The sequence below is a fragment of the Serinicoccus sp. CNJ-927 genome (genome assembly GCF_001942435.1).
GTDB classification, from domain to species: domain Bacteria; phylum Actinomycetota; class Actinomycetes; order Actinomycetales; family Dermatophilaceae; genus Ornithinicoccus; species Ornithinicoccus marinus.
On the sequence record NZ_MKKF01000005.1, the window covers coordinates 1 to 55,712 of the forward strand.

55 protein-coding genes and 3 pseudogenes (1 of these 58 running past the window's edge) are annotated in these 55,712 nt (G+C 73.3%); 27 read left to right on the forward strand and 31 right to left on the reverse strand.

The features are described 5' to 3' along the window. Nucleotides 1-435 (reverse strand): hypothetical protein (locus BJF86_RS18540; protein ID WP_237768039.1); only part of this gene is annotated, 435 nt, incomplete at its 3' end. On the opposite strand from BJF86_RS18540, the gene BJF86_RS18545 reads away from it, so the two are divergent. Further along, entirely contained in the window at nt 416-658 is a 243-nt protein-coding gene (locus BJF86_RS18545; protein ID WP_237768040.1) for a LysM peptidoglycan-binding domain-containing protein, read from the forward strand. The two genes, BJF86_RS18540 and BJF86_RS18545, sit on opposite strands and share 20 nt — an antisense overlap. 107 nt (nt 659-765) lie before the next feature. Here the strand turns inward: BJF86_RS18545 and BJF86_RS01990 are convergent, their stop codons facing one another. From BJF86_RS01990 to BJF86_RS02000, 3 genes are all read right to left on the reverse strand, one after another. Next, nucleotides 766-1,245 (reverse strand): hypothetical protein, encoded by a 480-nt coding sequence (locus tag BJF86_RS01990; protein WP_075816759.1) that lies wholly within the window; start codon nt 1,243-1,245, stop codon nt 766-768. Nucleotides 1,246-1,382: 137 nt separating this feature from the next. Then, complete coding sequence (locus BJF86_RS01995) at nt 1,383-1,886, reverse strand: DUF427 domain-containing protein (protein WP_075816760.1); 504 nt, start codon at nt 1,884-1,886, stop codon at nt 1,383-1,385. 49 nt (nt 1,887-1,935) lie between these two features. Continuing rightward, complete coding sequence (locus tag BJF86_RS02000; RefSeq protein ID WP_083652645.1) at nt 1,936-3,918, reverse strand: acyltransferase family protein; 1,983 nt, start codon at nt 3,916-3,918, stop codon at nt 1,936-1,938. 64 nt (nt 3,919-3,982) lie between these two features. Between BJF86_RS02000 and BJF86_RS02005 the strand changes: the two genes are divergently transcribed. Continuing rightward, nucleotides 3,983-4,510, forward strand: coding sequence for a DUF3806 domain-containing protein (locus tag BJF86_RS02005; protein WP_158068348.1), 528 nt, complete (start codon nt 3,983-3,985; stop codon nt 4,508-4,510). 33 nt (nt 4,511-4,543) lie between these two features. Here BJF86_RS02005 and BJF86_RS02010 read toward each other — a convergent pair whose 3' ends face one another. Both BJF86_RS02010 and BJF86_RS02015 read right to left on the reverse strand, forming a co-directional pair. Then, entirely contained in the window at nt 4,544-6,325 is a 1,782-nt protein-coding gene (locus BJF86_RS02010; protein WP_083652646.1) for a potassium channel protein, read from the reverse strand. Nucleotides 6,326-6,343: 18 nt separating this feature from the next. Beyond that, nucleotides 6,344-6,730 carry a DUF6394 family protein gene (locus tag BJF86_RS02015; protein WP_075816761.1) on the reverse strand — a complete coding sequence of 129 codons (387 nt, stop codon included), beginning with the start codon at nt 6,728-6,730 and terminating at the stop codon, nt 6,344-6,346. Between the two features lie 54 nt (nt 6,731-6,784). Between BJF86_RS02015 and BJF86_RS02020 the strand changes: the two genes are divergently transcribed. From BJF86_RS02020 to BJF86_RS02045, 7 genes are all read left to right on the forward strand, one after another. After that, nucleotides 6,785-7,303 carry a SprT-like domain-containing protein gene (locus tag BJF86_RS02020; RefSeq protein ID WP_075816762.1) on the forward strand — a complete coding sequence of 173 codons (519 nt, stop codon included), beginning with the start codon at nt 6,785-6,787 and terminating at the stop codon, nt 7,301-7,303. 214 nt (nt 7,304-7,517) lie between these two features. Continuing rightward, nucleotides 7,518-8,852, forward strand: coding sequence for an ABC transporter substrate-binding protein (locus tag BJF86_RS02025; protein ID WP_321166130.1), 1,335 nt, complete (start codon nt 7,518-7,520; stop codon nt 8,850-8,852). Then, nucleotides 8,849-10,045, forward strand: a complete 1,197-nt coding sequence (locus BJF86_RS02030; RefSeq protein ID WP_075816764.1) for a carbohydrate ABC transporter permease — start codon at nt 8,849-8,851, stop codon at nt 10,043-10,045. The genes BJF86_RS02025 and BJF86_RS02030 overlap by 4 nt, the downstream gene beginning before the upstream one ends. Beyond that, a complete protein-coding gene (locus BJF86_RS02035) occupies nt 10,042-10,905 on the forward strand; it encodes a carbohydrate ABC transporter permease (protein WP_075816765.1) in 864 nt (287 codons plus the stop codon). The genes BJF86_RS02030 and BJF86_RS02035 overlap by 4 nt, the downstream gene beginning before the upstream one ends. Nucleotides 10,906-10,973: 68 nt before the next feature. After that, the gene (locus tag BJF86_RS18550; RefSeq protein ID WP_237768041.1) at nt 10,974-11,477 is read left to right on the forward strand and encodes a hypothetical protein; all 504 of its coding nucleotides are present in this window, start codon (nt 10,974-10,976) and stop codon (nt 11,475-11,477) included. Then, entirely contained in the window at nt 11,369-12,964 is a 1,596-nt protein-coding gene (locus BJF86_RS02040; RefSeq protein ID WP_237768042.1) for an alpha-amylase family glycosyl hydrolase, read from the forward strand. The genes BJF86_RS18550 and BJF86_RS02040 overlap by 109 nt, the downstream gene beginning before the upstream one ends. A 70-nt stretch (nt 12,965-13,034) precedes the next feature. Then, nucleotides 13,035-14,603: a UDP-N-acetylmuramoyl-L-alanyl-D-glutamate--2,6-diaminopimelate ligase gene (locus BJF86_RS02045; protein ID WP_075816766.1), complete on the forward strand. Its 1,569-nt coding sequence runs from the start codon at nt 13,035-13,037 to the stop codon at nt 14,601-14,603. A gap of 51 nt (nt 14,604-14,654) precedes the next feature. On the opposite strand, the gene lgt is transcribed toward BJF86_RS02045, so the two are convergent. Together lgt and BJF86_RS02055 are read right to left on the reverse strand one after the other, a co-directional pair. Then, nucleotides 14,655-15,524 (reverse strand): prolipoprotein diacylglyceryl transferase, encoded by an 870-nt coding sequence (lgt, locus tag BJF86_RS02050; RefSeq protein ID WP_075811724.1) that lies wholly within the window; start codon nt 15,522-15,524, stop codon nt 14,655-14,657. Between the two features lie 54 nt (nt 15,525-15,578). Next, nucleotides 15,579-16,691, reverse strand: a complete 1,113-nt coding sequence (locus BJF86_RS02055; RefSeq protein WP_075811726.1) for a 3-hydroxyisobutyryl-CoA hydrolase — start codon at nt 16,689-16,691, stop codon at nt 15,579-15,581. Nucleotides 16,692-16,729: 38 nt separating this feature from the next. Between BJF86_RS02055 and BJF86_RS02060 the strand changes: the two genes are divergently transcribed. Both BJF86_RS02060 and BJF86_RS02065 read left to right on the forward strand, forming a co-directional pair. Continuing rightward, a complete protein-coding gene (locus tag BJF86_RS02060; protein WP_075811728.1) occupies nt 16,730-17,632 on the forward strand; it encodes a DUF5926 family protein in 903 nt (300 codons plus the stop codon). 31 nt (nt 17,633-17,663) lie between these two features. Then, on the forward strand, nt 17,664-18,587 hold the full coding sequence (locus tag BJF86_RS02065) for a glycosyltransferase family 2 protein (RefSeq protein WP_075816767.1): 924 nt from the start codon (nt 17,664-17,666) through the stop codon (nt 18,585-18,587). On the opposite strand, the gene BJF86_RS02070 is transcribed toward BJF86_RS02065, so the two are convergent. Both BJF86_RS02070 and BJF86_RS02075 read right to left on the reverse strand, forming a co-directional pair. Next, nucleotides 18,502-19,341 (reverse strand): hypothetical protein, encoded by an 840-nt coding sequence (locus tag BJF86_RS02070; protein ID WP_075816768.1) that lies wholly within the window; start codon nt 19,339-19,341, stop codon nt 18,502-18,504. The two genes, BJF86_RS02065 and BJF86_RS02070, sit on opposite strands and share 86 nt — an antisense overlap. Next, the gene (locus BJF86_RS02075; RefSeq protein WP_075816769.1) at nt 19,248-20,567 is read right to left on the reverse strand and encodes a hypothetical protein; all 1,320 of its coding nucleotides are present in this window, start codon (nt 20,565-20,567) and stop codon (nt 19,248-19,250) included. Before BJF86_RS02075 ends, BJF86_RS02070 begins: the two co-directional genes overlap by 94 nt. Before the next feature lie 224 nt (nt 20,568-20,791). Between BJF86_RS02075 and BJF86_RS02080 the strand changes: the two genes are divergently transcribed. After that, a complete protein-coding gene (locus tag BJF86_RS02080; RefSeq protein ID WP_083652647.1) occupies nt 20,792-21,232 on the forward strand; it encodes a DUF4446 family protein in 441 nt (146 codons plus the stop codon). Between the two features lie 112 nt (nt 21,233-21,344). On the opposite strand, the gene BJF86_RS02085 is transcribed toward BJF86_RS02080, so the two are convergent. After that, a complete protein-coding gene (locus BJF86_RS02085; RefSeq protein ID WP_075816770.1) occupies nt 21,345-22,385 on the reverse strand; it encodes a diacylglycerol/lipid kinase family protein in 1,041 nt (346 codons plus the stop codon). 37 nt (nt 22,386-22,422) lie between these two features. On the opposite strand from BJF86_RS02085, the pseudogene serS reads away from it, so the two are divergent. From serS to BJF86_RS02125, 8 genes and pseudogenes are all read left to right on the forward strand, one after another. Continuing rightward, nucleotides 22,423-23,694: pseudogene (gene serS / locus BJF86_RS02090) on the forward strand (serine--tRNA ligase); the annotation flags it as partial. A gap of 109 nt (nt 23,695-23,803) precedes the next feature. Then, nucleotides 23,804-25,204, forward strand: a complete 1,401-nt coding sequence (locus BJF86_RS02095) for a sensor histidine kinase (protein WP_075816771.1) — start codon at nt 23,804-23,806, stop codon at nt 25,202-25,204. Continuing rightward, nucleotides 25,201-25,902, forward strand: coding sequence for a response regulator transcription factor (locus tag BJF86_RS02100; RefSeq protein WP_075816772.1), 702 nt, complete (start codon nt 25,201-25,203; stop codon nt 25,900-25,902). Before BJF86_RS02095 ends, BJF86_RS02100 begins: the two co-directional genes overlap by 4 nt. 137 nt (nt 25,903-26,039) lie before the next feature. Further along, nucleotides 26,040-26,924, forward strand: coding sequence for an ABC transporter ATP-binding protein (locus tag BJF86_RS02105; protein WP_075816773.1), 885 nt, complete (start codon nt 26,040-26,042; stop codon nt 26,922-26,924). Then, nucleotides 26,921-28,102, forward strand: coding sequence for an ABC transporter permease (locus BJF86_RS02110; RefSeq protein ID WP_075816774.1), 1,182 nt, complete (start codon nt 26,921-26,923; stop codon nt 28,100-28,102). Before BJF86_RS02105 ends, BJF86_RS02110 begins: the two co-directional genes overlap by 4 nt. Before the next feature lie 21 nt (nt 28,103-28,123). Continuing rightward, entirely contained in the window at nt 28,124-28,978 is an 855-nt protein-coding gene (locus BJF86_RS02115; RefSeq protein WP_075816775.1) for an HAD family hydrolase, read from the forward strand. Beyond that, nucleotides 28,975-29,778 (forward strand): RNA methyltransferase, encoded by an 804-nt coding sequence (locus BJF86_RS02120; protein ID WP_075816776.1) that lies wholly within the window; start codon nt 28,975-28,977, stop codon nt 29,776-29,778. Before BJF86_RS02115 ends, BJF86_RS02120 begins: the two co-directional genes overlap by 4 nt. 43 nt (nt 29,779-29,821) lie before the next feature. Further along, a complete protein-coding gene (locus BJF86_RS02125) occupies nt 29,822-30,469 on the forward strand; it encodes a VOC family protein (protein ID WP_075816777.1) in 648 nt (215 codons plus the stop codon). A gap of 114 nt (nt 30,470-30,583) precedes the next feature. Here BJF86_RS02125 and BJF86_RS02130 read toward each other — a convergent pair. The 3 genes and pseudogenes from BJF86_RS02130 to BJF86_RS02140 form a co-directional block, all read right to left on the reverse strand. Then, nucleotides 30,584-32,802: pseudogene (locus BJF86_RS02130) on the reverse strand (heavy metal translocating P-type ATPase). An 85-nt stretch (nt 32,803-32,887) separates the two neighbouring features. After that, nucleotides 32,888-33,127, reverse strand: coding sequence for a heavy-metal-associated domain-containing protein (locus BJF86_RS02135; protein WP_075816778.1), 240 nt, complete (start codon nt 33,125-33,127; stop codon nt 32,888-32,890). 82 nt (nt 33,128-33,209) lie between these two features. Beyond that, nucleotides 33,210-33,491: a metal-sensitive transcriptional regulator gene (locus BJF86_RS02140; protein ID WP_022923277.1), complete on the reverse strand. Its 282-nt coding sequence runs from the start codon at nt 33,489-33,491 to the stop codon at nt 33,210-33,212. A gap of 24 nt (nt 33,492-33,515) precedes the next feature. On the opposite strand from BJF86_RS02140, the gene BJF86_RS17795 reads away from it, so the two are divergent. Genes BJF86_RS17795 through BJF86_RS02145 form a run of 3 tightly spaced genes read left to right on the forward strand, consistent with a single transcriptional unit; the run spans nt 33,516 to nt 34,354 of the window. Continuing rightward, nucleotides 33,516-33,671, forward strand: a complete 156-nt coding sequence (locus BJF86_RS17795; protein ID WP_158068349.1) for a hypothetical protein — start codon at nt 33,516-33,518, stop codon at nt 33,669-33,671. 15 nt (nt 33,672-33,686) lie between these two features. Continuing rightward, nucleotides 33,687-33,857 carry a hypothetical protein gene (locus BJF86_RS17800; RefSeq protein ID WP_237768043.1) on the forward strand — a complete coding sequence of 57 codons (171 nt, stop codon included), beginning with the start codon at nt 33,687-33,689 and terminating at the stop codon, nt 33,855-33,857. A gap of 8 nt (nt 33,858-33,865) precedes the next feature. Continuing rightward, a complete protein-coding gene (locus BJF86_RS02145; protein ID WP_075811760.1) occupies nt 33,866-34,354 on the forward strand; it encodes a metallophosphoesterase family protein in 489 nt (162 codons plus the stop codon). Nucleotides 34,355-34,370: 16 nt separating this feature from the next. Here BJF86_RS02145 and BJF86_RS19460 read toward each other — a convergent pair whose 3' ends face one another. The 4 genes from BJF86_RS19460 to purB form a co-directional block, all read right to left on the reverse strand. Continuing rightward, nucleotides 34,371-35,366, reverse strand: a complete 996-nt coding sequence (locus tag BJF86_RS19460; protein ID WP_075816779.1) for a cold shock domain-containing protein — start codon at nt 35,364-35,366, stop codon at nt 34,371-34,373. A gap of 267 nt (nt 35,367-35,633) precedes the next feature. Next, a complete protein-coding gene (locus BJF86_RS02155) occupies nt 35,634-36,185 on the reverse strand; it encodes a ribonuclease domain-containing protein (protein WP_075816780.1) in 552 nt (183 codons plus the stop codon). Then, nucleotides 36,182-36,547, reverse strand: a complete 366-nt coding sequence (locus tag BJF86_RS02160; protein WP_075811766.1) for a barstar family protein — start codon at nt 36,545-36,547, stop codon at nt 36,182-36,184. The genes BJF86_RS02155 and BJF86_RS02160 overlap by 4 nt, the downstream gene beginning before the upstream one ends. Further along, nucleotides 36,544-38,022, reverse strand: coding sequence for an adenylosuccinate lyase (purB, locus tag BJF86_RS02165; RefSeq protein ID WP_075816781.1), 1,479 nt, complete (start codon nt 38,020-38,022; stop codon nt 36,544-36,546). Before purB ends, BJF86_RS02160 begins: the two co-directional genes overlap by 4 nt. A 92-nt stretch (nt 38,023-38,114) precedes the next feature. Between purB and BJF86_RS02170 the strand changes: the two genes are divergently transcribed. Together BJF86_RS02170 and BJF86_RS02175 are read left to right on the forward strand one after the other, a co-directional pair. Beyond that, nucleotides 38,115-38,363: a hypothetical protein gene (locus BJF86_RS02170; protein ID WP_143553640.1), complete on the forward strand. Its 249-nt coding sequence runs from the start codon at nt 38,115-38,117 to the stop codon at nt 38,361-38,363. Beyond that, on the forward strand, nt 38,360-38,944 hold the full coding sequence (locus BJF86_RS02175) for a hypothetical protein (protein ID WP_075816783.1): 585 nt from the start codon (nt 38,360-38,362) through the stop codon (nt 38,942-38,944). The genes BJF86_RS02170 and BJF86_RS02175 overlap by 4 nt, the downstream gene beginning before the upstream one ends. A gap of 16 nt (nt 38,945-38,960) precedes the next feature. Here BJF86_RS02175 and BJF86_RS02180 read toward each other — a convergent pair whose 3' ends face one another. From BJF86_RS02180 to BJF86_RS02220, 9 genes and pseudogenes are all read right to left on the reverse strand, one after another. Continuing rightward, a complete protein-coding gene (locus tag BJF86_RS02180; protein WP_075816784.1) occupies nt 38,961-39,299 on the reverse strand; it encodes a hypothetical protein in 339 nt (112 codons plus the stop codon). A gap of 10 nt (nt 39,300-39,309) precedes the next feature. Further along, nucleotides 39,310-40,992: an amino acid ABC transporter ATP-binding/permease protein gene (locus BJF86_RS02185; RefSeq protein WP_237768044.1), complete on the reverse strand. Its 1,683-nt coding sequence runs from the start codon at nt 40,990-40,992 to the stop codon at nt 39,310-39,312. Beyond that, complete coding sequence (gene cydD, locus BJF86_RS02190; protein WP_075816786.1) at nt 40,983-42,803, reverse strand: thiol reductant ABC exporter subunit CydD; 1,821 nt, start codon at nt 42,801-42,803, stop codon at nt 40,983-40,985. Before cydD ends, BJF86_RS02185 begins: the two co-directional genes overlap by 10 nt. Before the next feature lie 26 nt (nt 42,804-42,829). Beyond that, nucleotides 42,830-43,927, reverse strand: coding sequence for a cytochrome d ubiquinol oxidase subunit II (cydB, locus tag BJF86_RS02195; RefSeq protein WP_075816787.1), 1,098 nt, complete (start codon nt 43,925-43,927; stop codon nt 42,830-42,832). Between the two features lie 15 nt (nt 43,928-43,942). After that, nucleotides 43,943-45,406, reverse strand: a complete 1,464-nt coding sequence (locus BJF86_RS02200; RefSeq protein WP_075816788.1) for a cytochrome ubiquinol oxidase subunit I — start codon at nt 45,404-45,406, stop codon at nt 43,943-43,945. Between the two features lie 83 nt (nt 45,407-45,489). Then, nucleotides 45,490-46,347 carry a M56 family metallopeptidase gene (locus tag BJF86_RS02205; protein ID WP_083652648.1) on the reverse strand — a complete coding sequence of 286 codons (858 nt, stop codon included), beginning with the start codon at nt 46,345-46,347 and terminating at the stop codon, nt 45,490-45,492. A gap of 11 nt (nt 46,348-46,358) precedes the next feature. Next, the gene (locus BJF86_RS02210; protein ID WP_075816789.1) at nt 46,359-46,748 is read right to left on the reverse strand and encodes a BlaI/MecI/CopY family transcriptional regulator; all 390 of its coding nucleotides are present in this window, start codon (nt 46,746-46,748) and stop codon (nt 46,359-46,361) included. A 75-nt stretch (nt 46,749-46,823) separates the two neighbouring features. Further along, nucleotides 46,824-47,839: pseudogene (galE, locus tag BJF86_RS02215) on the reverse strand (UDP-glucose 4-epimerase GalE). A 49-nt stretch (nt 47,840-47,888) separates the two neighbouring features. Then, the gene (locus BJF86_RS02220; protein WP_075816790.1) at nt 47,889-48,497 is read right to left on the reverse strand and encodes an RDD family protein; all 609 of its coding nucleotides are present in this window, start codon (nt 48,495-48,497) and stop codon (nt 47,889-47,891) included. A 156-nt stretch (nt 48,498-48,653) separates the two neighbouring features. On the opposite strand from BJF86_RS02220, the gene BJF86_RS02225 reads away from it, so the two are divergent. Then, nucleotides 48,654-49,142 (forward strand): nucleoside deaminase, encoded by a 489-nt coding sequence (locus BJF86_RS02225; RefSeq protein ID WP_202817302.1) that lies wholly within the window; start codon nt 48,654-48,656, stop codon nt 49,140-49,142. Continuing rightward, nucleotides 49,139-49,906: an SDR family oxidoreductase gene (locus BJF86_RS02230; RefSeq protein ID WP_075816791.1), complete on the forward strand. Its 768-nt coding sequence runs from the start codon at nt 49,139-49,141 to the stop codon at nt 49,904-49,906. Before BJF86_RS02225 ends, BJF86_RS02230 begins: the two co-directional genes overlap by 4 nt. Nucleotides 49,907-50,133: 227 nt before the next feature. Here BJF86_RS02230 and BJF86_RS02235 read toward each other — a convergent pair whose 3' ends face one another. The 4 genes in view from BJF86_RS02235 to BJF86_RS02250 are tightly spaced (each overlapping or abutting the next) and all read right to left on the reverse strand, a layout consistent with a single transcriptional unit that may run on beyond the window. Continuing rightward, nucleotides 50,134-50,883, reverse strand: a complete 750-nt coding sequence (locus tag BJF86_RS02235) for an ABC transporter ATP-binding protein (protein WP_075816792.1) — start codon at nt 50,881-50,883, stop codon at nt 50,134-50,136. Further along, nucleotides 50,880-51,887 carry an ABC transporter ATP-binding protein gene (locus BJF86_RS02240; RefSeq protein ID WP_083652649.1) on the reverse strand — a complete coding sequence of 336 codons (1,008 nt, stop codon included), beginning with the start codon at nt 51,885-51,887 and terminating at the stop codon, nt 50,880-50,882. Before BJF86_RS02240 ends, BJF86_RS02235 begins: the two co-directional genes overlap by 4 nt. Beyond that, nucleotides 51,884-54,679 (reverse strand): FtsX-like permease family protein, encoded by a 2,796-nt coding sequence (locus BJF86_RS02245; RefSeq protein WP_075816793.1) that lies wholly within the window; start codon nt 54,677-54,679, stop codon nt 51,884-51,886. The genes BJF86_RS02240 and BJF86_RS02245 overlap by 4 nt, the downstream gene beginning before the upstream one ends. Further along, on the reverse strand, nt 54,676-55,712 hold the end of the coding sequence (locus BJF86_RS02250; RefSeq protein ID WP_075816794.1) for an FtsX-like permease family protein. 2,605 nt of this gene lie beyond the right edge of the window; 1,037 of the gene's 3,642 nt are visible here — the last part of the coding sequence; its start codon lies off the right edge, out of view — the gene reads right to left on this strand; its stop codon occupies nt 54,676-54,678. Before BJF86_RS02250 ends, BJF86_RS02245 begins: the two co-directional genes overlap by 4 nt.

The following is a 55,712-nucleotide window of genomic DNA, read 5'->3' on the forward strand; positions in this document are numbered from 1 at the left end:
CCACTCGGCGTAGAAGAGCGTGGGCCGCCACTGCACCGTCCAGCTCCACGGGTTGGACTTCCAGGCGTGGTCGTTGGCCAGGTCGCTGATGAGGGCCTCGACGATCTGCGTGCCCAGGCCGTGACGCTCGGTGCCGGACGGGGCACGGTCGAGGCCGGCCTCACCGCGGGCGGCCCGGCCCCCGCCGAGCCCGAGCCCGCCCCGGCGCAGCCCGAGCCGGCGCCGCAGCAGCCGGCCGAGCCCGAGCCGGCCCGGCGCAGCCGCGCAGCCGGAGCCGGCGCCGCAGCAGCAGACCCAGCAGGCCGCGCCGCAGCAGGCCCAGCCGGCCGCCCCGGCGCAGGCCGTCGCCCTGAGCGAGCACGTCATCGAGCGCGGCGAGACCACCGGCACCATCGCCGCCGACCACGGCACGACCGTGCACGAGCTCGTCGGCATCAATGACCTGCCGCACGGCGGGGCGCTGATCTACGCCGGTGACGTCATGCTCGTCCCCGCCGGCGGTGCCGCCACGGGCGCCGGCAGCTACACGGTCGAGCGGGGCGACACCCTGGCGAAGATCGCGGCCTCGCACGGCGTCTCGATCGACGCGCTGGTCTCCGCCAACGACATCGCCGACCCCGACCTCATCCTCGAGGGCCAGGTCCTGCACCTCGGCTGACCGCCCTCCCCGCCGCAGCGGCGGGACAGCTGAGTGGCCCGGCACCGCCCTCCACGTGCTCCCGCGCGTGGATCGCGGGGCCGGGCCACCGGCATACCCGGGTCGCCTCAGGCGCTGCAGGTGCTCACGAGCTCCTCGAGCGCGGCCTGCGCGTCCGTGGTGTCGACGTCGGGGATGTCGATGACGTCCTCGGTGCGGGTGCCCGCCTCGACGACGGCGTCGTTGACCTCGACGAGCGGGGCGTCGATCCGCTCGAGCAGCGCGGCGTGGTCGCCGTCGGCGCCCTCCGCGAGCGTCGACAGCCGCCCGGAGAGCAGGGTCACCTCGGAGAAGGAGACCGGGTCGAGGTCGTCGCCCGCGGCGACGACCTCCAGCTGGGTGGCCGCCCGCTCGTCCAGCGGGGTGCCCTGACCGGCGAGGAAGTCCTGACAGACGGGGTCGTCGGCGACCTCGCGCTCCGGCGCGGCCTCCTCGCTGGCGGTCGTGCCCTCCTGGGTCTCGCTCGGGGTGGTGCTCTCGTCGTCGGCCGAGCAGGCGGTGAGGACCGCCAGGCTCATCACGGTGGCCACGGTCAGGGCACGTCGCATCGGTGGAATCCTCCTGGATCGGGTGGGAGGCCGTCCGTCGTGGACGGCAGGGAGCCGCCTCGACCACGTGATGACAGGGGAGGGCCGGGGCGGGGAGTCATGGTCTCCCACGCCCACGCGGGGTCACCGCGGGGGTCTCACCAGCCCTGCGTGCCGGCGCCGCCCTTGAACGGACCCTGCACCCGCGAGGTGATCCAGCCGCCGTAGAAGTCGCCCTCCTGCGGCACCACGCGCTCCCCGTCGACGAAGCAGCCGTCGTCGGGGGACGTCGCGCCGTCCACGACCCCCGGGGTGACCGCGGCGTAGTCGGCGATCTCCTCGAAGCCCGGAGCCGGGTCGGGGTAGGTCCAGGCCGCCCGGCTCAGCCGCTGCCCGTCGACGACCAGGTCGAAGTAGGTGGCTGACCCCTTGAACTCGCAGGTCGTGCGCCGATTGTCCCGCGCCGGCTGCAGCGTCCCGGTGACGAAGGCCCCGAGCGGGAGGTAGTAGGTCGGCGGGTGCGAGGTCTCCAGCACCCGGATCGCCGCGACGGTCTCGGCGATCGTCTGCCCACCGACCCGGATCACGACGTGCTCCCCGCCGCTCGTGTCGAGCGCGGGCGGTCGCGGATAGTCCCAGACGGACTCGGTCGGTGCAGGCATACCCCGACCATAGGGCGGCGGACGGGCCGCTGCCCAACCGACGCACGGCTCAGCGGCGGTCCGGCAGGGCTGGGGAGAGCGCCTCGCCGAGCGGTGCGGCCAGCTCCAGGGACCGGGTGCGGCTCAGGTGGTTGGTGTCGGTCCAGACGAGCACCCCGTCGTCGACCGCCGGGCACCACCCCTCCGGGCAGAGCCGGTCGCCCGGGTCGACCGCGAGCACCTGCGGTGCGTCGGCGAGCGCACGGTCGACCGGGGCCGACACCGCTGCCAGGGCCTGCGCGGCGGTGCGGCCGCAGCGGTCGACCTGTCTGGGCTGCTCGGCGACGCACTCGGGCACGTCGACGTCGAAGCGCGGGGTCGGCCGGATCGTCGCCAGTGCGGACCCGCCGGCGCCGAGCCCGTCCCAGGCCCGCACCATCCCCGCCGCCATGGGCTCGGTTACCTGCGCCGAGGGCACCACCGCGTCCTCGATCCACAGCCGCGGGATCGGCACCTGCGCGGTGACGACGAGGTCCGGCGGGTCCTCGGCGACGGCGGCGGTCACCTCCTGCAGCCACTCGCGGCAGACCCACTTCGGCCGCTCCCCGGTCATGGGTATGACGTCGGCCGCCGGGCAGCCGGTGTGCGCCATGAGCTCCACCCGCCAGCCGCGCTCGGCACCGGCCGCGGCCAGCGCCGGCATCCACATGGCCGCGTGCGAGTCCCCGACGAGCACGACCCGGGTGGTGCTGCCGACGTCCCCGTCGACGCAGACGGTCGCGCGCTCGGCGCCCGGGAGCGTGTCGCAGCCGTCGTAGAACGGGGTGTAGGCATCGTGCCGGGCCTCGACCGGGCTCGGCTCCACCGCTGCCGCGGGGGAGAGCGGACCACCGGGCCCGAGCACCGGGACCGACGCCACCACCGCCGCGGCGCAGACGAGGCAGGCGGCGGCATACCCCACGACCCACCGGGAGAGGCGGCGGGCGGTGACCCGCACCGAGCCACGCGGGAGCCGCCCGCGGAAGGGCTGCTCGACGAAGCGGTAGGACAGCCAGGCGACGGGGAAGGACAGGCCCACCACGAGGAGCCCGACCGGCCAGCCGAGCTCGCCACCCTCGGTGAGGCCCGCCGCCGCGACGAGCAACGGCCAGAGCCAGAGGTAGAGCGAGTAGGACCAGTCGCCCACCCGCTGCGCCGGGCTCCAGGCCAGCACCCCGCGGGTGCCGCCGGTGACGAAGGGCCCGCCGAGCAGGACCGCCACGGTCCCCAGCGTGGGCAGCAGCGCGGCGGTCCCGGGGAAGGCGGTCGCCTCGTCGAGCAGGAAGGCCGAGGCGAGCACCGCGGCCAGGCCGCCCCAGACCAGGACCAGCGCCACCGTGCGTCCGGTCGCTCGGGCCGCCCACCACGGCCACAGCGACGCGAGGACCGCCCCGAGCGCGAGCTCCCAGACCCGCGTCGTGGTGACGAAGTAGGCGCGGCCGGGGTCCGCCTCCGACAGCCACGCGGACCAGCCGAGCGAGAGTGCGCCGAGGAGGCCGGCTAGCAGCGCGACCCGCCCAGCCGCTCGCAGCCGGCGCACGGGCACCAGCGCGACGAGCGCCAGCAGGACCGGCCAGACGAGGTAGAACTGCCCCTCCACCGCCAGCGACCAGAAGTGTTGCAGCGGCGAGGGTGGGGAGTCCGCTGCGAGGTAGTCGACGGAGCGCTGCGCCAGCCGCCAGTTGACGAGGTAGACCGCGCTCGCCGCCACGTCCCCGGCGATCTCCCGCCAGCGGGTGACCGGGAGCAGCGCGACGGTGATCAGCGCCACACCGAACACCGTGACGCCCGCCGCGGGCAGCAGCCGCCGGGCCCGGCGCAGGTAGAACCGTGGCAGGTCCAGCCGGCCCTGCTCCTGCACCTCGGTGAGCAGGATCTGGGTCATGAGGAAGCCGGACACCACGAGGAAGACGTCGACCCCGACATATCCTCCGGTCAGCCCCGGGACCCCCGCGTGCCAGAGCAGCACCAGGACGACCGCCACCGCCCGGAGCGTCTGGATGTCTGCGCGCATGGGGAAGGTGCCCCGCCTCTCCTCGGTCAGCGCGCATCCTACGGGCAGCCACTACGCTGCACGAATGGGTGAGCGAGAGCGCCGTGGCGTGGGTCGGCTGGGCCGGGTCCGCGAGCTGTTCGGCCGCTCCCGGGCGGGTCAGGACGAGCCGCGGGTGCGCGCGCTGCCGGACCCGGGGGAGAGCAGCGTCGAGGAGCTCCCCCTCACGCCGGAGTCGCGCCGTATCGACGAGGCGGAGCGGGCACGGATCGACGCCGGCGTCGCCGCGGTGGAGGCCGAGGGGGTGGACGTCGACGACCTCACCTCCGTCGGGGCCGGTCTCGACCGCGCGCTCGCGGCCTGGGTGCAGCGGCGCGACGGGGGCCACGACCAGATCGTCGAGCGGTATGCCATGGCCGTGGGCGAGCACCTGCACCGCCGGACCGACCTGGCCTGGGAGGTGGTGACCGACGTCTTCGGCACCGACCTGGCCGTCTGCGCGGGCGACTTCGTGGTCGTGCCGGCCAACCTCGTGGCGGTGCGCTGGATGCGGCGGGAGAGCGGCTGGGTGCCGAAGGTGGTCGGGCACATCGTCGAGGTACGAAGCCGCTGAGCCCGGTCGACCAGGTCTGCCTGGCCGGGGCCCTCAGCCCTCGTCGTCGGGCGGGGGCACCGGGGCGCGGGGCGCCGGGTCCTTGGGGCGGCCGGCCAGCTTCTGGACCCGCCGCATGACCCAGGAGGTCGCGACCTCGCGACCGGTCGCGACATACTCCACCGCGGCGTCGTGGAAGATCGTGGAGCGGATGACCGCCAGGTCCACCTCGCGGCCGAGGAGGAGCAGGGTGTCGCCCTCCTTGAGGGTCTGCTCCATGCCCGGGGTGAAGATCCGGCGGCCGGCGCGGACGAGCACCGCGGGGTAGACGGCGAGCCGGACGTCGCGCTCGTCCGGGTCGCGGACGAGGTCCCCGAGGGTGAGCTCGTGCTCGGTGAGCCAGCGGACGACCGCCGGTGCATTGGTGAAGTCGAGGTCGAGCCGGGTGGAGATCGGCGTCTCGTCGCCGACGACCGCGACGATCTCGTCCATCACCCGACGGTCCCACTCGTCGTCCTCGTGCAGCACGTGGTCGATGAAGCTCCAGTAGTTCGGGGAGGTGATCCGGGCGACCGCCTCGCGCGCCAGCAGCTCGGTGGGGATGAAGACCGAGTCGGCGTCGAAGGCCTGCAACGGGGCGGCGTTGGTCGCGGAGTTCTGCCGGACGGCGATGAAGAGCTGGTCGTTCTCGATCCGCGCGTGCGCCGCGTTGGCCATGTTGACGATGTCGGACTCGGCACCGGCGATGAAGCCGACCGCGTCGGAGACGTCCGGCCGCCCGTCGGCGGGGTCGAGCAGGATGACGTCCAGCCCCGCGCTCTCGAGGTCCCGGGTGACCTCGAAGCCGAAGGTGCCGTCGGCGCACACGACCCACTGCCCCTCGGTCAGGTGGTGCAGCCGGTGCGGCAGGACCGAGCCGCGCTTGCTCATCAGCCAGGACGCCAGCCGGAAGCCGGCCGGACGGCGCAGCGCCATCACGAGGTAGGCGCCGTAGCGGTCGAACGGGTTGATGATGACGTCGGCCGCGAAGTCGTGCATCTGCTGGGCGTGCTCGCGGTCGCTGCAGCGGGCGATGACCATGAGCTCGGGGCGCAGCAGGTTGACCGACATGACCACCGACAGGTTGGTCTCGTCGCTGTCGGTGAGCGCCAGCACGGCTTCGCAGTGGTCGTGCGCCAGCCCCGCGATGCCCAGCATGCGCGGGTCGCGCCCGCTCGCGGCGAAGCCGGGGTGGTCGCTGGAGTAGCCGTCCAGCGCGAGCTGCTGGATGCGGTCCGGGTTCTCGTCGAGCACCACGAAGTCGCGCCCCTGGTCCTCCAGCGCGCGGCAGACCGCCTCACCGGCCTGGCCGTAGCCGACGATGAGCACGAACGGTGTCTGGATGCTGCGCACCTTGCGACCGAAGCGCTGCAGCCGCAGCGCCTGGCGGAAGGTCTGCTCCTGCGACAGCGAGAGCAGGGCGCCGATGCTGTAGGACCAGGCGACGACGGCCGCGTAGATCGTCAGCGTCACCCAGAGCCGCTGGGCGTAGCTGAACTCGTGCGGCACCTCGCCGTAGCCGATGGTCAGCCCGGTGTAGCTGATGACGTAGAAGCTGTCGAAGACGGTCAGCCGGTCCGGGTTCTCCTCCGTCCCCGGCATGGTGCTCAGCCCGAAGGTCATGATCGCGAAGACGCTGACGAGCACGACCAGCGGCGCCCGCATCCGCCGCAGCACCATGAAGACGGCGTCGGTGGTCGGCAGCTCGGCCGGCACGTCGACGCGGTAGCGGCGCAGCGAGTCCGGGCGCGGGCGCGCGGGCTTGCCGCGACCGAGGAGCTGCAGGAGGTTGGCCATGGGCGCCGGGTATGCCGGTCAGCGGCGGCGGTAGGAGACGGTCTCGACGACGAGCAGGATGATCGAGACGACGTTGGCCAGGAAGGCACCGGCCGCGATGGAGACCACGCTGCTCATGTGCTGGCCGGTGAGGCCGCCGGGGTCGACGTGCCGGGCCCAGATCCAGACGAGGGCGGCGACGATGAGCTGGATGCTCGCCACCAGCGAGGTCGCGAGGTGCACCGCGCCGATCTGGGTGCGGTCGCCGAACTTGAGGATCGTGGCGATGATGTTGACGACCACGGCGGCATACAGCTCGTAGACGTTGTGCAGCCTGGGGTTGTCGATGTCGCCGAGGACGTAGCCGAAGTTCAGGGTGGCGGCGAGCAGCACGAAGAAACCGAACACGACTTTCTCGAGATTCACACCCACGACGATAACGCCGCAGGTCTGTCGGCGCTGCTTTCTAGGATGTGCGGTATGGATCTGGAGGAGGCGGGCCGGTTGGCCCGGAGGTTGATGGGGGAGCACGGGCTGCGCGGGTGGAGCTTCGGTCTGGACCGGGCGAAGGTCCGGGCGGGGGCGTGCCACTGGCAGGACCGGCGCATCACGTTGAGCAGGCACGTCACCGCGGCGCACGAGCCGGCGCAGGTGCGGGAGACGCTGCTGCACGAGATCGCGCACGCCCTGGTGGGGCCCGGTCACGGGCACGACGCGGTGTGGCGGGCCCGGGCGCGGGCGATCGGCTCGAGCGGTGAGCGCTGCTACGCCGCGCCGGACGGGCCGGCCGTCGCCGGCCGGTGGCAGGGGCGGTGCGCGGCCGGGCACGTCGTGCACCGGCACCGGCGCCCCACGAGGGTGCTCGTGTGCACCCGCTGCCGGGGTATGCCCCCGCTCCAGCGGGTCATCTCGTGGACCCACGACGGGCGAGCGGTCGACCACGCGGAGCTGGGTCCGGTGGTGCGGCAGACGCTGCGCTCGCTCGAAGCGTTGACGTGACGTCAGGTGCACGTCACGCAGGGCCGGCGAAGTGGTCTGTTCCGTGACCAAAGCGTGACCTGAAAGGGTGTCGCACGGGGCGCGTGTGGGCTAGGTTCCGAGGAGTTGTGCGTGTGATGAGCCCCTGCCCTGAGGTGGCCACGTGAGCACAGACGGAGCAGAAAGGGAGCCAATGGTGGCGACGACGAGGTGGCGACGTGCCACGGTGCCGGCCGTGACGGCGGCCGCAGCGCTGACCCTCACCGGGTGCCTGCAGAACCCCGAGGCCGCGACCGGCGGTGGGTTCGGCGGCGTAGGGGCCGAGCCGGAGGAGGGCGACGGGGTCGTCAGCATCCTGGGCGCCTTCGGTGGTGACGAGGAGGAGCAGTTCAACGCCTCCCTGGCCGAGTTCGAGGAGGAGTCCGGGATCGACGTCCAGTACGTCTCCGACCAGGACTTCACCAACACCATCCAGGTCCGTGCCGACGCCGGCGACCTGCCCGACATCGGGCTCTTCCCGCAGCCCGGTGGCGTGCTGAGCCTCGCCGAGCGAGGCGCCCTGGTGCCGATCGACTCCATGCTGGACTACGACGAGATCGAGTCCACCCTGGTCAACGGCTTCCTCGACTCGGCGCGCTACGACGGCCGGGTCTACGCCGCGCCGATGCGCATGGCCGTGAAGTCGATCGTCTGGTACCCCAAGCAGGCCTTCGAGGAGAACGGCTGGGACGCCGAGCCCGCGACCCTCGAGGAGCTCGACGAGCTCGCCGCCCAGATCCAGGAGAACACGGACACGCCGCCCTGGTGCATCGGCTGGCAGTCCGACCAGGCCACCGGCTGGGTCGGCACCGACTGGGTCGAGGAGTACATGCTCCGGCTGCACGGGCCGGACGTCTACGACGACTGGATCTACCACCGCATCCCGTTCAACGACGAGCGGGTCGTCGAGGCGGTGCAGGCCTATGGCGAGCTGGCCACGGATGACGACGTGCTCGGTGGGTCGCGCGGCATCCTCAACACCCCCTTCGCCGACGCGATGACCCCGGCCTTCGACGAGGACCCCGGCTGCTACCTCATGCGGCAGGGCAACTTCGCCACCGGCTTCTTCCCCGAGGACGTGCAGGAGAACCTCGACGAGGAGGTGGGCATCTTTACCTTCCCGCCCGCGGCGGACGGCTACGACGGTCAGCCCATCCTGGGTGGCGGTGACCTCGCCGCGGCCTTCACCTACGACACCGACACGGCGGCCGTGATGGAGTTCCTGGCCTCCGACCAGTTCGGCGGTCCCTGGGCGCAGGCGGGCGGCTGGCTGAGCCCGCACACCTCCTTCGACGCCTCGCTCTACCCCGACGACACCACCCGCCAGATCGCCGAGATGGGCTACACCTCCGACGTCTTCCGCTACGACGGCTCCGACGTCATGCCGCGTGAGGTCGGCTCCGGCTCGTTCTGGACCGGCATGGTCGACTTCCAGAGCGGTTCGGCCTCCGCCCAGGAGATGGCGGACGAGATCGAGAACGGCTGGCCGCAGTCCGACGAGCCGATGGACGAGGAGGGCGAGGACCAGTGAGCACCACCTCGTCGACCCCTCCCGTCGGGGAGGAGGTGCCAGAGGCTCCGGACACCGGCGGGGTACCGGAGGCGGTCGGCCCCTCGGACGCCGGGCTGCAGCCGGTCAAGCTGCTCATCGGTGTCGTCGGGATCGCCGTCACCATCTGGCTGATGCTCAACCTGTTCCTCGCCTTCGCCTACTACCCCCAGTGGTTCTTCGACAGCAAGATCCTCATGGGTGTGCTGGGCCTGGTGGTCGGGGTCGGTGGCGCGGCCGTCCTCTTCTGGTTCCTCAACATGGCGATCGAGGCGTTGCCGCGGCGGCTGGAGCACGGCGTGATGCCGTACGCCTTCCTGCTGCCCGGCTTCTCCCTCATCGGGCTGATGCTGCTCTTCCCGACGCTGCAGACGATCCACTACAGCTTCGCCAACCGCACGTCGACCGCCTACGTCGACCCGATCTGGGCCAACTTCGCCAGCCTGTTCCGGAGCAGCGACTTCTGGTCGGCGATGTTCAACAACCTGCTGTGGATCGCGATCGTGCCCGCCATCACCGTGGCGCTCGGCGTCGTGGTCGCGGTGCTCGCCGACAAGCTCTCGGCAGGGAGCGAGAAGTGGTCCAAGAGCTTCATCTTCATGCCGATGGCGATCAGCTTCGTCGCGGCCTCGGCGATCTGGCTCACCACGGTCTACGGCTACAACCCGCCCGGCTCGCCGCAGACCGCGGCGCTCAACGCGATCTGGGTCAACTGGTTCGGCGGAGAGCCGCAGAGCTGGCTCGACATCGACACCGCCCGGCTCAACAGCCTGCTGCTCATGGTCATCCTCATCTGGCTGCAGACCGGCTTCGCGATGGTGCTGCTGAGCTCGGCGATCAAGGGCGTGCCGGAGGACACCATCGAGGCCGCCCGGATCGACGGCGCCTCGGAGTGGCAGATCTTCTGGCAGGTCATCATCCCGCAGATCTGGGGCACGATCGTCACCGTCTTCATCACCGTGCTCATCCTGGTGATGAAGGTCTTCGACATCGTCTACGTGCTCACCAACGGGCGCAACGACACCGACGTCATCGCCAACATGTTCTTCCGGGAGATGTTCACCAACCGTGACGCCGGCCGCGCGACCGCCCTCATCGTCGTGCTGCTCGTCGCGATCATTCCGATCCTGATCTACCAGGTCAGGGACTTCCGCAAGCAGGAGGCCATGCGATGAGCGCCGGACGACTCAAGGACGGGCGCCAGCGCAGCCCGTTCTCGATGGTGACCATGCTGGTGCTGGCGATCCTGTGGACGCTGCCCACGCTCGGTCTGCTCGTCACCAGCTTCCGCAGCCGGGACGACGCGCAGAGCAGCGGCTGGTGGTCGGCGATCGTCAACCCGTTCGGGACCTCCTGGACGCTGGACAACTACGTCCAGGTCTTCCAGCAGGCCGACATGGGCAACGCCTTCCTCAACGGGATCGTCGTCGCCGTCCCGGCGACGATCATCCCGATCATGTTCGCCGCCTTCGCGGCCTACGCGTTCACCTTCCTGCAGTTCCGTTTTAAGGAGACGCTGTTCATCATCATCGTCGCGGTGATGGTGGTGCCGATCCACGTGGCCTTCCAGCCGTTGCTCAACCTGTTCGGCCCCAACGGCATCGGCATCGCGGGGCAGTACCTCGCGGTCTGGCTGCTGCACACCGGCTTCGGTATGCCGTTGTGCATCTACGTGCTGCGCAACTACATGTCCTCGCTGCCGTTCAGCGTGGTCGAGTCGGCGCGGATCGACGGGTGCTCCAACTTCCAGATCTTCTGGAAGCTCGTCGCCCCGATGGCCATGCCGGCGATGGCGGCCTTCGCCACCCTGCAGTTCCTCTGGGTGTGGAACGACCTGCTCATCGCCAAGCTGTTCCTCTCCAACGACAACACCACGGTGATCGTCAAGCTGCAGCAGCTGCTGGGCACCCAGGGTCAGGGCGCCGAGCTGCTGACCGCGGGCGCCTTCATCTCGATGGTGCTGCCGATGATCGTCTTCTTCCTGCTCCAGAACTTCCTGGTGCGCGGGATGACGAGCGGCGCCGTCAAGGGCTGACCGGATGCACGACGAGGGCGGGGGTGGCGCACGCCACCCCCGCCCTCGTCGTGTGGTGGGATGAGTCCGTGACACAGGAACTCCCCTGGCCCGTGGCACTCCCGGCAGGTGCCCGCTCCCGGCTCGAGGCGATCCTCGCGCCGCTGCCCGAGCACCGCCGGACGACCTTCGCGCTGCGCGTCGCCCGCCGGCTCGACGAGCTCGTGGCCGGCCTGGCGCCCTACCCCGACCCGCCCGCGCTCGCCGCGCGTGCCCTCGAGCTGGCGGCGAGGGCATACCTCGAGCGGGAGGACGACCTGCACCTGCTCGACGAGCGTCGCTCGCTGGAGCCCGACTGGTTCCAGCGCCCGGACCTGGTCGGCTACGCCGGGTATGCCGAGCGCCTCACCCCGGAGGGACGCTGTCCGCGCTGGGAGGGCTGGCCGACCACCTGCGCGACCTCGGCGTCGGCTACCTGCACCTCATGCCGCTGCTGCAGCCCCGTCCGGCGCCCAACGACGGCGGCTACGCGGTCGCCGACTACCGCGCGATCCGCTCCGACCTGGGCACGATGGCCGACCTGCGCCAGCTGACGACCGAGCTGCGGTCGCGGGGGATCAGCCTGTGCCTCGACCTCGTGCTCAACCACGTCGCCGCCGAGCACGAGTGGGCCCGCGCCGCCCGCGCGGGGGACGAGCGCTACCGACGCTACTTCCACGTCTACCCCGACCGCGAGGTACCGGACGCCTACGAGCGCACCCTGCCCGAGGTCTTCCCCGACTTCGCGCCCGGCAACTTCACCTTCGACGAGCAGCTGGACGGGTGGGTGTGGACCACCTTCAACAGCTACCAGTGGGACCTCGCGTGGGACAACCCCGACGTCTTCGCCGAGGTGGCGGAGGTCATCCTCTTCCTCGCCAACCATGGCGTGGAGATCCTGCGCCTGGACGCGATCGCCTTCATCTGGAAGCGGATGGGGACCTCCTGCCAGAACGAGCCGGAGGTGCACCAGCTGACCCAGGCGCTGCGATCGCTCGCGCGGATCGCCACCCCGGCGCTCATCTTCAAGGCCGAGGCGATCGTCGGGCCCAACGAGGTCGTGCACTACCTCGGCCAGGGGCGGCACCACGGCAAGGTGTCCGACCTCGCCTACCACAACAGCCTCATGGTGCAGATCTGGTCGATGCTGGCGAGCGCGGACGCGCGGCTGGCCACGCACGCGCTCGGCCGTTTCCCGGTCGTCCCGGCCAGCACGGCCTGGATCACCTACCTGCGATGCCACGACGACATCGGGTGGGCGATCGACGACGACGACGCGCGCTCGGTCATGGCCGATGGGCACGGCCACCGGACGTTCCTGTCGGACTACTACTCCGGCGACTTCGAGGGGTCGTGGTCGGACGGGCTGGTCTTCCAGCACAACCCCGCGACCGGGGACAAGCGCATCTCCGGCGCCGCCGCGAGCCTCGCCGGGCTGGAGCAGGCGCTGGCCCGCCAGCAGGAGGCGGTCGGGCAGGAGGCGATCGAGGAGGCCCAGGTGGCGGTCGACCACGCGGTGGCCCGGCTGCTGCTCGGCTACGCCATCGTCTACGGCTTCGGCGGCCTGCCGGTCATCTGGTCCGGCGACGAGATCGCGACCCTCAACGACGCGGACTGGGCGGCGGTCACCGAGCACGCCGACGACAACCGCTGGGTGCACCGGCCGCGGCTCGACCCGGCCCGGCTCGCCGCGGCGCACGCCGACCCGGAGTCCCCCGAGGGCCGGGTCCTCGCCGGTCTGCGCCACCTGGCCACCGCCCGCGCCGCGCTGCCGCACCTGCACGCCAGCGTCGGGGCCACCGTCGTCGCGGCGCCGGACCCGGCGGTCTTCGTCGTCCTGCGCCGGCACCCGGTCGGGCCGATGGTCGGGCTCTACAACCTCACTGCCGAGGGTCGCAGCGTGCCGGGCTGGTGGCTGCGCGAGCAGGGTCTGTCGGTGGAGGCCTCGATCGACGCGCTCAACGGCTACCCGCCGAGCCTGCAGCCCGACGGCTCGCTCTACCTCTCTACCTACCAGCCGGTCTGGCTCGTCCGCCCCTGACCACCGACGCACCCACGCACCGACGGCGGGTGCGCCGGTCGTCCCTGGGCCGGGCGCATACTGTGACGCCATGCGACTGAGCGACCTCGCCGCGACCCTCGGTGCCGACCACCGCGCGGGCGCCGACGGCCCCGACGACCGCGACTCCGACGGCCACGGCGACCGTGCCGCTGACGGCCCCAGCGACCGCGACCTCGGCGATACCGAGGTGACCGGCGTCAGCCACCAGGCCGACTGGATCCGCCCCGGCGACGCCTTCGTCGCGGTGCGCGGCGCCCGCTTCGACGGGCATACCTTCATCGCCGACGCCGTCGCGCGCGGCGCGGTCGCCGTCATCGGTGAGGGTCTGCCCGAGGGCGCCACCTGCCCGGTGCCCTACCTGCGCGTCGAGGCGGTGCGACCGGCGCTGGCCGATGCCGCCACCGCGATCGCCGGTCGCCCCAGCGACGCGCTGAGCGTCATCGGCGTGACCGGGACCGACGGCAAGACGACGACCTCCTGCCTGGCGCTGCACCTGCTGCGCGCGTGCGGCCGGCCGACCGGGCTGCTGTCCACGATCGGCTACGAGCTGCCCGACGGTGTGCTGCGGCAGCCGCCCTCGCACTTCACCACGCCCGAGGCGCCACAGGTCCAGCAGATCCTGCGCGACATGGTGCAGGCCGGGGCGAGCGACGCGGTCGTCGAGTCCTCCAGCCACGCGCTCGCGCTCGACCGGGTGCGCGGGGTCGACTACGACGTCGCCATGTGGACCAACCTCACCGGCGAGCACCTCGACTTCCACGGCTCGATGGAGCAGTACTTCGCGGACAAGGCGCGGCTGGTGCAGCGCGCGCGGCACAGCGTGCTCAACGTCGAGGACACCCCGTGGTTCGACCAGCTCGTGCCGCTCGCGACCGCAGACGGGGGCACGGTGAGCACCTACTCCGCCGAGGGTCACGACGCCGACTGGCGGGCGACCGACGTCGAGGAGGGCCCGGACGCGATCACCTTCACGGTGCACGCGCCGCAGGGCAGCGCGGCGGCGCGGCTGCCGATGATCGGGCGCTTCAACGTCGCCAACGCGCTCGCCGCGATGGCCGGGGTCGCGGCGACGGGGGTAGGGCTCGAGGAGCTGGTCGCGGGGCTGGCGAGCTTCGGCGGGGTCGCGGGGCGGATGGAGATGGTCGAGCGTCGCGACGGCGAGCCGCGCGTCATCGTCGACTTCGCGCATACCCCACCGAGCCTGGAGAAGGCGCTGGCGACCGTGCGGGTGACGACGCGGGGAGCGCTCTGGGTCGTGCTCGGATCGGCGGGCGGGCCGCGGGACCCCTCCAAGCGGGCACCGTTGGGGCGGGTCGCCACCGGGCACGCCGACCGCGTCGTCTTCACCGAGGAGGACCACCGCACCACGCCGCTGCAGGACATCCTGGACGAGATGGAGCGCGGCGCGCGCGAGGCCGGGCGGGACAACTTCGTCTCGATCGGCGACCGCACCGACGCGATCCGGTATGCCGTGCGCGAGGCCGGCGCCGACGACACCGTCGTGCTCGCGGGCAAGGGCCCGGAGGAGACGATGGAGCGTGGCACCGAGCTGGTGCCGTGGGAGGAGATCGAGGAGGCCCGCCGCGCGCTCGCGGCGCGGCGTCGCGAGCGGGACTGAGGGGTTGTGCCGAGCAGAGCGTCCCGTGGCAGTCGTGAAGGGTGACGACTCTTACGGGACCGTGACCTGCTCCACCTCCGGCCGCCGCAGCGCGCGCACGACGAGCACGAGACCGGCGACGAGCAGCGGGATGGTCAGCCACTGGCCCATGTTGAGACCGGTGGCGGCGGCGAACTCGGAGAGCTGGGCGTCCGGCTCGCGGAAGAACTCCACGACGAAGCGCGCCAGGCCGATGCCGATCGCGAAGACCCCGGCGAGCAGGCCGGGCCGCCACCGGGCGCGGGTCCGCCAGAAGAGCCAGAAGAGCACGACGATGAGCAGCGCGCCCTCGAGCGCCGCCTCGTAGAGCTGGCTGGGGTGCCGTGGCTCCTCGCCGGCGCCCGGGAAGACCATGGCCCAGGGCACGTCGCTGGGGCGGCCCCAGAGCTCGCCGTTGACGAAGTTCGCGATGCGGCCCAGCATCATGCCGATCGGCACGTTGACCGCGATGTAGTCGGTGACCCGCAGCGGCGGCAGCTTCTGCCGCCAGCAGAACCACGCCATCGCCACGAGGACACCGATGAGACCGCCGTGGAAGCTCATGCCGCCGTTCCAGGGCATGAGGATCTCCCACGAGGTCCACAGCGAGGGGTTGTAGAAGGTCGCGTAGCCGAGGCGCCCGCCGATGATGATGCCGAAGATCACACCGATCATGAGGTCGTCGACCTGACGCGGCGTGATCGGGCTGCCCGGGGCCTTGGACATGCGGTTGAAGTGCCAGTAGCCGAGCAGGATGCCGACGACATACGCGAGCGCGTAGTAGCGCAGCGTGAAGAAGCCCAGGTCGATGCCCTGGGTCAGCCCGAGGTCCTCCCACCGCAGCGGCGAGTCCTCGCCGGCCGAGCTCGCGGAGAGGTGGGCGAGGTGGGTCAGGAACGACACCCGCCGACCCTAGCGGGCGCGGCTGGACGCGCTCCCCCCGACCGGCCGGGCGGGTCAGGGGCGGTCGCCGAAGGCGGCCAGCACCTCCTCGCGCGGCACGTCGGCGACCGAGGCGTGCTGCCAGCGCGGCTGCCGGTCCCTGTCGACGAGCTGGGCACGGACGCCCTCGGCGAAGTCGGGGTGGGTCGCGAAGACCGGCCCGAGCCGCAGATCCTGCTCGAGCACCTCCTCGACGCTCATCGTCGCGGCGCGGCGCAGGGCCTCCAGGGCCACCGCTACCGAGTGCGGTGACCGCGCGGCGACCTGCTCTGCCGCCCCCTGCGCCTCCGGCTCGGTCCGCTCGCGCAGCCGCCGGAGGATCGCGGCGGCGTCCTCACCGGCGTAGCAGGGGTCGATCCAGCCGCGCTGCTGCTCCAACCAGGAGGTGGGGTCCGGACGGGAGGGGTGTCCGGTCGGGGAGTCCGGGCTGCTGTCGTGGCTGGCGTCGACGGCCGCGGCGAGAGCCTGGGCGTCGAGCGTGGGGTCCTCGCGCAGCGCGGCGAGCAGGTCCGCCTTCGCCGCGGACGGCACGAGGGCGTCGGCCATCCCGAGGAGCACGGCGTCGGCCCCACCGACCGGCGCACCGGTCAGCGCGACGTGCGTCCCGGTCTCTCCGGGCGCGCGGGAGAGCGGGTGCAGCCCGGCCACGTCGGGGAAGAAGCCGATGATCGTCTCCGGCATGGCCAGCTGGGTCCGCTCCGTCACGAGCCGGACCGAGCCGTGCGCCGAGACGCCGACCCCGCCGCCCATGACGATGCCGTCCATCCAGGCGACGTAGGGCTTGGGGTAGGACGCGACGAGGGCGTCGACGGCATACTCCGCCTCCCAGTAGTCGACCGCCTCCTGCTCACGACCGCCCAGGACCGCCTCGCGCAGCGCGCGCACGTCACCCCCGGCGCACAGCCCGCGCTCGCCGGCGCCGTCGATCACGACAGCGGCCACCTGCTCGTCCTGCGCCCAGTCCCGCAGCTGCTGCAGCAGCGAGTCGATGCTGGCCCGGTCGAGCGCGTTGATCGCGCGCGGCCGGTTGAGCCGGACCCGGCCGAGCGGCCCGTCGAGGGCATACAGGACCTCCTCGCCGCGACCGGGAGCCGGCTGCCAGGACAGGGAGACGTCGTCGTCGCGCATGCGTCGAGGCTCTCACGGCGCACGTAGACTCCCCGGCTATGGGTAAGGCATCACGCAAGAAGCGCCAGTCCGGTCAGAGCGCCCCGAAGGCGCGTCCCGCACCCTTCGTCGCGCGCCCCTTCGACGGGCTCGCGGGCGAGAGCGAGTGGGTGGCCATGCGCGAGATCCTGCCCGCCGCCTCCGCCGAGGTCACGCTGAGCGTGCCCGAAGGCACCACCGTCGCCGGGACCGAGGTGAAGGCCGGGGAGCACCCGGTCACCCTGGTGACCGTGCTGCCGGCGGCGATGCCCGCGATCCACCGCGACTCCGGCGAGGTTCTGGTGGCGCTGCAGTCCCGGACCTCCAGCGGCGACGCCTCCCGCGACATCGTGGCGTCGGCGCTCACCGCGCTCGCCAGCGAGCCCGGCACCTCGGTCAACTCGGTGCGTCCCGCGACGGCCGACACCCCCCGGCTCCAGGACGTGCTGCCCGAGGGGCAGGAGCTGGACGTGCAGGTCCACGACGACTTCGGCTTCTGGCTCGGCGAGGACGCGACCGAGGAGATGACCGCCGCCCTGGAGCAGATGAACGAGACCGCCGTCCCCATGACGCGGGTCGAGGGCGCCCGGACGGCCTACTGGTGCCACATGTCCGGCCGCTCCTACATCCGCTGGATCCTGGGCCAGGACGAGGACACCGCGCTGCAGGCGCTCGCCCGGCTGCAGGCGGCGGGCGAGCACACGCTCGGTGAGGGCACCGACCTCATCGGCGCCTTCCGGGCCTGCGGGGTGCTCGTCCCGGTGCTCGAGGTGCCCGCGGACAGCGCTGCGGAGGACCACGCGGAGGCGCTCGCCGCGCTGCAGAGCAGGTATGACGCGGCGCTGGCGCAGGACGAGCCGCTCACCGACGCCGAGCGCCGGGCCCGCAGCGCGCTGGTCTCCCGGCAGGTCACCCTGCGCTGACGCGGGGTCGAGGGCGAGGACGGGAGACGGGATGAGCAGCGTGGAGGGGCCCCTGGAGGGCGTGCTGCAGCGACAGGTCGTCGCCGTGGTCCCGGCCAAGGACGAGGAGGCGCGCGTCGGGGCGACGATCGCCGGGCTGCGGCAGCTCCCCGCGGTCGGCGCGATCGTCGTCGTGGACGACGGGTCCGTGGACCAGACGGCGCACGTCGCGGAGTGGGCCGGCGGCGTCGAGGTGGTCCGGCACGAGCGCAACCGGGGCAAGGCGGCGGCGCTCACCACCGGGGCGGCGCGGGCGCACGAGCTCATGCCCGGCGCCCCGCTGCTCTTCGTCGACGCCGACCTCGAGGGGTCGGCGGCCGGCCTCGGACCGATCATCACGCCGGTGATCACCGGGCAGGCCGACATGACGATCGCCGTGCTGCCGCCTCAGCAGGGGGCGGCAGGGCTGGGGCTGGTCGTCCGCACCGCCGCCGCGGGCATCGCCAGGCTCACCGGCTGGGAGCCTTCGCAACCTCTGTCCGGCCAGCGGTGCATCACCCGCGAGGCACTCATCGATGCCACGCCGCTCGCCCGCGGCTGGGGAGTCGAGGTCGGTCTCACGGTCGACGTCGTCCGGGCGGGAGGCCGGGTGCTGGAGGTGCCCTGCGAGGTGCGGCACCGCGCCACGGGCCGCGACATGGCCTCGCAGATGCACCGGGCCCGCCAGCTCGCCGACGTCTCGCTCGCGCTGGCCGAGCGCTCCGGCGTGCCGGACAAGGTGCGCGACGGCGGGCTCGAGGGCAGCCGCATCGTGCGGGAGCAGGGGTCGCGCCTGGCGCAGACGGCACGCGAGAAGGGTGTCCCGGCGGCCAGGCGGGCGGCCGAGCAGGTCAGCGACCAGGTGCAGCGGCACGGTCGTCCGCTGCTGGACCGGGCTCGTGCGGAGTGGCGCCGCCGCCAGCCACCTCAGGGCTGAGCGCGAGGACCACCGCGCCCGCGGGCAGGAGCACGGCGATGCAGAGGGCGACCGCCGCGATCCCGGAGTCGTTGAGCACCCAGGCCACCGCCATACCCGCCACCGCTGCGGCGGCGACCGGGGCCACCCCGGCGTGCGTCCACAACGGGAGGGACCACGCCGGCCGGCGCACCAGCAGGACCGCCAGCCCGACCAGCGCGAGGACCGCGAGCCAGGACAGCGGATAGCTGACCAGGATGCCGACGCTCTGCTCCAGCTTACGGGTGACGATGCCCCAGGCCTGACCGTCGAGGACGGCCTGCACGAAGGCGCCGAGGTGCGTGCGGCGCTCCGGCCCGCGCAGCCAGTCCAGGACCATCGCCAGCGCCGCCAGCACGGCGGCCCCACCGGCTACCAGCAGGAGCGAGCGCGGGGTCCACCGGACCCCGAGGGCGGCCAGGAGCACCAGCCCGGTGACGACCGCGGTCGCCGGCACGCTGCCGAAGTCGGCGCCCGCCTGGGGAGCCGCACCGAGCACCAGAGCGCCAGCGCCCAGCAGGGCGACGGGGAGCGCCGCCGCACGCCGCGGCAGCCAGGTCAGCAGCGCGGCCATGAGGACCAGCGTGCTCCCCAGGAGAATGCCGTAGCCGACGTTGCCCTGGCCGTAGAACCGGCCCGCCGTCACCGGTTGCAGCCCCAGGACACCGACGAGCCCGAGGCGGGACGACCACAGCGTGTCGATCCCCAGGACGACGAGGGTGAGGGTGGCGACCACGGCGGGTGGAGCCAGCGGGGATCTCCGGGCGCCCGGCACACCTCGGGCGAGCAGCGCGAGGAGGCTGGCGGCGCCGAGGATGAGGGCGACGAGCGTGGGCCACGGCTGCTCGGCCCGCCACCACGGGGCGAGACCGGCCAGGAAGGTGGCTGGCGGCAGGGCCATGAGCACCAGGCGCTGCCGGTGAGCAGGCCGGGCGCGTGGTCGGGTCCCCACCGCCGGACGGCCGCGCCGAGGGCCACGAGCGGGAGCAGGATCAGGGCCAGGGCGCCGAGGGTCCAGGGCGCGAGCCGCTGGGCGTCGCTGACGGCGTCGGCGAGGTCCGCAGCAGCGGTGGCGGGCGCATCGTGATGCCGCTGAGTCTCGGCCACCGGCGCGCCGGGGAGGGCGTCGGTGCCGGGCTCGAGACCGGCCAGCTGCAGCAGGGTCGGCGTGAGGTCGACGAGCTGCACGAGGCCGGCCTGACGGGTGGAGCCCGAGGTGAGCAGGGACGGGGTGGCTCCGTGGGAGGTGGGCGCGACGATCAGTGCCTGGGCACGCGCGTCCGACGTCGTCTGGCCCATGCCGCTGACCACGAGGATGCCGTCTCGCCGCTCGACCTGGTCGACGAGATCGGCCAGCGCGGTGTCGAGGTCGGCCAGCACCTCCGACCGGTCGCTCTCGTAGACCGGCGTTGCCGCGACGAGCTGGATCCGGCAGTCGGGGTCGAGCGCGGGGAGGGCGAGCAGGCCGGCGGTGTCGGTGTCCAGCACCGGTGGACCTCCGGGCCCGGGCTCTGCGATGAGGCCGTGCGTGGTGACGCACGTGCCACCTGCCCGCGCCGGTGCGGTCAGCGCGGAGAGATCCGGCTCGCGGGCCCCCGCACCGTCCCACACCGGTGTGGCGTCGACCCCGCAGCCGAGCGCCTCGCGGTCGGTGCGGGTCCCGACCCCCACGGTGAGCCAGGCGTCGGCGGCGCAGGTGACCTCGTCCGGGCCGCGGAGCACCAGCGCGGCCGACCCGCCCTGCTCCGCGAGCCGATGCAGCGTCGGCGTGGAGTCGCCGACGAGGTCCCAGGTCAGTCCCGGTATGCCCACGAGCACCACCGGTCCGTCGCTCGCCTCCGGCAGCGGACGGGTCGCGGGCGCCTGCGCCGGGGCGACCCCCGCCACCACGGCCAGCGCCGCCAGGCACCAGGAGCCGAGCACGGTGAGGACGAGGGTCCACCCCAGGGCTCGCCGTCCCATGCCTCACCTCCGGATGCATGGTCGCACGACGGCCTGCACGAGCGATGACCTGCGCGGACGCACGCGTGTGCCTCTCTCGGTGCGTCCCCGTGCGTCCCACGCGTGCTCGGGGGCACGCCTGTGACGCACGCTGCTGCACAGGCGTGCTCGAGGTGCGGGTCGGGTGACCACAGTGCTCGGTATGCCCGGCGTCGCGGAGGTGGGGGAGCGCATACCCTGAGCGCGTGGACCTCGAGCTGCTCGCCTGGATCGCCGGTGGGGTCGCCGCGCTCGCCCTGCTGGTCGCGGCCATCGCCTGGCGGCGGCTGCGCGTGGTGGACCGCCGGCTGACCCAGCTGGTGGAGGCCGGGGCGCCGACCACGCCGGAGCGGGAGCGGATCGAGGCGCTCGAGGCCGAGCTCACGACGCTGCGCGGCGACCTCGCGCAGGCGCTGCGACACGTGGCCGTGGTCCGCTACGACGCCTTCGGCGACATGGGCGGGCGGATGAGCTTCTCCGCCGCCGTCGTCGACGACACCGGCGACGGCATGGTCATCAGCTCGATCCATGCTCGTGGCGAGAGCCGGACCTACGCCAAGGGCATCGTCGGCGGCGACTCCGAGATCGTGCTGACCCCGGAGGAGCGCCAGGCGCTCGACGCCGCCCGCACCGGCCAGGACGACTGACGCGTCGGACCGGAAAGGTGTCCGGTCGGGGGATCGACCGGACACCAGGGGTGTCGGGCCGGGGCGAGGGGCGGACCGAAGGGGTGTTCGGTCGGGGGGAGGGGACTAACGGTCAGGAGGGGCGGTGGAGCACGGCCCGGGAGGAGCTCGGCAGGCGCACGAGCAGGCTGCCCGGGTCGATCTGGACCCGGATCGCCAGGGCCGAGCCCAGCGGGTCCCCGTCGATCTCCAGCTCGACCGGCTTGTCCGAGACGATCCGGACCTCCTGGCCCTGGAAGTGGTCCACGCGCTTGTGGCCGATCTTGCGCCGGGTGCTGAGCTGGGCGATCGTCGCCGCCCAGCCCACGATGCCCTCGGGGGACAGGAGCACCGCGTCGATGGTCCCGTCGTCGGCGATCGCGTCCGGCAGCAGCTCCATCCCGCCCTGCAGCTTGCCGACGTTGCCCACCATGACCGAGCGCACGCGGCGGTGCGTGGGGTCGGCGCCGTCGAGCCGCAGGTCGATGGTGAACTGCGGGCCCTTGAGGTGCCGCAGTCCCGCCACGAGGTAGGCCGTCCAGCCCACCCGCGCCTTGAGCTTCTCCGGCACCGAGGCCATCACCTCGGCGTCGAAGCCCAGCCCGGCCATGACCAGGAAGCGGTGCTCCTCGCGCACGTCCTCGTCGTCGCGCTGGTCCACGGCGTCGTCGAAGTCGACGTTGCGCGCCGGGTCGTCCTCGTCCTCCAGCCGGTCGGCGAGCTGGGCCGAGGTGGGCCGGATGAGCTCGAGCCGGCAGGTGTCGATCGGGGTGCTCGTGCCGGTGAGGGCGGCCTCGAGCGCCTCCTCCACGGAGTCGACGGGCAGGTCGAGGTTGCGCGCCAGCAGGTTGCCGGTGCCACCGGGCAGCAGGCCCATCGCCGTCCCCGTCCCGGCGAGCCCGGACCCGACGGTGCGCACCGTGCCGTCGCCCCCGAGCGGGCACACGAGGTCGACGCCGGCCTCCAGCGCCTCCTGCGTCTGCCCCACCCCGGGATCCTCGGCCGTGGTCTCCAGCCACAGCGGCTCGTCCCATCCCCGTCGCTCGCAGACCCGCGTCACCCGGCCGCGGACGGCCTCGACGTCCTCGAACTTCGTCGGGTTCACGATGACCGCAGCGCGGCGCGAAGAAACCATGGGCCGAGGGTAACCGCGCGCCATTAGGCTTTGCCGCATGATCGACATCCGCGACCTGCGCGCCGACCCCGACCGTGTCCGCACCAGCCAGCAGGCTCGGGGCGAGGACTCGTCCGTGGTGGACCAGGTGCTGTCCGCGGACGAGACGCACCGCCGGGCGCTCGCCGAGTTCGAGACCGCCCGCGCCGAGCAGAAGGCCTTCGGCAAGAAGGTCGCGCAGGCCCAGGGCGAGGAGAAGCAGTCGCTGCTGGCGCAGGTCAAGGACCTGGCCGCCCGGGTGAAGTCGCTGGACGCGCAGGCGCAGGAGGCGGCCACCGCGCGCGAGGAGGGTATGCGCCGCATCGGCAACGTCGTCATGGACGGGGTGCCCGTCGGTGGCGAGGACGACTTCGTCACGCTCGAGGAGGTCGGCACCCCACGCGACTTCGCGGCCGAGGGCTTCGAGCCCCGCGACCATCTCGCGCTCGGCGAGGCCCTCGGGGCCATCGACATGGCCCGGGGGGCGAAGGTCTCCGGTGCCCGCTTCTACTACCTGCTCGGTGACGGAGCCCGGCTCGAGCAGGCGCTCATGGGGCTGGCCCAGCAGATCGCGCAGGAGGAGGGCTTCGTCCCGGCGATCGTCCCCAACCTCGTCCGTCCCGAGACCATGGCCGGCGCCGGCTTCCTCGACGCCCACGCCGACGAGGTCTACCGCCTCGAGGCCGACGACCTCTACCTCATCGGCACCTCGGAGGTGGCGCTCGCCGGGCTGCACGCCGACGAGATCCTCGACCTCTCCGACGGACCGCTGCGGTATGCCGCGACCTCCACCTGCTACCGCCGCGAGGCCGGGTCCTACGGCAAGGACACCAAGGGCATCTTCCGGGTGCACCAGTTCACCAAGACCGAGATGTTCGTCTACTGCCGGGTCGAGGACGCCGTCGCCGAGCACGAGAACCTGCTCCGGATCGAGCGGCGCATGCTGGACGCCCTCGAGCTGCCCTACCGGGTCATCGACGTCGCCGCAGGCGACCTCGGCGGTCCGGCGGCCCGCAAGTTCGACTGCGAGGCCTGGGTGCCGACGCAGGGGAAGTACCGCGAGCTGACCTCGACCTCCAACTGCACGACCTTCCAGGCCCGGCGCCTCGGCATACGGGAGCGAGACCCGCACGGCTCGGGCACCCGCGCCGTCGCCACCCTCAACGGCACCGTCGCCACGAGCACCCGGCCGATCGTGGCGCTGCTGGAGAACCATCAGCAGGCCGACGGCTCGGTCCGCGTCCCCGCGGCGCTGCAGCCCTTCCTCGGCGGCCAGGAGGTCCTCACCCCGCTGGCTGAGCCGCCGAGCCCTGCGGATCTCCCTCCTTCGACGGAGGCGTGCCGACCCGGGCGCTGCCTAGGCTGGGTCGCATCCGGTGACGTCGACGAGGGAGTGAGCCGTGATCGAGGCGGTCGAGCGCTGGTTCGGCGTCGACGAGGGCTGGCGACGGCCGACGCCAGGCCCCCAGGAGCGCCGCGCCGACCTGTGGTGGGCCCTGCTCGCGCTCGTCGTCATCGCGATCGGTGAGGAGCTCACCCGGTCGGTGGGCATGCTCGAGGAGGAGCGGGGCGGGGCGTGGGCGCAGTACGCCGGCATCCTGAGCCTCGTCGCCATGGTGGCCGTCCGCCGGCGCTTCCCGGTCGCGGTGGCCCTGCTGGGGGGCACCCACATGATCGTCATGTCCCTGGTGATGCCGACGACCATGTCGCAGCTGCCGGTGCAGATGACCTACTTCCTGCTCATCTTCTCGGGGATGGCCTGGGCCCGGAACCGTCGGGCCCTCGTGCTGGCGATCGGCGTCGTGCTCGTGCAGCTCGTGCTGCTCTTCGCCTGGTCCTACGCGCTGGGCTCGGGGCTGGACGAGATCCGCAGCAACCTGGGCGAGCGGGACGTCGAGCAGGTCGGACCGATCCCGCCGCTGGTCGCGATCGTGCTCTTCTCGGTGCTCGGCAACGTCATCTTCTTCGGCTTCGCGATCGGGCTCGGCCAGGTCGCGTGGCGCGGGGCGCTGCGGCAGGCCCAGGTGCAGGACCAGGCCCGGACGATCCGCGAGCAGACCGCGCAGCTCACCGACCAGGCGGTCGTCGCCGAGCGGCTGCGGATCGCCCGCGAGCTGCACGACGTCGTGGCCCACCACGTCTCGGTGATGGGCGTCCAGGCGGCCGCGGCCCGACGGGTCATGGAGCGTGACCCCGCTGCCGCGCGCACCGCGCTCGGCGCCATCGAGCAGGCCTCGCGCGACGGCGTGGGCCAGATGCGGGACCTGCTCGGCACGCTGCGCACCGGCGAGGACACGGAGTCGACCGGGGCGGGGCGTGCCCCGCAGCCGACCCTGGCCGCGCTGCCCGCCCTGGTCGAGCAGGCCACGACACCCACCTGCGCGGTCACCGCCGAGGTCGTCGAGTCGGTCCCCGACGCCGCGGGCCGGGTGCCGCCGCCGGTCCAGCTGACGGCATACCGAATCGTGCAGGAGGCCCTGGCCAACGTGCGCCGCCACTCGACCGCGCGGCACGCCCGGGTCGCGGTGCGGGTCGACGAGGCCGCGGGGACGATCGAGGTCGAGGTGGTCGACGACGGGTCGCCGCGCCCCGGCACGTCTGGCACCGGCCTCGGGCTACGGGGTATGCGCGAGCGCGCCCAGCACCTCGGCGGCGGTGTCGAGGTGGGTCGCCGGCAGGGTGGGCCCGGGTGGCGGGTCCGCGTCTGGCTGCCGCTGGACGGGCACCGCCCGGCGGGCGGCACCCATGCCGCGACGGAGGCCACGGCCGCAGCTCCGACGCGTGAGAGCGTGGGGCCGTGAACCCGCTGCGCCTCCTCCTCGTCGACGACCAGCCGCTGCTGCTCCAGGGCTTCGCGATGATCCTGTCGACCGAGCCCGACATCGAGGTCGTGGCCCAGGTGACCGACGGGCTTCAGGCGGTCGACGCCGTCGCGCAGCACCGCCCGGACGTCGTCCTCATGGACGTGCAGATGCCCGTCCTGGACGGCATCGAGGCGACGCGCCGGATCGTGGCGGACCACCCCGAGGTGCGGGTGGTCATCCTCACCACCTTCGACCGGGACGACTACCTCTTCGACGCGCTCCAGGCGGGTGCGAGCGGCTTCCTGCTCAAGAACGCCGACGCGGACGACCTGGTCGACGCGGTCCGCGCCGCGGCCGAGGGGCACGCCCTGCTCGCCCCCGAGGTGACGATGCGCGTCATCAGCCGGATGGCGACCGGTGACGGCCCACCGGCGGCGCTCGACCCCACGCCGGCCGAGGGCGAGGCCCTGCCCGAGCTGACCGGTCGGGAGCGGGAGGTGCTGCGGATGATGGCCCGCGGCCTGTCCAACGCCGAGATCGCCGCCGAGGCCTTCGTCAGCGAGGCGACCATCAAGACCCACGTCTCCAACGTCCTGGCCAAGCTCGTCGTCCGCGACCGGGTGCAGGCGGTCATCGCCGCCTACGAGGCCGGGCTCGTGCGGCCGGGCGAGGCAGGGACGGACCTCGCAGGCTGACCTCCTCCGCCCTGAGGATGAGGCGACAATCGGCGGCTCGGCTGATGCCGGGGACCGCCTCGCCGCCTAGCGTGGAGGCATACCGTCCGGCCCGCGCAGGCGGGACCGGCGCAGGCTCTCAGGAGGAGGGACACGACGTGCTCGAACTGGACCGGCTCACCCGGGCCTACGGCGACCACCTGGCCGTGGACGAGGTCAGCTTCACCGTGCCGCAGGGCCGCATGGTCGGCTTCGTCGGCGGCAACGGCGCCGGCAAGACGACGACGATGCGCATGGTCATGGGCGTGCTCGCCCCGAGCGCCGGGGAGGTGCGCTGGGACGGCTCGCCGCTGACCCGCGATGACCGGGTGCGCTTCGGCTACATGCCCGAGGAGCGCGGGCTCTACCCCAAGCAGCCGGTCCTCGCCCAGCTCACCTACCTCGGGCAGCTGCACGGCATGAGCGCCGACCAGGCGCGCGACCGCTCGCAGGACCTGCTCACCCGCTTCGGCCTGGGCGAGCGTCTGAAGAGCAAGGTGGAGGAGCTCTCGCTCGGCAACCAGCAGCGGGCACAGATCATCGCCTCGGTCCTCGGCGACCCCAAGCTGCTCGTGCTCGACGAGCCGTTCAGCGGGCTCGACCCGGCCGCGGTCGACCAGATGAGCGAGCTGCTGCGCGAGCACACGTCCTCCGGTGTCCCGGTGCTCTTCTCCTCCCACCAGCTGGACCTCGTGGACCGGCTGTGCGACTCCATCGTCGTGCTCCACGGCGGCAAGGTCGTCGCCGAGGGCAGCTCGGAGCAGCTGCGTGCCAGCGCCCCGCTGCGCTACCGCCTCACCATGGCCGGGGACACCGGCTGGGTGCGGGGTATGCCCGGGGTCGAGGTCATCGACCTCGACGGGCCGAGCGTGCTGGTCCAGCCGCAGGACGAGCAGGTGGCTGAGCGGCTGCTCGCCGATGCCGTGGGCCGCGGCACCGTCCGCGAGTTCAGCCGCATCCGCCCGACCCTGTCCGAGATCTACCGAGAGGTGGCCGTCGCATGAGCACCACGACCGCACCCTGGATCCTCGTCGCCGCACGGGAGATCAGGGTCAAGCTGACCGACAAGAACTTCCTCATCGGCACCGGCCTCACGCTCGTGCTGCTGCTCGCGGCGATGTTCGTGCCCGCGCTCATCGGCGGAGGCTCCGCCTCCTACGACGTCGCGGTGACCGACGACGCGGCCTCCGGTGTCGTCGCCCAGGCAGAGCAGTCGCTGCAGGCCACCGACGAGGAGGCCGAGATCACCCTGGTCGAGGTGGCAGACCGCGCCGCCGCGGAGACTGCGGTCCTCGAGGGGGACGCGGACGCCGCCCTGGTCGGCGAGCCCGGAGCCTGGGAGCTGCTGCACGAGGGCGGCGCGCCGACACAGCTCGACGGCGCGCTGACCGAGGCGGTCCGCACCACGGCCCTGGCGACCAATGCCGAGGCGGCCGGCACCTCGGTGGCCGACCTGACCTCCGGCAGCGAGCTCGCCCAGGTCGACCTCGCGGCCGACGAGGGCGCGATGAGCGGACCGCTGGCCTACGTGCTCGGCTTCGCTTTCGCCATGCTGTTCTACTTCGCCGCCCTGATGTTCGGCATGCAGATCGCCAACAGCGTGGTCGAGGAGAAGCAGTCCCGCATCATCGAGATCCTCGCCGCCAAGATCCCCACCCGGCAGCTGCTCATGGGCAAGGTGCTGGGCAACACGGCACTGGCCTTCGGTCAGCTCGCGCTCATCACCGCCGTCAGCCTCGTCGGGCTGACCTTCGTCGACCTCGACGTCGCGCTGCCCGGACTCACCCAGGCCATCCTGTGGTACCTCCCGTTCTTCCTCGTCGGCTTCCTCGCGCTGGCCTGCGTCTGGGCGGCGGCCGGTGCGCTGGCGTCGCGGACCGAGGACCTGCAGCAGACGACGATGCCGCTGACGATGGTGCTCGTCGTGCTCTTCATCGTCGGGATCAACCTGGACGGGCGTTGGCAGCAGATCTTCTCCTTCGTCCCGGTCGCCTCGACCTTCGTCATGCCGGTCCGGATCATCGAGGGCGACACCGCGCTGTGGGAGCCGGCCCTCGCGCTGCTCCTGGCCCTCGCCTTCTGCGGGGTGACCATCGCGCTGGGGGCGCGGCTCTACGAGCGGGCGCTGCTGCACACCTCCGGCAGCCTGTCCTGGCGCAAGGCGATGTCGCTCCAGGACTGAGGGCATCGCTACGCTGGCGGCGTGACCAGCACGAACGAGCACGCCGCACCCACCGATCCCTCCTCGTCGCCGCTGCTCGTCGCGCTCGACGTCGACGGCACGATCGTGCATCACGACGGGCGTCTCTCGCCCCGGGTCACGGAGGCGGTCCGCGCGCTGGACGACCTGCCGCACGTGACCGTCGTGATCGCCACCGGGCGGTCGGTCATCTCGACCCTGCCGGTCATGGAGGCGCTGCGGCTCATGACGCCGGAGCGCCCCGCGGTCTGCTCCAACGGCGCGGTGACCGTGGCGGTCGCACCGGAGCAGGCCGACGGCTTCGAGATCGTCGACCAGGTCACCTTCGACCCGGCCCCGGCCATCGCCCTCATCCGCACCCACCTGCCCACCGCGCTGATCGCGGTCGAGGAGATCGGGGTGGGCTTCAAGGTGAGCACCCCCTTCCCCGAGGGCGAGCTGTGGGGCGAGGAGATCGAGGTGCCGGTGGAGGAGCTCACCGCGCGGCCCGCGACCCGGGTGACCTTCCGCGAGCCCAACCTCACCACGGAGGACTTCACCTCCCTCGTGGAGCGGATCGGGCTGCACGGGGTGTCCTACGCCGTCGGCTACAGCGCCTGGCTCGACCTCGCGCCCGAGGGCGTGTCCAAGGCCTCCGCGCTGGAGCAGGTGCGGCGCCGCCTCGGGGTCGAGCCGCACCGCACCGTCGCGGTCGGGGACCAGCGCAACGACCTCGAGATGCTGCACTGGGCGGCTGTCGGGTATGCCATGGGCCAGGCGCCCGAGGAGGTCCTGCGGATCGCCGACCGCACCACCGGCGCCGTGGAGGAGGACGGCCTCGCCGACGCGCTAGCCGAGGTGCTGGACGAGCTCGCGTGAGCGATCCGCTCCTCATCACCTCGCCGGCCAACGCGCGGCTCAAGGCGGTTGCCGGGCTGCGGCGGCGCCGGGTGCGGGACCGGGAGCGGCGTACCCTCGTCGAGGGTCACGACGAGCTGAGCCTGGCGCTGGACGCGGGCGTGGTGCCGGAGCTGCTCCTGCTGTGCCCCGAGCTCGCACCCCCGGGTGCGGTGGCGGCGCTGACCGACCGGGTGGCCGGCGGGCCGACCGAGGTCGTCCACGCCACGCGCGCCGCCTTCGAGAAGACGGCCTACCGCGAGGGCCCTGACGGGGTGCTCGCGGTCGTGCAGGCCGCGTGGGGCGGACCCGAAGACCTGACGCTGCCCCCGGACGCGCTCGTGCTCGTCGGCGAGGGCATCGAGAAGCCCGGCAACCTCGGCGCCATGCTGCGCACCGCTGACGCCGCCGGGGTGGACGCGGTCCTCGCGGCCGACCCGGTGACCGACTGGGGCAACCCCAACACCGTGCGCGCCTCCAAGGGCACCGTCTTCTCGGTCCCGGTCGCCGCGGACGGGACCACGGCGACGCTGGCCTGGTTGGAGGGCCAAGGCATACCGGTCGTCGCGGCGACACCGGACGCCGACCTGGCGCACACCGAGGTCGACTACCGCGGGCCGGTGGCGATCGCCGTGGGGACGGAGCAGACCGGGCTCACCGACGAGGTGCTGCGGCGCGCGGCATACCGGGTGCGGATCCCGATGGTGGGGCGCGCGAACTCGCTCAACGTCGCCACCTCCGCGGCGATCCTCGTCTACGAGGCGGTCCGGCAGCGGGGCTGAGGCGCTGACAGCCGGGGATCAGGCGTGTGCCACGATGAGGGTCATGCGGATCGACCACGTGAGTTATGCGGCTGGACCGGAGGGACTGCAGGCCACGGCGGAGCGCCTGGCGGAGCAGCTCGGGGTCAGCCCGCACGACGGCGGGGTGCACCCGCGGTTCGGCACCCGCAACGTGGTCATCCCGCTCGCCGACGAGCGCTACGTCGAGGTCGTCGAGGTGCTCGACCACCCTGCCTCCGACAAGGCACCCTTCGGGCAGGCCGTGCGTGCCCGCTCCGAGAACGGCGGCGGCTGGATGGCGTGGGTGGTCGCGGTCGAGGACCTCTCCGTGGTCGAGGAGCGGCTCGGTCGGCCGTCGGTGGAGGGGCACCGGCACACGCCGGAGGGCGTCGAGCTGCAGTGGCGTCAGATCGGGGTGCTCAACGTCATCGACCACGGCAACCGGCCGTTCTTCGTGCGCTGGGAGTCGGCGCCGGAGCACCACCCCTCCCGGCTGCAGGAGAGCACGACCCGCCTGACCGGCCTGACCGTCGGCGGCGACGTGCCCGAGGTCCGCGACTGGCTCGGGCTCGCCGACGCGCCGCAGGGCGAGTTCGAGAGCGACATCGAGTTCGGCTTCCTCGAGGACGACGACTGCCCGTGCCTCACCGAGGTCACCTTCTCCACGCCGCAGGGCAGCGTCACCATCTGACGTCCCGGCTGCTGCGGCCCCGCGGCCTGCCGACACGCATACCTGTGCAGGAGCGTGTGTCGCAGGCGTCGTCAGGACGACGGATGTGACACCCGCCCATGCACCACCGTGCCCTCAGGCGCGTCCGAAGCCCCGCAGCCGCAGGCTGTTGAGCACGACCAGCACCGAGGACAGCGCCATCGCGCCACCGGCGATCACCGGGGTCAGCAGGCCGAAGGCCGCGAGCGGGATGGCCAGCGTGTTGTAGCCGAAGGCCCACACGAGGTTCTGCTTGATGACCGTCAGGGTCTGCCGGGACAGGCCGATGGCGTCGGCGACGGTGTCGACGTCCGCGCGCATGAGGACGATGTCGGCGGACTCGGCGGCGACGTCGGTGCCCGAACCCATCGCCATGCCCAGGTCGGCCTGCGCCAGCGCCGCCGCGTCGTTGACGCCGTCACCGACCATGGCCACGACGCGACCCTGCTCCTGCAGCGTCCGGACGTGGGCGAACTTGTCCTGCGGCAGCACCTCGGCGGTGACGTTCGCCGGGTCGATGCCCACCTGTTCGGCGACGGCGGCGGCGGTGCGCGGGTTGTCACCTGTGAGCAGGTATGGCGTGAGGCCCAGGTCGCGCAGCCGCTGCACCGCCTGCGGGGAGGACTCGCGGGCGGTGTCGGCGACCGTGATGAGGGCTCGGGCCGTGCCGTCCCAGCCGACGAGCACGGCCGTGCCGTCGGCGCGCTCCATCGCCTCGACGAGCACCTCGGGGACGACCTCGAAGAGGCTCGCACGCCCCACCGTCACGACGGTGTCCTTGAGCGTGGCACGGACGCCCTCGCCGGGCAGGTTGGTGAAGTCCTCGGCGGTGACGAGGGTGACCCCGCGCTCGCGGGCGCCGGCGACGATCGCCGCGGCCACCGGGTGCTCGCTGCCGGCCTCGACGCTCGCGGCGGCCTTGAGGGCCGCGTGCTCTGGGAGGGACCCAGCGGTGACGACGTCGGTCAGGACCGGGTGGCCCGTGGTCAGGGTCCCGGTCTTGTCGAGCACGACGGTGTCGACGCGACGGGTGGACTCCAGGATCTGCGGGCCCTTGATGAGGATGCCGAGCTGCGCCCCGCGCCCGGTCCCGGTGAGCAGCGCGGTCGGCGTCGCCAGGCCCAGCGCGCACGGGCAGGCGATGATGAGCACCGCCACGGCGGCGGCCAGGCCCTGGGTGAACCCCTGCCCGGTGGCGAGCCACAGCAGCAGCGTCACCGCGGCGATGACGAGCACGGCGGGCACGAAGACCGCCGAGATCCGGTCCGCCAGCCGCTGCACCGGCGCTTGCCGGTCTGCGCCTGCTCCACGAGGTCGGTGATCCGCGCCAGGGTGGTCTCCGACCCGACCCGGCTGGCGCGGACGATGAGCCGGCCGTGGCCGTTGACCGTCGCGCCGGTGACCTGGTCCTGCGGTCCCACCTCCACCGGCATCGACTCGCCGGTGACCATCGAGGCGTCGATGGTGGAGCGGCCGGAGAGGATGACGCCGTCGGTCGCGACCTTCTCGCCCGGGCGCACGACGAAGCGGTCGCCGACGACGAGCTCCTCGATCGAGACGCGGTGCTCGCTGGTCGCCATCGCGCCCGTGCCGGCGTCCTGGCGCAGCACCGCCACGTCCTTCGCGCCGAGCTCCATGAGCGAGGTGAGGGCCGAGCGGCCCTGCGCCTTGGCCCGCGCCTCGATGTAGCGGCCGATGAGCAGGAAGGCCGTGACCACGGCGACGACCTCGAAGTAGAGGTCGTGGGTGAATCCGGTGAACAGCGCGACCACCGACCAGCCCATCGCGGCCGTCGTGCCGACGGAGACGAGGGTGTCCATCGTCGAGGCGCCGTGGCGGGCGTTGATCGCCGCGGCGCGGTGGAAGGGCCACGCGGCCCAGAGGTAGACCGGCAGGGTCAGGAGGAGCTGCGCCCAGTGCCCGGCCGTGCCCGCGGCCTCCCGGACCGGCGGCACCATGTGCAGCACCGCCACGACGAGGGCGAGCGCGGCCGCGACGACCATCCGCAGCCGCAGCGAGCCCTGCCCGACCACGTCGTGCGTCATCGCCGGGGCCCGACCCGGGCCGGTGGCGTCCTCGACGAGGGGAGTGGCGCCATACCCCGTCTTCTCGACGACGCCCACGATGTCGGTGACGGAGAGGGCGGACGGGAACGTGACACTCGCCTTCTCGGTGGCGAGGTTGACGCTGGCCTGGACGCCGTCGACCTTGTTGAGCTTGCGCTCGATCCGCGCCGAGCACGACGCGCAGGTCATCCCGCTGATCGCGAGGTCGACGTGCTGGGTCTCGCCGGGGGCGTCGGTGGTGGTGCTCATCTCAGGTCTCTCCTGCATCTCCCTGACCGGGCGTCGCGAATGGTTGCGCTGGGCTCGACCGGGCGTCGCGAATGGTTGCCTGCCCTCAGGCCTGGGCGGTGTATCCGGCCTCCTCGACGGCCGCGCGGGCGGCCTCGAGATTGAGCGGCCCGTCGGAGGTGACGAAGACGTCGGTGTCGCCGCCCTTGACGAGGTCGTCGACGCGGACGTCGAGGACGCCGTCGACCTCGGTGAGCTCCTCGGTCACCGAGGCGACGCAGTGGCCGCAGGTCATGCCGGAGACGACGAGCTTGGTGGTCTGGTTGGAGACGGGAGTATCGGTCATGGGGTGCTCCTTCGCGATGGTGGGGTATGCCGGTGGCTGCGTCGGCGGCACGGTAGGCCGCCCGGCTGGGTGTCGGCTGGTGTCAGCTGCGGACGAGCCGCGCGATGGCCGCCGAGGCCTCGCGGACCTTCTCGTCCTTGGCGTCCTCGGACTCCGCGGCGGCGTCGACGACGCAGTGCGCGATGTGGTCCTCGAGCAGGCCGAGGCTGACCGACTGCAGCGCCTTGGTGGCCGCGCTGACCTGGGTCAGCACGTCGATGCAGTAGGTGTCCTCCTCGACCATGCGGGCGATGCCCCGCACCTGTCCCTCGATCCGGCGCAGGCGCTTGAGGTAGTCGTCCTTGGACCCGGTGTATCCGTTCACAGCCACGGCAACAGCATACCCCCTATGGGTATTTTCGCCAACCCTTGGTGCAGCCGCCCGACGACGACGGTGGGCGAGGGCCGGCCCGTCCGGCGGGCGGCGCGGGCGGGCGGTGGCTACCGTGACGGGATGAGCGAGCAGAGCAGCACGTCAGGGTCCGAGGAGTCCGACGCCCGGTAGGAGGCCGCCGAGCACGTGGTCGACCGGGTGGAGAGTTGGGACGAGGGCGCGGAGCCCGACACGATCCGGCAGGACCTGGAGGAGGGCATGGCCCAGGCGGAGGTCGAGGTCGACGAGCGCGACCTGGACCAGATGGCCACGGAGATCCATGACCAGGGGAGCACCGACACCCCCGAGGTGGGGTGAGAGCTGGGGTGCGTCTGCTCCTCCTGGCCGACACCCATGTGCCGAAGCGGGCGAAGGACCTGCCGGCGCCGGTGTGGGACCGCGTAGCGGAGGCCGACGTCGTGGTCCACGCCGGGGACTGGGTCACCCCCGACCTGCTGGACACCCTCGAGCAGCGCTCGTCCCGTCTGGTCGCGGTGTGGGGCAACAACGACGGGCCGGAGCTGCGACGTCGGCTGCCCGAGGTGGCGCGGACCGAGATCGGCGGTCTGCGGTGGGGCGTCGTGCACGAGACCGGCTCCAAGGAGCGGCGGCAGGAGCGGATGCGCGCGGCATACCCGGACCTGGACGTCCTCGTCTTCGGGCACAGCCACATCCCCTGGGACACCGAGCACGACGGGCTGCGGTTGCTCAACCCCGGCTCACCGACCGACCGTCGGCGTCAGCCGCACTGCACCTACATGACCTGCACCGTCGCCGACGGGGCGCTCGACGAGGTGACTCTCCACCGGCTCTAGGTCGACGGGCGAGCGCTCAGATCCGCTCGACCCGTTCGGCCTGCGGTCCGCGGTCGCTCTGGCGCACCTGGTAGCGCACCCGGTCACCCGGGAGGAGCCCCTCGTCGTCACGCAGCACCGACACGTGGACGAAGAGATCGGCCCCTCCCGCGTCAGGGGTGATGAAGCCGAAGCCCCGCTCGGCGTCGTAGCGGGCGACGACCCCCTCCCCACCACGGGCTGCGGCACCACGGGCGTCGCCCCGGCCCGGGCCGCGAGCGTCGCGCTGCGGTGCGCCACCGGGGGCGTCGCGACGACCCGACCTGGGGCGGCTCGCGGCTGGCGCAGGGCGGCGTCCGCGGGACGAGCCGCCCGCGAGCCGGACGTCGCGGGCCTGCGGTCCCCGCTCGCTCTCGACGACGTCGAACATCACCCGGTCGCCCTCGTCCAGCACAGGGAGGTCGTCGGGCAGCGCCCGGGCGTGGACGAAGACGTCGGGGCCGCCGGAGTCCGCGGCGATGAAGCCGAAGCCCTTGTCCTCGTCGAACCACGACACCGTGCCGTCCGCGCAATCGGATGTCGCGGCGCCCTGCCCTGCCTCCGCGCCGAGCGGGAGCAGGTGGTCGGCCTGTGGTCCCTTCTGCCCGTCGACGACGAGGAAGGCCACCCGCTGGCCCTCGGAGACGACGCCGTCGCCGACGATGGCCGTGCTGTGCAGGAAGATCTCGTCACCCCCGCCGTCAGGGGTGATGAAGCCGTAGCCCTTGGACGGCTCGTACCAGGACACGGTGCCGAGCACGCCCAGTGGTGCGTCGGCGGACCGGTCGGCCGTGACCCGGACGGCGCGTGCCTGCGGGCCGCGGTCCCCCTCACCGATCTCGAACTCGACCACCTGTCCCTCCCGGAGCACCTTGGTCGCGTCGCCGCTGAGGATCTCGGAGGCGTGGACATACAGGTCGTCCGCCCCCTCGCCGAGGGCGATGAAGCCGAAGCCTCGGTCGGTGTCGAACCAGCGGACGGTTCCTTCGGTCACGGTGGGCTCCTGGGGTGACGGGGTGAAGTGGTCTGCCTCCAGTGTCCCCGACGCCGGGCCGGGGTGGTGCACGCGCTCCGCGGACGGCGCCGGCCCGCGATCGCGCCCAGTGGCCCAGGTATGCGGTCGGATCCAGGCTGCGGGTGCGCCCACGTGGGCCACTCGATCACGTGGCGCAGCGCCGGTCAGACGGGCTCGAGCGGCCGGTGCGGTCCGGGCGGGAGCGTGGCCTCGATGTCCTGCCCCGGGCGGATCTCGCCGCCGCGCTCAGCCGACCGGCGCGAACTCGCAGAAGCTCGCGTAGTGGTCCTCGGTGTAGTACCAGACCTCGGGGTCGACCTCGCCGCCCCCGGTCACCACGCGCTTGGCGCCGCGGTGTCCGAGGCCCGGCGTCTCGACGGTGAACTCCTGGTAGTAGTCGAACGACTCGTCCGGCAGGTAGCCCTCCCGGTTCTGGAAGGTCGAGCCGTCCTTGCCGTAGTCGTAGGGGCCGCCCGCCTCGATGTCGTCGACGACCGGGTCCAGCTCGGCCGGGAGTATGCCGTCGGCGCAGGCGTCGATGTCGTCCCAGTCGCGGGTGTCGGTCCCGACCGGCTCGCCCTCCGCTGCGCCCGCCGGGGTCTCCTCCTGGGTGGGCTCGTCCGACGTGGGCCCGTCGGACGTGGGCTCGGGCGTCGTCGCGGTCGGCCTCGCCGCTGCGTTGGTCGCCTCGGACGGCTCCTCGTCGCCGGTCCAGCCGCCCTGCCCGAGCGCCAGCACGAGCACGAGCACGGCGCAGAGCACGAGCAGCACGGCGGCGACGGGGCGCGACAGCCTCACGGCTGCTCCCCGTCCTCGGCCCGGCGCGCCCCCAGGGCGACCACGGCCAGCGACTCGGCGTCGTCGAGGATCTCCGAGAGGATCCACCAGGCGCGCCCGTCCCGCTCGGCGAGGGCACCGGCGTCCGCCCAGAGCAGGGCCACCTCCTGCCCGTCCCAGACCTCCCCGAGGTCGCGCAGCGCGTCGGCGAGAGCGTCGAGGTTGGTGGCCGCGGTCGGCGGCAGCCGCAGCGCCTGGGCGACCTGCGCCTGCGTCTCGCGCAGACCGCCGCCGCGCGGGGTGGTCACCTCGGCGACGGCATACCCTGCCTGCGCGAAGTGGGCGCGCGCGTCCTCGGCGCGCTCGGCGGGGAGGATGATCACCGCTGGTCCAGGTGGGCGACGAGCTCGGGGGCCAGGCCGACGTAGGTCGCCGGGGTGAGGGCCACCAGCCGCTCCTCCTCCTCGGCAGGCAGCCCCAGGCCGCGGACGAAGTCCACGAGCTCGGCCTGCCCGATCCGCCGCCCGCGGGTCAGCTCCTTGAGCCGCTCGTAGGGGTTGCTCATGCCCTCGACGCCGCGCGCCGCGAGCGCCCGCATGACCGACTGGACCGGCTCGGCGAGCACCTCCCAGTTGGCGTCGAGGTCGGCGGCCATGGCCTCCGGCACGGCGTCCAGCCCGGCGAGGCCGCGGCTGACGTTGTCGAGCGCGAGCACGCTGTGCCCGAGCGCGGTGCCGATGTTGCGCTGCATCGAGGAGTCGGTGAGGTCGCGCTGCAGCCGGCTCGTGACCAGCGTCGAGGCGAGCACGTCGAGGAGCGCGTTGCTGACCTCCAGGTTGGCCTCGGCATTCTCGAACCGAATCGGGTTGACCTTGTGCGGCATGGTGCTGGAGCCGACCGTGCCCTGGCCGCGGACCTGCGCGAAGTAGCCCATCGAGATGTAGGTCCACATGTCCGTCGCCAGGTTGTGCAGGATGCGGTTGAAGCGCGCGACGTCGGCGTAGAGCTCGGCCTGCCAGTCGTGGCTCTCGATCTGGGTGGTGAGCGGGTTCCACTCCAGCCCGAGGTGCTCGACGAAGGTGCGGCTGACCTCCTGCCAGTCCGCGCCGGGCACCGCCTCGACGTGCGCGCCGTAGGTACCGGTGGCCCCGTTGAGCTTGCCCAGGTATGCCACCCCCTCGACCCGGCGCAGCTGTCGCGTCAGCCGGTGCGCCAGCACCGCCAGCTCCTTGCCCATCGTCGTCGGCGTGGCCGGCTGCCCGTGCGTGTGCGCCAGCAGCGGGACCTCGGCGAGGTCGTGCGCCATGGCCGTCAGCTGGTCGACCAGGGCGCGAGCCCGCGGCAGCCAGACCTCCTGCACCGCGCCCTGAACCATGAGCGCGTACGACGTGTTGTTGATGTCCTCGCTGGTGCAGGCGAAGTGGATGAGCTGCCCCAGCGCCTCGGCCCGGGAGGTCCCCTCGGCGCTCCCGTCACCGCCCTCGCCCCCGGCGCCCGCCCCGGTCAGCAGGTCGGTGAGCCGACCGCGCAGGAAGTACTCGATGGCCTTCACGTCGTGCACCGTCTCGGCCTCGATGACCTTCAGCTCACCGATCGAGTCGGCGTCGAAGTCGACCACCAGTGCCCGTAGGGCCTCCTGCTCCTGCGCCGAGAGGCGGGGGGCGCCGGGCACCACGTCGTGCTCGACGAGGTGCAGCAGCCACTCCACCTCGACGTGCAGCCGCGCCCGGTTCAGCGCCGCCTCGGAGAGGTGGTCCACGAGCGGCGCGACCGCGCCGCGGTACCTCCCGTCCAGGGCACCCAGGGCGATGCTGGGGGAGAGCTCGGCGAGCGGCGTGCGGGAGGCGGGCAGCGGCATACCGGCATTGTGGCAGGCAGTGGCGACGCCCCGGGCATCGTCGGTGTCAACTTCGGGTTGACTGGATTTGGCGTCAAGACTATGTTGACATCATGACGACACCACAGGACCGTATGCGCACCTTCCGGATGACCTCGGGGGTGGCGGTGATCCTCGCGGGCTTCGTGAGCTACTACGTCTCCCGGCAGATCGACGGCGGCTTCTGGCACGGCTTCTTCCAGGGCGCGACGCTGGCGCTCATGGTCCTCGGCGCCTTCCTCGTCGGGAGCGGGCGGTGGCCGGGGCGCCGTCGTGACGGCGACGAGGAGCAGCACTGGCTGCCGAGCCGGGACGGGCGATGACTGGTCCGGCGCAGGGCGCGCCGCGGGAGGAGGACGAGGACCTCGTCGTCGCCCTGGGGAGGGTGATCGTCGGCGACGGGGGAGAGGTGTCGGTGGCCGGTGGCACGCTGGAGACGGAGGAGCACCTCCGGCTGGTGCGGCGGTGCGCCGAGGCCCACGAGGGCACCGCGGCGTTGCTGCGGCAGGCGGTCGGCTCGGCCCGCGGTGCGGGCGTGAGCTGGGCGCGGCTCGGAGCGGAGCTGGGTCTGTCCCGGCAGGGTACGCAGCAGCGGTTCGGCGAGTCGGCCGGGCCGGGGGAGGAGGACGACGATGGAGCGGACCAACGGTGGTTGGGCCCGGTCACCGCCGTGGACGAGATGGGCGAGCTGGAGCTCGCGGGCGAGCTGGGGTGGCACACCGTCGAGGCCGGGATGTTCCGGCACCGGATGGTGCGGACCGGCACGCGGTGGGAGCACCGACGGGTGATCTGGACCCGGCCCGTCCGGCACTACCTCACCGAGGGGTGGCAGGTGGGGGCGCGGGCCTTCCCGTGGCTCTACCTGGTGCGGGACACCGGGCTCCCGGTGGGCGACGCATCCTGAGCTGCCGGCGCCGCGGTCAGCGCTTCTTGGCGTCCGGGTCGATCTCGTCGGCGCTCACGTAGTCGCCGGTGACGCGGTCGCGGTGCTCGCGAGCGATGCGGGTGGCCTCCTCGGCCTCCTGGTGCAGCTTGTCGGCGTGCTGCTGGGCCTCGCGCGCCTTGGCCTGCAGCTCGCGCGCCCGCTCCTCGGCGCTCTGGGCGTACGACTCGCCCGACTGCGCCTGCTCGCGCAGCCCGGCCGCCTCCTCGCGGGCGGCCGCCAGCCGCTTGTTGCGCGCGACGACCGCCCAGGCGGCCAGCGCCGCCACCACGACGACGGCGATGACGACGATCCAGACGATGGTCGAGGTGTCCATGACCGGCAACCTAGCCGATGTGCTGCGGGACCGCTCGGCCGTCCGCTGCGTCCGCGGCACTCCGGCCGACCCGGTGCTCGGTCCAGCGTCCGGTCACCGGCGCGGTGTGGCTGACGAGCACGACCGCCCGGCCACCGCCCACCCTGTCCAACAGGCCGCCCAGGGCCCGCTGCGCCGTCGCGTCGTCGAGGTGGGCCGTCGGCTCGTCGAGCAGCACGACCGGCCGCTCCGAGAGCAGCGCCCGGGCCAGCGCGAGCCGGCTGCGCTCGCCGCCGGACAGCCCTGTCAGCGGGGTGTCGAGACCGTGCGGCAGTGTGCCGAACCAGCCATCCAGGTCGACCGCCACGACGGCGTCCAGCTGCTGCTCGTCGGTGGCGCCCGGCGCCGCCAGGGCGAGGTTGGCGCGCACCGACCCGGCGAAGGCGTGCGGCTCGTCGTCGACGACGGCCAGCAGCGCTCGGGTCTGTTCCAGGTCCAGGGCACGCACGTCCGAACCGCACCGGCACCCTTGGCCCGTGTCCGCGTCCGCGTCCGCGCCGGCCAGCAGGTAGTCCCCGCCGCTCGGGTCGAGGTGGCGCGCCAGCACGGCGAGGGCGGTCGACTTGCCGGCACCGTTGGGTCCGCTGAGGCGGATGCGGTCGCCCGGCTCCACGACGAGGTCCAGCAGGTGCAGGTCGGGGAGCGTGGACCCGGCGGGGGGCCTGGCACCGGTCGCCCCGTCCCCGGCCGCACCGTCCGCCCGGGGCGTCCACCGGGCCGAGGCCCCGCGCAGCTCCAGCACGGGCGGTGCGGGTGGCACCGGGGTGGTGCCCCGGCCGGCGACGGCCGGCTCCTGACTGACGAGCGCCTCCAGGCGTGCCGCCGCCGACCGCGCGCGGGCCCGGGCGCCCGCCACCTCGGGCAGGCCGGCCCAGGCGTCGGCCAGCGCGAGCGGCACCAGCGCCACGAGCGCGGCGTAGGGCCCGCTCAGCGTCCCCTCCGCCCGCGCCCCCCAGGCGAGCAGCCCCACGAGCGTCGCGGTGACGGCCACGACCACCCACGTGACGGCGAGCCCGGCCGCCCGGGCCCGGGTGAGCCGGGCCTCGGTGCGCCGCTGCGCCGCCTCCGCCTGCAGCACCGGGGCAACCAGCTCCCGATGCCCGCCCACGGTCCCGGCGACGGCCTGGACCGCGAGCAGGTTCGCGACCAGGGCGGTGACCCGGTCCCGGACCTCGCCGCGCTGCGCCACGGCGGCGTCCTGCGCGGGGCGCTCCGCGGCATACCCGAGGGCGGTGAGGAGGGCGACGAGGAGGCCACCGGCGGCCACGACGAGACCCGCGATCGGCAGGTGCCAGCCCGCGATGGCCGCCCCGACGAGGGTGGCGATGAGGGTGGACCAGGCGGGCACGCTCACCCGCACGTGCTCGTCGACGACGTCCTCGAGGTCGCGGGCGGCGGCGGTGAGCACCTGTCCGCGGCTGCGTCGCCCCAGCCGGGCGGGGGTGAGCGGGATGAGCGCGGCGTAGAGGTCGGCCCGCCGCCGGGAGAGGTCGTCGAGGGCCACGTCGTGGCTAACCACGCGCTCGGCGTAGCGGAACACCGGCCGGAAGATGCCGAACGCCCGTACCCCGACGATCGCCACGAGCAGGGTCAGCACCACGGGCATGGTCGAGGCCTGCACGATGAGCCACCCCGAGGTCGCGGTCAGCGCCACCCCGCAGCCGACCGACGCACCGCCCAGGAGGCAGGCCAGCGCGAGCCCACGCCGGCCGCGCGGGGTGCGCAGGGGCGCGACCTCACCGGGGCGGCGACCGTCGGCCGGCTCCTGGTCGGCCCCGGTCGGGTGGGGTGCCGCGGCCGACTCACCCCGACGGCCGTCGTGCCGAGCCGAGTCCGCAGCGGCCGGCTCGCCCCGACGGCCGCCTGCGGAGCCGACGCCGCGGCGGCGTCGAGGCGCCACCGGTCGTCCGCGAGCGCGGCCAGGTAGCAGTCGTGGGTCACGACGACGAGCCGGCGCGTGTGGGCGAGCCCGGTGATGACCTGGTGCAGGACGGGTATGCCGTCCACCGCCACGTTGGCCGTCGGCTCGTCCAGCAGGAGCAGCGGCGCCGGGGAGAGGGTGGCGCGGGCGAGGGCGAGCCGCGCCCGCTGGCCGGCCGACAGGCCGAACCCGTCGTCCCCGAGCCGGGTGTCCAGCCCGTGCCGGTCAGCCAGCTGCGCCCACAGCCCGACCTCGGTCAGCGCCGCGGTCATCGCGGCGTCGGTCGCGTCCGGGGCTGCGGTCGCGAGGTTGTCGCGCACGGTGCCCGGCAGCAGCAGCGGCCGCTGCGTCGCCAGGTGCGCCGCGGGGGCGCTGACCGTCCCGGACGCGGGGGTGCGCAGCCCGGCGAGCAGCTCCAGCACCGTCGTCTTGCCGGCCCCGCTGGGCCCGGTCAGCACGGTCAGGCCGGGCCCGGACGACGTCGTGAGGGTCAGCCCGTCCAGGGTGCGGACCCGGCCGGGGTGGGCGTAGGAGACCTCGGCGAGCCCGATGGGCCGCCCGGCCGGTGTCGCCGGACGGGCACCACGGGCACTACGGGCCTCCCCCAGCACCCCGTCGTCGGCCAGCTCCTGCAGCACCTGCGCCCCGTCGGCGGCGTTGTGGAACTCGGCGCCGACCCGGCGGACCGGCCAGTACGCCTCGGGCGCCAGCAGGATCGCGGTGAGCCCGACGACGAGGTCCATCCCGCCGTGCGCCAGCCGGAGCCCGACCGCCACCGCCACCATCGCCACCGAGATCGTCGCCAGCAGCTCCAGCGCGGCCGTCGACAGGAAGGCCGTCCGCAGCGTGGCGACGCTCGCCCGCCGGTGCCGCTCCCCGACCTCGCGCACCACGTCCACCTGCGCTCGCGCCCGCCCGTAGGCCACCAGCGTCGGCAGGCCCCGCATCACGTCGAGGAAGTGCCCGGCCAGCAGCTCCATCGCGCCCCACCGGCGCTGCGTCTCGTCACGCGTATGCATGCCGATGAGCGCCGCGAAGACCGGCAGCAGCGGCAGCGTCAGCACGACGATGAGCGCGCTCCACGGGTCCACCACCACGAGGGCGACCAGCGCCAGCGCCGGCACCACGGCCGCGGTGACGAGCGCGGGGAGGTAGCGGGCGACATACGGCTCGAGGGCGGAGACCCCGTCGGTGGCGCGGGTGAGCGCGACCTCGGTGCCTGGCCGCCCCTCCACCGGCCGCGCCAGCCAGTGCCGCAGCAGCGCCTCCCGCACGATCCCGACCACGCGCAGCCCGGCGCGCCGGGCGACCAGCTCGCCCGCGCCGGCGAGCAGCCCGCGGGTCACCAGCAGCGCGACCAGCCAGCCGAGGTATGCCGTGAGTTCCTCGCGCTCGCCCCGCACCACCGCGCCGACGACGAGGGCGAGGGTCACCGCCTGCGCGATCGCGACGACCCCCGAGAGGACGCCGACGACGGACAGCGAGGCCACCGGGCCGCGGGTCGCCGGGAGGGCCCGCAGCAGGGCGGGGTCGAAGGGTCGCACCGGCTCAGTGCTCCTGGGCGCTCACGTCAGCGGCCCGCCCCGACCTGGTCGCCCTCCACGACGGCGGCGTGGTGCACCTGCGTCGGGATGTGGTGCCCCGAGACCCGCTTGCGGAAGGTCCAGTAGCTCCAGGAGGTGTAGATCAGCATGATGGGGGTGAAGACCAGCGCGACGACGGTCATGATGCCCAGCGTCTTCTGGCTCGAGCTGGCGTTCTGCGTGGTCAGCGACCACGCCGGGTCCAGGCTGGAGGGCATCACGTCGGGGAAGAGCGCCAGGAAGAGCGAGGCGGTGGCCAGCCCGATCGCGGCGAAGGTGCCGGTGAAGGCCCATCCCTCCCGACCGCGACCGGCCATCAGCAGGCCCCCGACGAGGCTGGCCGCGGCGATGCCGGTGACCGCCCATGACAGACCCGATCCGCTGCGTGCCTGCAGGATCGCGAGCCAGGCCACGGCCAGCACCGCGGCGACCAGACCGAGCCGGATCGCCAGGGCGCGGGCGTCGTGGCGCAGCTGCCCGTCGGTCTTGAGCGCGACGAAGAGTGCGCCGTGGGTGAGGAAGAGGGTGAGCGTGGTGAGCCCGCCGAGCAGCGCGACCGGTCCGAGGAGGTTCCAGAAGCCGCCGACATACTCCATCTCGGCGTCGATCGGCACCCCGAGCACGATGTTGGTGAAGGCGACACCCCACAGCAGCGCGGGGACGAAGGACCCCACGACGACCATCGTGTCCATCCGCGCGCGCCATGCGGCCGAGTCGACCTTGCCGCGGTACTCCAGCCCGATGCCGCGCAGGATGAGACCCACGAGGATGAGCAGCAGCGGGAGGTAGAACCCGGAGAAGAGGGTGGCGTACCAGTGGGGGAAGGCGGCGAAGATCGCGCCACCCGCGGTGAGCAGCCAGACCTCGTTGCCGTCCCAGAAGGGGCCGATCGCCGAGAGCATCTGCCGCTTGCGCGTCTCGCCGGTATGCGCGGTCGCACCGTCGGCGGACGCCACGTCGGCCCCGGGCTCGTCGCGGCCGAGCACGGGCAGCAGCATGCCGACGCCGTAGTCGAAGCCCTCGAGGCAGAAGTAGCCGATCCACAGGACGGCGATGAGGATGAACCAGATCGTGCTGAGCTCCATGATGTCCGTCCTGACTCAGTAGGTGAAGACGAAGGCGTCGTCGTCGTCGCGGGTGCGGGGGTCGTAGGACGCGTCCTCGGGGACCTGCTCGGCGCCCGCCCTGCCGTAGCGCAGGGTGAGCCCGACCTCGACCACGGCCAGCGCGCCGTAGAGCAACGTGAAGACGATCATCGACGTGAGGACCTCGCCCGCGCTGACACCGGGCGAGACGCCGGTCTGGGTGGTCATCAGCCCCATGACGAGCCACGGCTGGCGCCCCATCTCGGTGAAGATCCACCCGAAGGAGTTGGCGAAGAGCGGCAGGAAGAGCACGCCCGCCGCGGCATACCCCCAGAGGCGGTGGCTGAGTCGGGGCACCTCGGTCTCGTTGCCCCGACCGCGCAGGACCCAGAGGACGACCGCGGCGATGCCCATGGCGGCCAGCCCGAGCCCGATCATGAGCCGGAAGCTCCAGTAGGCCAGCGGGACGACCGGGCGGTAGTCCTCGGCGGCGGTCAGTTCGGACCCGGAGTAGGTGAGCTCGTAGCGCTCCTGGATGTGGTCGATGCCCTCCACGGCCCCGTCGAGGGAGCCGGTCGCGAGGTAGGAGAGGAGCTTGGGGACGGTGAGCGCCCAGACCTCCTCCTCGCCGTCGAGGGTGCCGACGGTGATGATCGAGAAGGGGGCGCCCTCGCCCTCGGGGACGTCCTCGTAGAGCGCCTCGGCGGCCGCCATCTTCATCGGCTGCACCTCGGTCATGATCTTGCCCTGGATGTCGCCGGTGATCGCCGACCCGGCCCCGGCGAGGAGGACGGTGACGGCCCCGAGCCGGGCCGCGCGGCGGTACATCACCCGGTCGGTGCGCGGCGTCGCCTCCCGCCACAGGTGCCAGAGCGCGAAGGCGAGGACGAACGCGCCGCCGGTCATGTAGGCCGCGGTGATGACGTGCGGGAAGGTCACGAGCTGCACCTTGTTGGTGAGGATCGCGAGGAAGTCGGTGAGCTCGGCACGGCCGGTGTCGGGGTTGATCGCGTAGCCGACGGGGTTCTGCATGAAGGAGTTGGCGGCGAGGATGAAGTAGGACGACAGCAGGGTGCCGATGTGGACCAGCCAGATCGCGGCGGCGTGCAGCTTCTCCGGGATCCGGCCCCAGCCGAAGATCCACAGGCCGAGGAAGGTCGACTCGAGGAAGAACGCGAGCAGCGCCTCGATCGCGAGCGGGGCGCCGAAGATGTCGCCGACGAAGCGCGAGTAGTCCGACCAGTTCATCCCGAACTGGAACTCCTGCACGATCCCGGTGACCAGGCCGAGCGCGAAGTTGATGGTGAAGAGCTTGCCGTAGAACTTCGTCAGGCGCAGCCACTGCGGGTTGCGGGTGCGCAGCCACTGCGTCTGCATGATCGCGACGAGCAGGCTGAGCCCGATCGTGATCGGCACGAAGAAGTAGTGGTAGACGGTCGTGATGCCGAACTGCCAGCGGGCCAGATCGAGTGCGTCCACGGGAACCTCGGGGGATGCGACGGAAACTACGTGACGTCGTACATCGTACGTCGTGTCGTAGACGATCGAGGCCCGGGGACTGCTCAGCTGAGGGTGAGAAGCATCACCACGGTTGCGGGGAGCGCGAGCGTCGCCAGTGCCAGGAGGGTCACCGCGATGCGGGTATGCCGTGGCGCAGGCGGGTGCGTGAGGAGCCGGATCCGGGCGGTCACCTCGGGGGTGGCGGCCGTGGCCATGACGACCAGGGCACGGGCCAGGTCGGTCGGGCCGGTGCGCTGCTCGGCGATCCGGTCGGCGAGCGCCTCGGCCAGCAGGCGCACCTCGGCGAGGGCCGCGTCCACCCGCAGCTGTCTGGGCACCGCTTCGTGCAGCACCGTGAACAGCTCCAGCAGCAGGTCGTGCCGGGCGTCGAGATGGCCCTGCTCGTGCGCCAGGACGGCGCGCAGCTCGGGGGTGCCGAGCCGGTCGAGGGCGGCGCGGGTCAGGACGATCCGGTCCCCGCGGCCGGGCAGGCAGTAGGCGCTGGGGTTGCCCTGGGCGAGGACCGTCACGTCGGGCCGGGCCACGCCCGCGGCGGTACGGGCGGGGGTGTCCTCGAGGTGCTCTCCGACGAGGTCCACGAGCTCACGGTGCAGGGTGCGGCGGCGCCGCAGGTCGGTGCCGACCCGGTGGCCCGAGACGAGCAGACGCACGAGCATCGCACCGGAGAGCGCCAGCGCGAGACCGAGGAGCAGCGGCTGCGACAGGCCGGTGGTGAGCACCGCGACCGGGGCGGCGAGGAGGGCGCAGAGCACCCCGGCGAGGCTCACCGACTGCCACAGCAGCAGGGCCGGTCCCGGCATCGAGCGCAGGGCGACCCAGCGGGGCAGCAGCCGGGGGGCGAGCAGGACGAGCGCGAGTGCGGCCGCCACGACCGCGGCGGTGAGCAGCGGCCCGGGCACGGCGGGAGGGCTCAGGCGCGGCGGCGCTCGACCTCGGCCAGAGCGGCCCGCAGGTCGTCGAGCTCGCCCGGGCTGGCGTCGTCGAGGAAGTGCAGCATGGCGGCGGTGCGGTCCGCCTTGACCGAGTCCAGGGTCGAGCGCAGCGCGCTGGCGGCCAGCTCCTCGCGGCTCGCGGCGGCGGAGTAGCGCCAGGCCCGCCCGTCGCGGGAGCGGTCGGCGATGCCCTTCTTGGCGAGACGGTCCAGCACGGTCATGATCGTCGTGTAGGCGAGCTCCTTGTGGTGCTCGCGGCGCTCCAGGTGGTCCAGCACGTCACGGACCGACATCCCGGGTCCCTCGGACCAGAGGATGTCCATCACGGCGCGCTCCAGGTCGCCGAGTGAGGTGCTGCGTAGCGGCATACGTCCGAGGATACGCCTCCCACCTAAGGTGCCCCGCCGCCCGGCGCCGGGTCCTCGGCGCTCGCGGGCAGGCCCTCAGTCGGGGTAGCCCTGGGGGTTCGCCTGCTGCCAGCGCCAGGTGTCGGCGCACATGTCCTCGACCGACCTCGAGCGCGCCAGCCCAGCTCGGACTCCGCGAGGGAGGGGTCGGCATAGGAGCTCGCGATGTCACCCGGGCGCCGCTCGACGATGTCGTAGGGGATCTGCTGCCCGCTCGCGCGCTCGAAGGCCGCGACCAGCTCGAGGACGGAGGTGCCGCGGCCGGTGCCGAGGTTCCACACCGACAGCGGCCGGTCGTGGGTGCTGATCCACTCCAGCGCCGCGACGTGGCCCTCGGCGAGGTCCTCGACGTGGATGTAGTCGCGCACCCCGGTGCCGTCGACGGTGTCGTAGTCGTCGCCGAAGACGGAGAGCCTCTCGCGGCGCCCGACGGCGACCTGGGCGATGAACGGCATGAGGTTGTTGGGGATGTCGGAGGGGTCCTCACCGATGCGGCCCGAGGGGTGCGCACCGACCGGGTTGAAGTAGCGCAGCAGGGCGACGCGCAGCTGGGGGTAGGCGTGGGTCACGTCGCGCAAGATCTGCTCGTTCATGACCTTGGTCCAGCCGTAGGGGTTGGTCGCCGAGGTCGGGAGTGCCTCGGTCATCGGCACCGGCGCGTCCTCGCCGTAGACCGTGGCGCTGGAGGAGAAGACGAGGTAGGGCACGTCGCGGGCGACCATCGCCTCGACGAGGCGCAGCGTCGCGCCGATGTTGTTGCGGTAGTAGTCGATCGGCTTCTCCACCGACTCGCCGACCGCCTTGAACGCCGCGAAGTGGATCACTGCGTCGAAGGACTCCTGCCCGACCAGCGAGTCGAGCTTGTCGCCGTCGGCGAGGTCGAAGGCGTGCACCGGGACGGGTATGCCCGCCAGCTCCTCCAGGCGCGGGGTCACCGAGGGCTTGCTGTTGGAGAAGTCGTCAACGACGACGACCTCGTGCCCGGCCCGGGCCAGGGCGATGACGGTGTGGGACCCGATGTATCCGGCACCGCCGGTGACGAGGACGCGCATACCGCTCATGCTGTCAGATCCCGCGCGCGCGACCGCCCGGACGCCGGGGTCAGGGCTTGAGCAGGCGCGGACTGACCGGGGCCTTCGGGGAGCCGGAGACCACCACGGCGCTCACGACGATGTCGTGCACCGCGCGCTGCTTCGAGTCGCGGAACGGCCACAGCACGCTGACGAGGAAGAAGATGCCGACGGTGAAGAGGCTGAGCAGGCCCAGGAGCCCGCCGCGCACGAGGCCCACGACCCCGCCCAGCGGCGACCCGTCGGCCTCGCGGACGACCTTGAGCCCGAGCAGGGCCTTGCCGGGCGACTGCCCCTTCGCGCCGTTGAGCCAGGCGAGGTAGCCGAGCGAGGCGAGCCAGGCGAACCCGGCGAGGTCCTCGAGCGGCTCGACGATGCCGCCGACCACACCCAGGACGACGAGAACCCCGAAGAGGAGGCACCAGTCGAGCAGCGTCGCGGCGACCCGCTCGCCCCAGTCGGCGTAGCGCAGCTGCGGCGGCGGTGCCGGCCGGGTGGGCGGCGTGTCCTCGGGCTGGCCGTAGGCCGACCTCGGCGACCAGGCCGGGATCGGGGGAGTGCTCCACGGCGCGGCGTCGGTGGGGCCGGTGAGGTGGTCGCGCTCGCGGTCGCGGTCCGGTGGCGGCGGTGCCCAGCTCATGGTGTCTCCTCTGCCCTGCGCCGGTCAGTCGCCGGGAGCACGGTCCCGGCGGTTCCAGGGTATGACGCCGCGCCGCCGCTGTCGGCTCCGAACCGTCGGCAGGAGCGGGCGGCTCTCGTCGGCCACGTCGCACGGGCGGCGAACTACGGTGGGCGGGTGGGCATCGACGACACGGACAGGATCCATCTCACCCGGGCGGTGGAGCTCGCGCAGGCCGCCCTCGAGGCGGGGGACGACCCCTTCGGCTCGGTCCTCCTCTCGCCGCAGGGCGAGGTGCTGCTCGAGGACCACAACCACGTCGGTGGGGGTGACCACACGCAGCACCCCGAGCTCGCGATCGCCCGCTGGGCCGCGCAGCACCTCTCGCCGCCGGACCGGGCGGCGAGCACCGTCTACACCTCCGGCGAGCACTGCCCGATGTGCGCCGCCGCCCACGGCTGGGTCGGGCTGGGGCGCATCGTGTATGCCTCCTCCATGGCCCAGCTCACCGCGTGGTCGGCGGAGCTGGGCCGGGAACCCGGGCCGGTCGCGTCCTTGTCGATCCAGGATGTCGTGCCCGGTGCGGTGGTGGAGGGCCCCGACCGGGAGCTGGCCGATCGGGTGCGTGCCCTGCACGCGCGGCGGGTCGAGGCGGACGGCCGATGAGCCGCGGCACCGTGCTCCTCACCGGGGTCGGACGCCGCCGGGGTATCGCCGCGGGGATCGCCCTCGCCCTGGCCGAGGACGACTGGGACCTGACGCTGTGCCACTGGCCGGGGTACGACGACCGCGTGGGTCTCGAGCACGGGCCGGACGACGCCGAGGCCGTGGCCACCCGCTGCCGTGAGCTCGGCGCACAGGTCGAGGTCATCGCCGCCGACCTCGCCGACCCCGAGGTGCCGGAACGGCTGGTGCGCGAGGCGAGCCGGCGGGGCGACCTCACCGCCCTGGTGCTCTCGCACGCGGAGAGCGTGGACAGTGCCATCCGCACCACCACGGTCGAGTCCTGGGACCGCCACTTCGCGGTCAACGCACGGGCGTCGTGGCTGCTCATCAAGGCCTTCGCCGAGCAGCTCGCGCCGGCGGTCGTGGAGCGGGGCGCTGCTCGGGTGGTCGCGCTGACCAGCGACCACACGGCTGACAACCTGCCCTACGGCGCGAGCAAGGGAGCCCTCGACCGCCTCGTCGTCGCGGCCGCGCACGAGCTGGCCGACCTCGGGGTGCGGGCCAACGTCGTCAACCCGGGGCCGGTCGACACCGGCTGGATGACCGACGAGATCCGCGACGCCGGGACCGCGCAGACACCGCTGGGTCGGCTCGGCACGCCGCAGGACACCGCCGACCTCGTGCGCTTCCTGCTCTCGGAGCAGGGCGGCTGGATCACCGGACAGCTGCTCTACAGCAACGGCGGATTCCGGACCGCGGACTGACCGCAGGGTGACCCGGCCTGGCGTCCCAGCCGACCTGGGCAAGGATATGCACCTCAGGCACGCTTCTCGACCGTGAATCCGGTGCATACCATTGCCCAGGTCCGGCGACAGTGCAGAAGCGTGCCCAGGTCAGGCGACAGTGCAGAAGCGTGCCCAGGTCCGGCGACAGTGCAGAAGCGTGCCCAGGTCGGACCACGAGGGCTCGACGGCCCGGGTCGGGGGACACCTCAGAGGTCTGGTGCCGAAGCGCCTCCGTCTCGGACCCGCCGACCGTCGTGCAGCTCGACCACCTGGTCGGCCCGGCCCATGAGGATCGGGTCGTGGGTGGAGACCACCGAGGCGATGCGCCGCTCGTGGGTGAGCCGGACGAGCAGGTCCATGATCATCGCGCCGGTCTCGGAGTCCAGCTGCCCGGTCGGCTCGTCGGCGATGAGGATGTCGGGGTCGCTGACCAGCGCCCGGGCGATGCCGACACGCTGCTGCTGCCCACCGGAGAGCTCGTAGGGCCGCTGCCGGCTGTGCCGCGCCAGCCCGACGAGCTCCAGCGCCTCCTCGACGCGGCGGGAGCGCTCGGTGACGGGGGTCTTCTGCAGCCGCAGCGGCACCTCGACGTTCTCCGCGGCCGACAGCACCGGCACCAGGCCGAAGCTCTGGAAGACGTAGCCGATCCGGTCACGGCGCACCGCGAGCACGTCCTTCTCCGGCAGCTCGGAGAGCACCCGCCCGTCGTCGAGCACCACCTGCCCTTGGCTCGGGCGGTCGAGCCCACCGAGCAGGTTGAGCAGCGTCGTCTTGCCGGAGCCCGAGGGCCCGCGCACCACGGTCAGCCGCCCCGCGGGCACCTCGAGGTCGACCCCGGCGAGGGCATGGACCTCCGTCGCGCCGCTGCCGAAGGTGCGGTGCAGGTCGCTCCCGGTGAGCACCACCGCGCCTGGGCTGTCTGCCGCTCGCTCCTGGTATGCCGGCTGCTCGCTCATCGCTCCTCCTGAGGTGTCGGGCGCGTCGCGTGCGGTGCATGGTCGGACGCAAGGGGTGTCCGGTCCGATCTGCCCCGACGCTCGCCCGTGTGCTCCTCGTCGTCGGGCCACACCTGCACGTGGTCCGGCTCGGTCTCCAGCCGGACGCGGTCGCGCAGGCCCAGCTCGTCGACATGCGCCCGCGGCAGCTGGATGCGCCCGGCCCGGTCGATGACGGTGTACTCCTTGGCCACCTGCCGCTGCTCGCCCGACTCGTCGGTCACGACATACCGCAGCACCTCGGTCGAGGTCCGCCCGTCGCGGATCGCGACCGTGCGCCGCACGTGGTCGGACACCGTCGGGTCGTGGGTCACGACGAGCACCGTCGTGCCGAGCTCGCCGGCGGAGGCGCGCATCGCCTCGAGCACCTGGGCCGAGGCGGCGTCGTCGAGCTCACCGGTCGGCTCGTCCGCCAGGAGCACGGCGGGGGAGTTGGCCAGCGCGGTGGCGATGGCGACGCGCTGCTGCTGCCCGCCGGACAGCTCGGCCGGGCGCCGTGCGGCGCAGTCGCCGACCCCGAGGAGGTCGAGCAGCTCCTCGACCCGCTGCCCGCGCTCCTTCCTGCCCGAGATCACCATGGGCAGCGCGACGTTCTCCGCCGCGGTGAGGAAGGGCAGCAGGTTGCGTGAGGTCTGCTGCCAGACGAAACCGACGGTATGCCGCTGGTAGTCCACCCGCTGCGCACGGTTCATCGACAGCAGGTCGACCCCCGCGACCCGCGCCCGGCCGCCGGTGGGCCGGTCGAGGCCGGACAGGATGCCGAGCAGGGTGGACTTCCCGGAGCCGCTGGCGCCGACGAGCGCGACCACATCGCCGGGGTCGACGACGAGGTTGAGCCCCTGCAGCGCCTGAACCTCGACGCCCTCGGTGGAATAGATGCGCACCAGGTCCTCGCACCAGATGTCCGCGCCCCGGTGCTCCCGGGACGTGGCGAGCCCGTTCCGGGCGGTGTGTTCGGTCTTCATCGGTCCTCCCCGACGCGCAGCGCATGCGCGAGGTTGGTTCGCCCGGCGATCCAGGCGCTGACGGTGACGGCGATCAGGACGGTGAGGACGACCGCGCCGAGCACGGTGGCGAGCAGCGGCAGGTCCAGGGACAGGGCGGGCTGGGCGCTGCCGCCGGTGAGCCCGGTGAGGTCGAGCCCCCGGAGCAGCACCCAGGGCACCCCCAGCCCGAGGAGCGTCCCGACGAGCAGCGACGTGACGAGCAGCGGGGCCAGCTCCCAGGCGGTCAGCGCCCGGGTCTGCCGGGCCCCGAGGCCGAGGGTCCGCAGCGTCGCGAGCAGCGCGGTGCGCGCCGTCGACCCCATGAGCTGCACCACGACCACGGCGAGCACGGTGAGCAGCCCCGAGACGACGGTGGCACCGACGAAGAGCTGGCGCAGACCGGTCGTCACCGGCGCCTCCTCGAAGGCTTCGAGCCGGGTGGTGACCGTCGTGACCACGCCGCCGGTGCCGACGAGGTCGGTCACCGCATCGGCGACCTCCGTGGGCGAGGCGTCGTCCGAGACCGCGACGAGGGTGCTCCTGACGTCCGGCATGCTGCCGCCGGCCTCCTCCCAGCGCTCGCCGTCGACCAGGACGCCCGAACCGGTGACGAGGACACCGGGCACCTGGTCGCGGTGCCCCACGACCTCGGCGTCCCCCAGCCGCGACACCTGCACGTCGGTCGCGCCCTCGGGCACCATGTCGTCCGCCCCGAGCAGCGTGACGACAGCGGGTATGCCCTCATCCCGCCAGAAGTCCGGAGGCAGACCGGGCACAGGTGCGGAGCGGGCATACACCTCCTCGACCTCGGGCTCGGCGACCCAGACCCGGATCGCCTCCCGCTCGCCGTCGACCAGCAGGTCGCGGGTCGCCCCGGTGTCGCCGATGCCGCCGACGGCGGCGACGCCCTCGATCTGCTGGATCTCCGCGCGCAGCTCGTCGCTGAGCAACGGACCGTTGAGACGCACCGCGGCGCCGTTCGCCTCCCAGGCCGCGACCTCGGCGCCGCGGGTGACGGTTGACAGCAGCACAGCGCTGACCAGCGCGATCGCCGTGCCCAGCACGACGGCGAGCGCCGGCACGAGGCCGCCCGCCGGGTCGCGCAGCGCCCGCGAGGCCCCGAGGAACGGGGTGAGCGCCGGGCGTCGGCGCAGCGAGGCGGCGAGCGCGCGCAGCGGGAGGGGGTAGAGGCGCAGCGTGAGGACGCAGGCCGCCAGGGCGATCAGCACCGGGGTGCCTGCGGCGAGGAGGTCGATGCCGCTGCGGCCGGCGTCGTCGCCGCGGGCGCCGCGGTCCAGCAGCCGCCAGGTGGCCACCCCGGCCAGCGCCACGACGGCGAGCTCGACCACCCAGCGCCACCGGTTGGCGCTGCGGGGGGACAGGTCGCTGCGACGCTGCTGCAGCGACGCGTCGTCCACGGAGGCCGCCAGCGCGACCGGCGGCACCAGCGCCACGGCAGCGGTGACGGCCCACTGCCACCACGGGGTCGGGCCGGGCACCAGGACCGAGGCGACCAGGTGGCCGAGCGCCGCGGCCGGCACGCCGAGCAGCAGCCCTTCGCCCGCGATGACCCGTCGCAGCTGGGCGGGCGAGGCGCCCCGCGCGAGCGTCATCGCCAGGCTCTGCCGCCGCCGGTGCACGACCAGTCGCGCCCCCAGCGCCGCCACCGCCAGCGCCACCCCCAACGGGCCTGCCGCCACGACGGCCAGGAGCGAGGCGGTCGCTCGCTGCTGGCTGACGATGCGGCCCAGGGCCTCGGTGAGGTCGGTGGTGAACAGCGGCACCTGCGCGGCCTGGGTGTCGAGCATCTGGTCCGCGGTCGCCACGACGTGCTGCTCGGCGAGGAAGCCGTTGACCTGGGCCTGCAGGGTCTCGACCTGCCCGGTGCTGCCGGTGATCGCCTCGGGCAGGACGGGGAACCACATCCGCATCCGGGTCGAGGCGGGTGGGCCGATGCTGCCGCGGTTGTCCGGCGCGAGGAAGGCCGTGGCGTAGGCGCTCTCGCCGCGGTTGGGGTCGTAGAGCGTGCCCATGGTGGCGCCGTTGTCGACGTGCTGCCAGCGCGGGTCGTCGGGGTTCGTCGGGGTGTAGGTGCCCGCCACGACCAGACCCTGCACCTCCTCGCCCACCTCGAGCAGGAGCTCGTCCGCGGCGGCGTCGAGCAGCAGCACGGGCACCGGCTCCGGGTCGTCCGGCTCTTCCTCCGGTGCCCCCTCCTCCGGCTCGGTCTGCGGCCCGGGTATGCCGAGGTCGGGGGTGTCGACGACCAGCTCGGGCCAGTCTCCGCTCACCAGGTCCACGTGCTCGGTCAGGTCGGGGTCGACGGCCAGGCTGAGGCTGGCGGCGTAGTAACCCGACTCGACGGGCGGGGCATACCCCACGTCCTCGGTGAGCCGGACGAGGAACTGCGCCGGGCCGAGCGTGCTGCGCAGCGGCTCGGGCTGCCCGGCGCGGATCCGCTCGGCCCCCTCGACCAGGGGTGCCCAGCCGTCGGCGGCGGGGTCGCCGGTGAGGTCCTCGGTCGAGCCGTAGACGACCGTGCGCTGCCAGTCGCCCCGCAGGTCACGCTGCGCCGCCGACAACCCGCCGATCTCCTGCACCAGCTGCCGCGACTGGATGTCGACCAGCCCCCGCGGCACCGCGGTCAGCAGCAGCGCGACCGTCCCGACGAGCAGCGCGAGCCCGAGCGAGACCCACGGGTCCGCGGCGAACTGGCGCCGCGCCAGCCCGACGGCGCCGGTGCGGCGAGGTATGCCGTGGCGCGGCCTCACCGGATCTCCTCCCGGTAGGTGCGGTCCAGCGCCTGGGCACGGACCCGGGAGCCGAGCAGCAGCGCCAGCAGGCCGGACCCGACCGCGGCGACGCCGAGCACCGCCGCCCACGGCACCGCCTCCAGCCGGAGCGCGGCCGGAAGCCGCAGCCGCCCGGGCTGGGTGGTCGAGGAGGCGAGCTCGGGGACGACGGCCTGGCCGACGAGCCAGCCGGCGACCAGACCGACGGCGATCGCCGCCGCGACCACCCCGACCAGCTCCATCGCCCGCGAGCGCGACTGCGCGGCGGGCGGCATACCGAGGGCGCGCAGCACCGCGACCTCGGCGCGGCGCGACGAGAGCAGGGTCGCCGCCACCGCCGCGATCCCGGTGAGCGCGAGGAGCACAGCCCCGGCGGAGGCAACCCAGAAGACCAGGCGCGCGGCGCTCGTGGCGTCGGTGACGGACACGGTCCCCGGCCCGGTCACCGCGCGCAGGTCGTCGCGGGCGGTGAGGGAGTCCACCGCCTCCTGCGTGCCGGCGGCGGGCGTGGCCCAGACCTGGGTCGGCCAGGTCAGGCTGCGGCGCTGCTCGGCGAGGACGAGCGAGGCGACGCGGGAGTCGGCGAGGGCGGCGGTCTCGCCCTGCTGGCCGGGCAGGGCGGTGACGACCGCTGCGACCCGGGCGGGCACGGTCGTCCCGACCAGGCTCAGCGTGATCGGGTCGCCGGCGGCGAGGTCGGCTGCGGCCGCTGCCTGCCGGGTGAGGGCGACCGGGACCGTCGCCGAGGCGGACGTGTCGTCCTCGGTCCCGGACCCCGGGGGTGCACCGGGCGGCGATCCCGTGAGGTCCAGCGGTGCGGCGCCGGGCGCGACGACCAGCTCGGTGCCGCCGATCCGGGTGTCCGGCACCTCCAGGTGCCAGGGAGAGGTCGACGTGTCGAGCCAGGTGGGGACGAACGGTTCGTTGCTGTCGGTGCGGGTCTGCACGGAGGGGCCCTCGTCGCCCACGTAGCCCTCCTCCACCTGGACCGTGGTCTCGAAGGTGGCCTCCT

Excerpts from the sequence above, each read along its gene's own strand:
- BJF86_RS01990 (WP_075816759.1), bottom strand. The coding sequence starts at position 1,245 with ATGCGACGTGCCCTGACCGTGGCCACCGTGATGAGCCTGGCGGTCCTC.
- BJF86_RS01995 (WP_075816760.1), bottom strand. The coding sequence starts at position 1,886 with ATGCCTGCACCGACCGAGTCCGTCTGGGACTATCCGCGACCGCCCGCG.
- BJF86_RS02000 (WP_083652645.1), bottom strand. The coding sequence starts at position 3,918 with ATGCGCGCAGACATCCAGACGCTCCGGGCGGTGGCGGTCGTCCTGGTG.
- BJF86_RS02005 (WP_158068348.1), top strand. The coding sequence starts at position 3,983 with ATGGGTGAGCGAGAGCGCCGTGGCGTGGGTCGGCTGGGCCGGGTCCGC.
- BJF86_RS02010 (WP_083652646.1), bottom strand. The coding sequence starts at position 6,325 with ATGGCCAACCTCCTGCAGCTCCTCGGTCGCGGCAAGCCCGCGCGCCCG.
- BJF86_RS02020 (WP_075816762.1), top strand. The coding sequence starts at position 6,785 with ATGGATCTGGAGGAGGCGGGCCGGTTGGCCCGGAGGTTGATGGGGGAG.
- BJF86_RS02035 (WP_075816765.1), top strand. The coding sequence starts at position 10,042 with ATGAGCGCCGGACGACTCAAGGACGGGCGCCAGCGCAGCCCGTTCTCG.
- BJF86_RS02040 (WP_237768042.1), top strand. The coding sequence starts at position 11,369 with ATGCCGCTGCTGCAGCCCCGTCCGGCGCCCAACGACGGCGGCTACGCG.
- BJF86_RS02045 (WP_075816766.1), top strand. The coding sequence starts at position 13,035 with ATGCGACTGAGCGACCTCGCCGCGACCCTCGGTGCCGACCACCGCGCG.
- BJF86_RS02055 (WP_075811726.1), bottom strand. The coding sequence starts at position 16,691 with ATGCGCGACGACGACGTCTCCCTGTCCTGGCAGCCGGCTCCCGGTCGC.
- BJF86_RS02060 (WP_075811728.1), top strand. The coding sequence starts at position 16,730 with ATGGGTAAGGCATCACGCAAGAAGCGCCAGTCCGGTCAGAGCGCCCCG.
- BJF86_RS02065 (WP_075816767.1), top strand. The coding sequence starts at position 17,664 with ATGAGCAGCGTGGAGGGGCCCCTGGAGGGCGTGCTGCAGCGACAGGTC.
- BJF86_RS02075 (WP_075816769.1), bottom strand. The coding sequence starts at position 20,567 with ATGGGACGGCGAGCCCTGGGGTGGACCCTCGTCCTCACCGTGCTCGGC.
- BJF86_RS02085 (WP_075816770.1), bottom strand. The coding sequence starts at position 22,385 with ATGGTTTCTTCGCGCCGCGCTGCGGTCATCGTGAACCCGACGAAGTTC.
- BJF86_RS02110 (WP_075816774.1), top strand. The coding sequence starts at position 26,921 with ATGAGCACCACGACCGCACCCTGGATCCTCGTCGCCGCACGGGAGATC.
- BJF86_RS02125 (WP_075816777.1), top strand. The coding sequence starts at position 29,822 with ATGCGGATCGACCACGTGAGTTATGCGGCTGGACCGGAGGGACTGCAG.
- BJF86_RS02135 (WP_075816778.1), bottom strand. The coding sequence starts at position 33,127 with ATGACCGATACTCCCGTCTCCAACCAGACCACCAAGCTCGTCGTCTCC.
- BJF86_RS17795 (WP_158068349.1), top strand. The coding sequence starts at position 33,516 with ATGGGTATTTTCGCCAACCCTTGGTGCAGCCGCCCGACGACGACGGTG.
- purB (WP_075816781.1), bottom strand. The coding sequence starts at position 38,022 with ATGCCGCTGCCCGCCTCCCGCACGCCGCTCGCCGAGCTCTCCCCCAGC.
- BJF86_RS02170 (WP_143553640.1), top strand. The coding sequence starts at position 38,115 with ATGACGACACCACAGGACCGTATGCGCACCTTCCGGATGACCTCGGGG.
- BJF86_RS02175 (WP_075816783.1), top strand. The coding sequence starts at position 38,360 with ATGACTGGTCCGGCGCAGGGCGCGCCGCGGGAGGAGGACGAGGACCTC.
- BJF86_RS02180 (WP_075816784.1), bottom strand. The coding sequence starts at position 39,299 with ATGGACACCTCGACCATCGTCTGGATCGTCGTCATCGCCGTCGTCGTG.
- cydB (WP_075816787.1), bottom strand. The coding sequence starts at position 43,927 with ATGGAGCTCAGCACGATCTGGTTCATCCTCATCGCCGTCCTGTGGATC.
- BJF86_RS02210 (WP_075816789.1), bottom strand. The coding sequence starts at position 46,748 with ATGCCGCTACGCAGCACCTCACTCGGCGACCTGGAGCGCGCCGTGATG.
- BJF86_RS02220 (WP_075816790.1), bottom strand. The coding sequence starts at position 48,497 with ATGAGCTGGGCACCGCCGCCACCGGACCGCGACCGCGAGCGCGACCAC.
- BJF86_RS02230 (WP_075816791.1), top strand. The coding sequence starts at position 49,139 with ATGAGCCGCGGCACCGTGCTCCTCACCGGGGTCGGACGCCGCCGGGGT.
- BJF86_RS02235 (WP_075816792.1), bottom strand. The coding sequence starts at position 50,883 with ATGAGCGAGCAGCCGGCATACCAGGAGCGAGCGGCAGACAGCCCAGGC.
- BJF86_RS02240 (WP_083652649.1), bottom strand. The coding sequence starts at position 51,887 with ATGAAGACCGAACACACCGCCCGGAACGGGCTCGCCACGTCCCGGGAG.